The sequence below is a fragment of the Sphingomonas sp. BT-65 genome, assembly GCF_026107375.2.
In the GTDB taxonomy this organism is placed as follows: Bacteria; Pseudomonadota; Alphaproteobacteria; order Sphingomonadales; family Sphingomonadaceae; genus Sphingomonas.
Genome location: NZ_JAPCIA010000001.1, coordinates 2,485,259 through 2,540,568 on the forward strand (window position 1 = coordinate 2,485,259; position 55,310 = coordinate 2,540,568).

Consider the following 55,310-nt stretch of genomic DNA (forward strand, 5'->3'; position numbering starts at 1 on the left):
TGCCCTATGCCAAGCGCGAGACGCCGAGCGGTTACCTTATGGATCACGGTCGCCAGGCTTACCTCATGGGTACCAAGGGCGAGCCGATCGCGTTGCTGCCGCAGGACCAGAACCCGCAGGCGATCGTGGCGGAGATCGAGCGCTGGATCGGGTGAAGCCCTTCTGGGAGCAGCCGCTCTCGAGCCTTGACCGCGCGCAATGGGAGGCATTGTGCGACGGCTGTGGCAAATGCTGTCTGCACAAGATCGAGGACGAGGATACCGGCGAGCTCTACGCCACCAACGTCGCGTGCCGGCTGCTCGACCGGCATGCGGGCAGGTGCAGCGACTATAAGCACCGCCACGCCTATGTCGCCGAGTGCGTTCGCCTCAACGCGAATAATGTCGACGACATCGCCTGGCTGCCACAGACCTGCGCCTATCGCTTGCGCGCGGCAGGCGAGAAATTGCCTGACTGGCACTATCTGGTGAGCGGCGACCGCGAGAGCGTGCACAAAGCGGGTGAATCGGTGCGCGGCTGGACGATCTCCGAGGATGTCGCCGGCGATCTCGAGCACCACATGGTCGACAAGGCGCTGTGACCCGGGGGATCGAGGTCGTCCGGCATCCGCGCGCGCGGCGGATGAAGCTCTCGGTCGACAATGCCACCGGGCAGGTCCGGCTCACCCTGCCGCCGCGCGCGCCGGTCGGCCCGGCGCTGCGCTGGGCCGAGCAGCAGCAGGAATGGATCGCGCGGGCGCTCGAACGCCGCATCGCGCCCGTGCCGTTCGTGCCGGGGGCGGCGATCCTGTATCTTGGGGAAGAGGTCGGCCTTGGCTGGGACAGCGGCTTTCCCCGCACGCCGGTGCTCGATGACGGACAGCTGATCGCCGGAGGCCCGCGCGAGGGCTATGAACGCCGGATCGAACGCTGGCTGCGCAAGACCGCGCTCGACAGGCTGAGCGCGGAGACTGGCGAATATGCCGCGAAAGCCGGGGTGACCGTCAGCCGCGTTGCGATCGGCGATCCCAAGGGACGCTGGGGAAGCTGCGCGTCATCGGGCGTGATCCGCTACAGCTGGCGGCTGATCCTCGCCCCGCCCGCGGTGCGCCGCGCGACCGTGGCGCATGAGGTGGCGCATCGGGTGCATATGAACCACAGCTCGGCTTTCCATGCCGTGGTGCGCGAGCTCTACGGCAAGGATCCGGTTCGCGAGCGCGCCTGGCTGCGCGCCAACGCGATGCGGCTTCACTCGTTCGGGCGCGAATCCTGAGGCTGACGAGGCGCGTCACGCGGCGGATCGCGCGGGGGTAGCCGATCGTCGGGTTCGCGCGCGGGCGGCGGATTGCGCTGGCCGCGGCCGGTCATCCGGTCGAGCCAGTCCTGGTCGATCGTGCCGTCTTCCCCGCCCTCGATTCCCGGGTCCGCCTCGGGCCCTTGCAGCGCGCCGGGATTGACCTCGTCGCGCGGGACCGGGTTGCCGTCCTCGTCGACGAACAGGCCGTTGTCGGGCTCGCCATAGACTTCCTGGTCGGGTTCGATCTGCCATTCGGGCAGCGTCACCTCGGTCTCGAACTCCTCGACCGGGCGTCCCGCCACGGCCGGCCGCATGAAGGCGGCGAAGGCGCGCGCCGGCGCGGTGCCGCCCTGCAGCCCGCCGACTGCCCTGGCATCGTCGCGGCCCATCCACACGCCGGTGGTGAGGCCCGAGGAGAAGCCGAGGAACCAGCCATCCTTGTTCGAGCTGGTCGTGCCGGTCTTGCCCGCCACCGGCCGCCCGATCTGCGCCGCGCGGCCGGTGCCGGTGGCGACCGCGGTCTGCAGCAGGTCGGTCATCTGCGCGGCGACATAGGGCGCAACCAGCACGCGCGAGGTATCCACCTCGTGCTGGTAGATCACCGCGCCGTTCGCGGTGACGCGGGTGATCGCATAGGGGGTGACCGCGACGCCCTTCTGCCCGACCGAGGCGAAGGCGCGGGTCATGTCGATGAGGCGGACGTTGCTGGTGCCGAGCACCATCGCCGGCTGGGTGTTGATCGGCGTGGTGATGCCGAAGCGGCGCGCCATGTCGGCGACCGTGCCGAAGCCGACCTCCTGGCCGAGCTTGGCGGCGATCGTGTTGATAGAATAGGCGAAGGCCGAGCGCAGCGTCATCTCGCCCGAGAAGCGGCCCGAGCTGTTGCGCGGGCTCCAGCCGTTGATCGTCACCGCCTCGTCGACCAGCCGGTCCTCGACCTTGTGCCCCGCCTCGAGCGCGGCGAGATAGACGAACAGCTTGAACGCCGAACCCGGCTGGCGCGTCGCCTGGGTCGCGCGGTTGTAGATCGAGGAGACATAGTCGCGCCCGCCGACCATCGCGCGCACCGCACCGTCGCGGTCGAGGCTGACCAGCGCGCCCTGCGCCCCTGCCGGTGTGTTGGCCTGGATCGCCTGGGTCGCGGCGTTCTGCATGCGCAGGTCGATCGTGGTCCACACGTCGAGCGGGGCGACAGTCTCGTCGATCAGCACCTCGAGCTGGGGCAGCGCCCAGTCGGTGAAGTAGCGCACGCTGTTCTGCTTGGGCGGCGCGGCGAGCTTGACCTCGGCCGGCCGCGCGGCGTCGGCCTGGGCGCGGGTGAGCGTACCGGTCTCGACCATCACGTTGAGCACCACGCTGGCGCGGCCGATCGCGGCTTCGGCGTCGGCGGTGGGCGAATAGCGCGACGGCGCCTTGACCAGCCCCGCGATCACCGCGGCTTCGGACAAAGTGAGGTTAGTCGCGGGATGACCGAAAAAGGTGCGCGAGGCGGCGTCGATGCCATAGGCGCCGCCGCCGAAATAGACCTTGTTGAGGTAGAGTTCGAGGATCTGGTCCTTGGTGAATTTGCGCTCGAGCGCCAGCGCCAGGATCATCTCGCGCGCCTTGCGGCCGAAATCGTACTTGTTCGACAGGAATACGGTGCGCGCGACCTGCTGGGTGATGGTCGATCCGCCCTGCAGCCGGCGGTCGGTGCCGCGATTGTCCACCGCGAACTTGGCGATGCGCGCCAGCGCCACCGGATCGACGCCCCAGTGCGAGCGGAAGCGCCGGTCCTCGATCGCGACCATCGCGTCGCGCATCGGTGCGGGGATCTGGCTATAGGGGATCCATTCGCCATAGCTCGGGCCGAGCGAGACGATCACCGTCCCGTCCGCGGCATGGACGCGGATCATCTGGCCGTTGGGCGAGGATTTGAGCTCGTCGAAGCTCGGCAGCGAGGCGCGCGCGGTATAGACCGCGATGGCGAGGGCAATGAAGCCGGCGAGCGCGAGTGTCACGCCACCGATCAACACCCATTTCAGGATGCGGCGAACTTTCGACGGGCGTGCGGGGGATTTTCTGGGCATCTGAGCTGGCGCGAACCTACCGGCGAACCGCTCGGCTCACAAGCTGGTCGATCATTTGGATATGCGGCGCCGGCCGGCGCCGCGAAATGCGCTTCGCGCATTTCCAAACAGCGCTCAGGCCTCGCCGTTTTCGCTGCGCGGGCGAAACTCGAGCGCGACCGAATTGATGCAGTAGCGCAGCCCGGTCGGTGGCGGACCGTCGGGGAAGACATGCCCCTGGTGCCCGTCGCAGCGCGCGCAGCGCACCTCGGTGCGCACCATGCCATGGCTCGAATCGCCATGCTCGGTCACATGGTCCGCGGCGACGGGCCGCGTGAAGCTCGGCCAGCCCGATCCCGAATCATATTTGTCGTCGCTGTCGAACAGCTCGAGCTGGCAGCCCGCGCAGCGATAGATGCCGTCGGCCTTGGTGTCGGTATAGCGGCCGGCGAAAGCGCGTTCAGTGCCGGCCTCGCGGAGCACGTGATATTGCTCGGGGGTGAGCCGCTGGCGCCACTCCGATTCGGACAGGTTGAGCTGATCCATGCGCCCGATGTGAGGTGCCAGACGCCCGCCGTCAATCGGCAGGCTCGTCCTTCCACGCCCACCAGAGTTGTGCAGGCGGCACGTTCCACCATTCCATCTCGTGATCGATGCGCGCGAAGTGCGGCGTCAGGAAATTGCGGACGTTGGGATTGAACTGATAGACGAGGAACGCCCCACCCGGGCGCAGCACGCGCTGCGTGGCTTGCGCGATCACGTCGCCCACACCCGGCGGCAGGGTGGAGAAGGGCAGGCCGGACAGCACGTAATCGGCCTGTTCCGCGCCATGATCGGCGACGATCGCGCTCACATCCGCGGCCGAACCGTGGATCGCCGAGAAGCGCGGATCGACGATGCTCTGGCGCAGATAGGCGACGAAATCGGGGTTGGTGTCGATCGCGATATATTTCGCGTCCGGGCCCAACCGGTCGAGTACCGCGCGGCAGAAGGTGCCGACGCCGGGGCCGTACTCGACGAACACCTTGGTGTCCTCCCACTCCACGCGCGACAGCATCTTGCGAATGAGCTTGTTCGACGACGGGATGATCGATCCGACCATCACCGGATGCTTGAAGAAACCCTGGAGAAACAGCGCTTGCGGCGAGAGAGGACGCGCGGCCTTGCGCTTGCGCCGCGCGATCGTAGTGGAACCGGTCATCAACTTCCCTCTGTCGGTGTCACGTTCCTGTAGGACAGTTGCCATGGCTCTGTCATCTAGAGTCCGTTGAAAATGCGTCGAGGCGCATTTTGCGGCTGACACCACGCGTTCGTACAGACTCCATCTTAACGTTCTTCGTATCCTGGCGGTTGCGCTGTCCGCCGAAACCTTTCATCGCGAAACCCATGAGCTACCCGCGCCAAGGCCAGGTTGCCGTGATCTTCCTCTCGCAACGCACGCGGGAGGACGCCGAGGGCTATGCCGCGGCAGCCGAGGCAATGGCCACGCTCGCCGCCACGCAGCCAGGCTATGCCGGGATCGAGAGCGTGCGCGACGAAACCGGGCTCGGCGTCACGATCAGCTATTGGGCCGATGATGCGAGCGCGGCGGCGTGGCGTGACAATCCCGAGCATGCGCGGATCCGCGACCTGGGCCGCGCGCGCTGGTACGACTGGTATGTGCTGGAGGTGACGCGCGTCGAGCGCGGCTATCGCTGGGCGCGGCGCTAGACCTTGGCGCGCGACCGCACTTTCGCGATCCTGTTCCTGGTGATGTTCACCATCGCCGCCGGCAACACCGCCTTGCAATCGGTGCTCCCCGCGCTCGGCCGTTCGCTCGGCGTGCCCGACAGTGCGGTGGCGGCCGCCTTCTCGGTCTCGGCATTGCTGTGGACGCTGGCCGCGCCCTTCTGGGCCAACCGCTCGGACCGGCACGGCCGCCGTCAGATGGTGCTGCTCGGGCAGGCCGGCCTCACCGCCTCGCTGTTCTTCTGCGGGCTGTTCCTCGCTGCCGGGATCAACGGGTGGATCGCGCCTGCCACGGCGTTCGCCTTCTTCGTCGGCGCGCGCATGCTCTATGGCGGGTTCGGCTCGGCCGCACCGCCCGCAGTGCAGGCGATCGTCGCCGCGCGCACCAGCCGCGCGGAGCGCACCAAGGCGCTCACCCTGCTTGGTTCGGCCTTCGGGCTCGGTACCATTCTCGGCCCGGCGATCGCGCCCTATCTCGTGCTCGGCGATCTGTGGCGTGGTGGGCCGGCTATCGGGCTGGCGGGACCTGCGCTGATCTTCAGCATTGCGGCGTTGGCCATGATGCTGACGGTCGCGCGCTTCCTGCCGCGCGATGTCGACGCACCGGTGAGCCACGGCGCCGCGGCGAGCTATCCCTCGATCGGCGGGCAGGCGAGCGGGGCGAGCGTCACCGCGGCGACCGCCGCCAAGATCGAGCCGATCGGCTATCTCGACCCGCGCGTGCGCGCCTGGATGGTCTGCGGCCTGATCCTCGGCCACGCCCAGGCGATGGCAGGGCAGGTGATCGGCTTCCTGATCATCGACCGGCTGGGCGTGCCGCCGATCGAGGCGATCGAGGCGACCGGCCTGGTGCTGATGATGGGCGCGGGCTCAGCGCTGCTCGCGCAATGGGGGATCATCCCGCTGCTCAACCTCAAGCCGCGCCAGCTCATGCTGATCGGGCTGTCCTTGAGCGCGGTCGGCTGTTTCGCGACTGGCAGCGCGACCTCGCTCTACGGAATCGCCACCGCCTATGCGCTGGCGACGCTCGGCTTCGGCTTCTCGCGCCCGGGCTTCACCGCGGGCTCCTCGCTCGCGGTGGGGCAGGCGGCGCAGGGATCGGTGGCGGGCAAGGTCACCTCGATCAACGGCGCGGCGTTCATCCTTGGCCCGTCGATCGGCGTCGCCTTCTATGGCGTGTGGCGGCCGCTCCCCTATCTGGTCGCGGCCGCGGCGCTCGCGTTGCTTGCCCTCTACGGCTGGTTCACCCTTCGCGTTTCGGCCCCCGGCCCTGAAGCATCCCCGGAGCAATGAACCCGATCGGGTTCAGCGCCACCGCGTCCTGCTTCATCCGCGCGACGAGCTGGGCATATTCCGCTTCCATCTCCGGCGTGACGGTCGCGCGCGAGTCGGCCAGCGCCGCCTCGAAATGCGCCATGGTCACCTTGGCGTTGTCGCGCGACTCGCGCAGCGCGACCAGGCCGGCGCGGCGAACCACGTCCTCGAGGTCGGCGCCGGTGAAGCGCTCGGTGCGCGCGGCGATCGAGGCGAGGTCGACATCGTCGGCGAGCGGCATCTTCGCCGTCTGGATCTTGAGGATGCGCTCGCGTCCTGCCGCGTCGGGCACGCCGACATAGATCAGCTCGTCGAGCCGGCCCGGACGCATCAGCGCGGGGTCGATCAGGTTGGGCCGGTTGGTCGCGCCGATCACCACCACCGACTGCAGCTCCTCGAGCCCGTCCATCTCGGCGAGGATCGTGTTGACCACGCGCTCGGTGACCTGCGGCTCGCCCATCCCGCTACCGCGCGCGGGGACGAGGCTGTCGAGCTCGTCGATGAAGATCACGCACGGCGCCACCTGGCGCGCGCGGGCGAACAGACGGGCGATCTGCTGCTCGCTCTCGCCATACCATTTGGAGAGGAGGTCGCTCGACTTGGTGGCGATGAAGTTTGCCTCCGCCTCGCGCGCCACCGCCTTGGCGAGCAACGTCTTGCCGGTGCCGGGCGGGCCATAGAGCAGGAAGCCCTTGGCTGGACGGATGCCGAGGCGCCGGAACGCGTCGGGATCCTTCATCGGCAGCTCGACGCCTTCCTTGAGGCGCATCTGCGCGTCGTCGAGCCCACCGACATCCTCCCAATGGACGTTGGGCTTCTGCACCATCACTTCGCGCATCGCGGAAGGCTGGACGCGCTTCAGCGCCTCGACGAAATCCTCGCGCGTGACGGCCAGCGTCTCGAGCACTTCGGCGGGGATCGTCTTCTCCTCGAGGTTGAGCTTGGGCATGATCCGCCGCACCGCCTCGATCGCTGCCTCGCGCGCGAGCGCCGCGATATCGGCGCCGACAAAGCCGAAGGTGGTGCGCGCCAGCTCCGCCAGGTCGACGCCCTCGCCCAGCGGCATGCCGCGGGTATGGATACCGAGGATCTCGCGCCGTCCGCGCTCGTCCGGCACGCCGATCACGATCTCGCGGTCGAACCGGCCGGGCCGGCGCAGCGCTTCGTCGACCGCTTCGGGGCGGTTGGTGGCGGCGATGATCACGACATTGGCGCGCGCCTCGAGCCCGTCCATCAGCGTGAGCAGCTGCGCGACGAGACGCTTCTCCGCCTCGCCCGTCACTTGGCCGCGCTTGGGCGCGATCGAATCGATCTCGTCGATGAACACGATCGACGGGGCGTTCTCGTTCGCCTCCTCGAACACCTCGCGCAGGCGCTTCTCCGACTCGCCATAGGCCGAGCCCATGATCTCGGGCCCGTTGATCAGGAAGAATTGCGCGTCGGATTCGTTGGCGACCGCGCGGGCGAGCCGCGTCTTGCCGGTGCCGGGCGGGCCATGGAGCAGCACGCCCTTGGGCGGATCGACGCCCAGGCGCTGGAACAGCTCGGGATAGCGCAGCGGCAGCTCGACCATCTCGCGCAGCTGGTCGATCGTCGCGGCCATGCCGCCGATATCGTCATAGGTGACGTCGGCGCGGCGGAATTCCTTGGCTTCCTCGTAATCGGCGCGCAGCTCGATCTCGGTGCTCTCGTCGATATGGACGATGCCGCGCGGCGCCGCCGAGACCACGGTCAGGCGGATCTCCTGCAATGCATAGGCGGGCGCGCGCAGGTGCTGGAGCACGTTGGGCGGCATGTCCGACACGCGCTGCTGGCCGACGGTCGAGACGGTGTCGCCCTGGCACAGCGGGCGGCCGATGAAGGTGCGCTTCAGCGCATTGGCCGAGCCTTCGAGGCGCAGGTCCTTGCGCGCCGGGGCGAACACGACGCGCGTCGCGGGGCGCGATTCGGCGCGGCGGATCTCGACATAATCGCCCGATCCGACCCCGGCATTGGCGCGCTGGAGCCCGTCGATGCGCAGCAGCTCGAGCCCCTCGTCCTCGGGATAGGGGAAGACCGCGCGCGCGGGCGTGGTGCGCTTGCCGACGATCTCGATCACGTCGCCTTGCTGCAGGCCGAGCTCGGTCATCAGCGTGCGCGGAAGATGCGCGAGGCCGCGGCCGCTGTCCTCGGGGCGCGAATTGGCGACCTGGACCTTGCGTGTCGGGGTTTCGATATCGGCCATGGCTCTCCTTCCCTGCGGACCTTTGCGAGGGTGAGCGCGCCAGATAGGCACGCGGTTCCCCATGGGCTAGGGAGCTAACCGTTTCGGCGGCGATTCGGGCAAAAAAAAGGGCCGGTCCGTGGACCAGCCCATGAAAGGTTTAGGAGAGGATGCCTGAAAGGCCTGCTCTATGTGCAGTGCGGCGTATTTTTGTGCAAGTGCGAAAAGATAATATGATGATTGCAGTTTCTGCAATCTGTAACAATCGCGGTTTAGTGCCAATGTAACCGTTGTCAGGCCGCTTACCGTGATAACTGGTTGCAAACGGAAACGCTGCACCACACAAAACGCATATGCGAAGGTTGCCGCCCCTCACCGCCATCGAGGCGTTCGTCCAGGTTGCGCGGCTCGGCTCGGTCAAGGCCGCCGCCGAAGAGCTCGCGCTGTCCTCGCCCGCGCTCAGCCGCCGCGTCCAGGCGCTGGAGCGTTTCATCGGCAAGCAGCTGTTCGAACGGCGCCACCAGTCGATGAAGCTCAACCCCGACGGCGAGCGGCTGCTCGGCCTGATCGCGCCCGCGCTCGATTCGATGAGCGACGCGATCGAGGGGATGACCAGCGGGGTCGAGCTGCTGCGCCTGCGCCTCGGCACCCCGGCCCTGTTCGCGACGCAACGGCTGCTCCCGCATCTGGGCGCATTGCGCGCGATGCATCCGCAGCTCCATCTCGACATCGATACCGGCGGGCACGGCATGTCGCGGCTCGGCGACGGGCTCGACGCGGCGATCGTGCTCGCGCGCGACATCGATACCCTGCTCTATGGCCGCCGCCTCGATCGCAACCGCATCCGCCTGGTCGCGGCGCGGCATCTGGTCGAGGGACCGAACGCGATTCAACGGCCTGAGCAGCTCGACGGCATGACCGTGATGGTCCATCGCGACATGGCCGACAGCTTCGAGATCTGGCGCGACGCGCTGGGGCTGCCGCAGATCGAGCCGGTGGCGGTCGACCTGTTCGATTCGGGCTCGCTGCTGCTCGAGGCGGCGGCGCAGGGCGTCGGCATCGCCTTCATGCTCGATTCGCACGTGATCCGGACGGACGACCCGCGCATCGCGACCCTGTTCGAGCCGGTGGTGAAGAGCCCCTATTCCTACTGGTTCGTGTGCCGCCCGCGCGCGCTCGAGCAGCGCCCGGTCAAGTTGTTCCACGACTGGATGATCGGCACGATCGAAATGGACGCCTGAGCGCCCGGCGCTTCGATCCGTCGCGGCGTCATGCTATGATGCGCGGGCAAGATCGGGGGCATCGGCATGGCACGTTTCTTGTCTTCGCAATTCGAGCATGGTGGCCGTCTGTACCATCTCGAGCTGACCATCGACCGCATCGCGGCGCTGCGCGACGAGCTGTCGATCAACATCGTCGCGCGAAGCTATTCGGAGCGCAGAGACGGCGCGGCGGAGATCGAGGCGGCCCTGACGCTCGATCTCGAACGGAACGAGATCATCGTCGCGATCGAGGGCGAGGAGATCGGACGGATCCCGCTCGACGCGACGGAGGTCGCGGAAGCCGATGAGGCGGACGTCGGCGCGGAAGGCGCCGCGCATGGCGCATGGGAGCCGCTGGTGAGACATCTCGTCGATCGCAATGGCAATCCCCTTGCGGAGACGGTCGAAGCGATCATCGAGGCGATTCCGACGGGCGATCCGTTGCTGGGCTGCCTGCTCAAGGGTGCGATCAGCGCCGGCGTCGGTCAGATCATCCGTTGCCACGGGAAACTCCAGCCCCAGGATGAGACGGTCGGGGAGAAACTGCGCGCGATCGCGCGATGCCTCGGGAGGAGCGTGTGGGGCATGCTCGGACGCGCGACCGTGCGATCGCTGCGCTGCATGGCGAGGGGCGGTATCTGAGCGCCGTCAGAGCGGCCGGCCGTCCTGATCCATCAGCACTTCGCGCCGCCCGACATGGTCGGGGCGCGAGACCAGGCCGTCCTTCTCCATCCGCTCGATGAGGCGCGCCGCCGAGTTGTAGCCGACGCGCAATTGCCGCTGAAGCCACGAGGTCGAGGCCTTCTGGCTCTCGGCGACGAGCTGCACCGCGCGGCGATAGAGCTGCTCCTCGGGCGAATCGTCGCCGGTCGGTGCGCCGTCGAGCGCGAACTCTTCGCCCTCCGGCTCCTCGGTGACGGCTGAGATATAGTCGGGCGCGCCTTGCGCGCGCCAGTGATCGGCGACCGCCATCACTTCCTCGTCGCTGACGAATGGCCCGTGGACGCGCGCGATCTGCTTGCCGCCTGGCATGTAGAGCATGTCGCCCTTGCCCAGCAGCTGCTCGGCACCCTGCTCGCCCAGGATGGTGCGCGAATCGATCTTGCTGGTGACGTGGAAGGAAATGCGCGTCGGCAGGTTCGCCTTGATCACGCCCGTGATGACGTCGACCGAGGGGCGCTGAGTCGCCATGATCAGATGGATACCCGCCGCGCGCGCCTTCTGCGCCAGGCGCTGGATCAGGAACTCGACTTCCTTGCCCGCGGTCATCATCAGGTCGGCGAGCTCGTCGACCACGATCACGATCTGCGGCAGCGGGTTGAGGTCGAGCGTCTCCTCCTCGTAGAGCGGCTGGCGCGTCTCGGGGTCATAGCCGACCTGTACCTTGCGCCCCAGCTTCTGCCCCTTGGCGAGCGCCTGGCGCACCTTGTCGTTGAAGCTGCCGAGGCTGCGGACGTTGACCGAGGCCATCATCCGGTAGCGCTCCTCCATCTGCTCGACCGCCCATTTGAGCGCGCGCACCGCCTTGGGCGGGTCGGTCACGACATCGGCGAGCAGGTGGGGGATGTCCTTGTACATGCTGAGTTCCAGCATCTTCGGATCGATCATGATCAGCCGGCACTGGTCCGGGGTCAGCCGGTAAAGCAGCGACAGGATCATGCAGTTGAGGCCGACCGACTTGCCCGAACCGGTGGTGCCGGCAACCAGCAGATGCGGCATCGGCGCGAGGTCCGCGATCACCGGATCGCCGGCGATGTTCTTGCCGAGCACGATCGGGAGCTGCGCGCCCATATCCTCGAAGCTGTCGCTGCCGACCAGTTCGTGCAGGCTCACCATCTCGCGCTTGGCGTTGGGCAGCTCGATGCCGATCACGCTCCGCCCGGGGATGGTCGCGACGCGCGCCGAGACCGCGGACATGTTGCGCGCGATATCGTCGGCGAGCTGGACCACGCGGCTTGCCTTGATCCCGCTCGCGGGTTCGAGCTCGTACATCGTCACGACCGGGCCCGGCCGCACCTCGACGATCTGGCCCTTCACGTGGAAATCGTCGAGCACGCTCTCGAGCAGCCGTGCGTTGCGCTCGAGCGCGGCCTTGTCGACCGCCGCGCTGCCGCTCTTGGGTGCGGCCTTGAGCAGGTCGAGCGGGGGGAGCTTGTAGCTGCCCTTGAAATCGAGGCTGGTCTGCACCGGCTTGGCCTTGGGCGGCGACGGCGGCGGGGCGGGATCGGCGATCACCGGCCCCGGGCGCGTGTCGGGCAGCGCCATCTTACGCGGCTTGGGCGTCGCGGCGGGGGCGAACAGGTCGGCGGCATCGTCGAAGTCCCCGCCCGCATCGTCCGCTCCGGTCCGCTCGCGCCGCGGCAGGCGCAGCTGCTGCACGTCGAACTGTACGCTCCGCGCCCAGATTACCACGCCCGCAATCCCCGCGATCACACCGAGCGCGCGCCCGCCCCACAGGGTGATCGCGGGATCGCCGGCAAGGCCGAGTGCCCAGCGGAACAGGTTGGCGATTGACAGCCCGACGACGCCGCCCCAGCTGCCGGGGAGCTCGATCTCGAGCGCCGCGCGGCTGGAGACGAACGCCAGCGCCGTGCCCATCAGCGCGACGCCCGTCGCGGCGCCCGCCAGCATGCGCCCCCAGGCGCCGACCGGATTGCCCTTCCACAGCCGCGTCGCGACGATCAGCCCGACCGGGGCGAGCAGCACGACGGGAGGGCCGCCGATCGCGAGCAGCAAGTCGGCCAGCCACGCGCCCGGCGTGCCGAGCAGGTTCTGCGCAGGCCCGCCCGACGCGGTGTTGAGCGAGGGATCGCCGCCGGTATAGGTCCCGAGCGCGAGCACCGCGGCGAGCGTCGCGGCGAACAGCGCGATCGCGCCGATCAGCGCGCCGCTGCGTCTCGCTCCCGCCTTCATCGTGTCACGCCACAGCATCGGCTGCACCCGGCTCGCCATGATTGCCTCTGAATGTCTCGAAACTTCCCGCTCAGGTGGAATCATCCACCCTGCGGACTCTGGCGTCAAGGCAGCGGCTCGGCTACTCGCCGCATATGACCCAGGCGGACGTTCTCATCCTCGGCGGCGGACTGGTTGGGAGTGCGCTCGCCGTCGCGCTCCACCGGCACGGCATTTCCAGCATCGTGATTGATCCCGCGGACCCGCAGCTGATCCTCGCCGCGGCGCATGACGGCCGCGCCTCGGCGATCGCCGCTGCGCCGATGCGGATGCTGAAGACGATCGGCGTGACGGATCGCCTGGCCGGCAAGGGCTGCCCGATCGAGAGCATCCGGGTGAGCGACGGGCTCGAACCGGGCAAGCTCGACTTCGATCCGCAGGGCGGCGAAGGTGCGCTCGGCACGATGTTTGAGAACCGCCATCTGCGTGCCGCGCTGATGGCGGCGGCGAGCGAGGCGCCCCTCGCCGATGTCCGCATGCAGACCCGCGCGCTTGCCGTCGAGCGAGGCGCGCACGGCGTCTCAGCGACGCTCAGCACCGGCGAGACGGTGACGGCGCGTCTCCTGATCGGCGCGGAGGGGCGGAACTCGCCGACGCGCGACTCCGCGCACCTCAATGTCGCGCGCTGGACCTATGATCATTCGGCGATCGTCACCTCGCTCCATCACGAGCACAGCCACGAGAATACGGCGTTCGAGATCTTCTATCCGCAGGGCCCGTTCGCGATCCTGCCGCTGGTCGACGACGAACGCGGCCACCGCTCGGCGATCGTGTGGTCCGTCAAACGGCACGAGGAAGCGGGGATGATGAAGCTCTCCGAACGCGGCTTCCTCGCCGAGGCGGAGCGGAAGATGGGCGGGTTCCTCGGTAAGCTCGGCCCGCTTGGTCCGCGCTTCAGCCATCCGCTCGGCTTCCACCATGCCGCGAAGATCACCGCTGAGCGGCTCGCGCTGGTCGGCGACGCCGCGCACGGCATCCATCCGATCGCGGGCCAGGGCGTCAATGTCGGCTTCCGCGATGTCGCCGCGCTGGTCGAGGTGCTGGTCGAGGGCAAGCGCCTCGGGCTCGACCTTGGCGACCCGCAGCTGCTCGCGCGCTACGAGCGCTGGCGCAGCCTCGACACCTTCATGGTCAGCGTCGCCACCGATGCGCTGACGCATCTGTTCGGCATTCCAGGCAAGACCGCCCATGCCGCGCGCCGCTTCGGCCTCTCGGCGGTCGACAAGCTGCCCGCGCTCAAGAACTGGTTCATGGCCGAAGCGCGCGGCGAATCGGGCGCGACGCCGCGGTTGCTGCACGGGGAAATGGCCTGACGCAAAGGGGGCGCCGTGGCGGAGGACTGGAACTTCTATCTGTGCCGCGTCGACGACAAGCCGGCGTCGATCTTCCTCGATCTCGCGCTGCATGATCAGGCGCCGGTCCCGGCGTTCAGGCAGCTCGGCTATGCCCATGTCTTCATGCGGCAGCCGCGCCCGGACGGTCTGTCGAGCAGCGAGGAGTTCGAGACGCTTTCGCAGATCGACGAAGCGCTGGACCAGGCGGTGGCAACGCTTGCCGGCCGCTATGTCGGCCGGCTGACCACGGATGGGACACGGACTTATTATTTCTACGGCGCGAATGCCGCGTCGTTCGAAGCGGCGTTTTCCGCGGCGATGCGCGGATTCGCCGGATATGAGTTCGAAACCGGGCAGCGCGACGATCCGGGCTGGTCGATCTATCGCGACTTCCTCTACCCTGGTCCGGCGGATCGCCAGCGGATCGCGAACCAGAAAGTCGTGAACGCCCTGCTCGATCGCGGCGACAAACCACAGCTGCCGCGGCCGATTGAGCACTGGGCCTATTTCCCGGATGCGACACGCGCCTCGGCATTTATTGCGTGGCTGCAAGCGCGCGATTTCAGGATCCTGCGCTCCGACCCGGTCGAGCAAGGCAGCCATCTGGTGCTGTTCATGCGCGTCGATCAGCCCTCTGCCATCGATGAGGTCGTGCTGCCCCTCCACGCCCATGCCGAGGAGCTCGGCGGCGAATATGACGGCTGGGAATGCCAGGCGATCGCACCCGGCGAGGATTGACCTTTACTGCAGCGTCCCCTCGTCGCTGTCGTGGCGGCCGAAGAACTGCATCAGCTGCACCGTGAGCTCGGCGCGCTCGCGCAGCGTGTCCGCTTCGAGCAAGGCCTGCTTGGCCGCCGAATCGAACGGCGCGATCTGGGCGATGCCGTTGACCAAAGCCTCGTCGTCGAGCCGCGAGACCGCGTTCCAGTCCACCGCATAGCCTTGCGCGTCGGCGAAACGCCGCGATTCGAGCTCGAGCGCCGCGCGCTCGCCCAGCGCCAGCACCTCGTCCTGCGGATCGGCGATCAGCTCGGCCTCGACCTGGCGGAACAGGGTCGCCACTTCGAGTTCGCGCAGGATGCGGAAGCGCGCCAGCCCCTCCAGCACGATGTCGAACCGCCCGTCGTCGAGCGCCTCGACCTCGGCGATCCGGCCGACGCAGCCGATCTCGAACAAGGGCACCGGCTCGCCCGGCTCCTCGCGGAAGCCGGGGCGCGGCTGGATCATCCCGATCCGCCGGTCGCGGGCGAGGGCATCGGTGACCATCGCGCGATAACGCGGCTCGAAGATGTGCAGCGGCAGCTGCATCCGCGGGAACAGTAGCGCTCCCGCCAGTGGAAAGATCGAGAGGCGCCCAATCTTCCCCAACTCGGTCATCCGAACAGGATGGCGGAGAGCTTGCGGCGCTGCGCCGAGACCCACGGGTCCTCGAGGCCGACCGCCTCGAACAGCTTGAGCAGGCGTGCGCGGGCGGCGCCGTCATTCCATTCCTTGTCCTCCGCGATCATCGCCAGCAACGTCCCGGCCGCGCCCTCGCGGTCGTTCGCCGCCATCTGCGCGCCGGCCAGCTCGTAGCGCGCGTCCATGTCGTGCGGATTGGCCGCGGCGCGTTCGCGAATCGCGGCGAGCTCGTCGTCGGCTGGGGCTTCCTTGGCCAGCGCCAGCGCGGCGCGGGCGCGCTCGACCTCGGGCGCCTTGGCGGCTTCGTCGGGCAGCACGTCCAGCGCTGCCCCCGCCTCGTCGAGCCGGCCGAGCGCGGTCAGCGCACGGGCGCGGCCCGCCGCGACCAGCGGGTGCTCGGGCGCTATCTCGCCGATCTGGTCGTAGACGATCAGCGCACGCTCATGCTCGCCGCCCGCCAGCACCTCCTCGGCCATGGCCAGCAGCGGCTCGAGCTCGGCCTCCTGCGCCGCCGCGTCGCTGTCGACCGGGATCTGGCGCAATATCTGGTCGAGATTGGCGCGCAGCTGGGTCTCGGTGCGGGCATTGGTGAGGTCGGCGACCAGCTGGCCCTGGAACATCGCATAGACGGTCGGGATCGAGCGCACCTGGAACTGCGCCGCAATGAACTGGTTGGCGTCGACGTCGATCTTGGCGAGCATCACGCCCTTGTCGGCATAGTCGGCCGCGACCTTCTCCAGCACGGGGGCGAGCGCCTTGCACGGGCCGCACCACTCGGCCCAGAAGTCGAGGATGACGAGCTTGGTCATCGATGGCTCGACGATGTCCCGGCGGAACGCCTCGACGGCGTCCTTCTCGGCGGCGGAAAGTCCCAGCGTGGCCACAGCGAATCCCTTGTACGAAAAACCGGCGCCCTATGTGGGCGCTGGCGCCGCGTGGGCCAAGTGGTTTTGGCTGCGCGGAAGCGGCATCGGCCCGCTCTTCACCCGGCCACCCAACGCCAGTGTACTCTGTGGGTGGCCGGGTGGGGGAGCGGGCCGGTGCGGTACATCTTCAGTCGTGATTCGGGGCTTGCGGACCCCGGAACCCGCTGCTAGAGGCCGCCACCTTGCCCCGCCCCCTCCACCGCGAGAGGGCACATCGGCGCCAGAGAGCGGGCGTAGCTCAGGGGTAGAGCACAACCTTGCCAAGGTTGGGGTCGAGGGTTCGAATCCCTTCGCCCGCTCCAGGCCGCTGCATTGCGGCCGCCAAAAATCCAGACATCCCGGGGCGGCTGAACGTCCGCTGCCCCATTTCTGAACCCTCCGTTTCGAAAATTGCCCCCTTCCGGCCCTTTTCGTGCCCGAACGTCTCCCTATCTGCCCAGCAATAGGGACATGCCGGTCGCGTATCGACCGGTTTGCCGGGCTGTCCGGCGAATCGAAACGGAAGGGAAAGAGTTCAACCATGCAGAGCAAGGCACAGGTGCGGCGCACTTCGCGCCCGCTAAGCTGGATGATCGCACTGTTCGGCGCGGCGATGATCGCCGCCCAGGCCGGGGCGGGTAGTGGCGGCGGCGAGCTGCCGGTCGCGAGCGAGTGGCGCAACCCCAGGAACACGGTGCGCATCCGCCTCACCCCGTGCGGGCAGGACCGGATGTGCGGCATCGTCACCTGGGCGAGCGACAAGGCCAAGGCCGATGCGCGCCGCGGCGGCACCGAGAACCTGGTCGGCGCCAACCTGTTTCGCGATTTCCGCCGCGTTTCCCCCGGCCATTACAAGGGCCGCGTGTTCGTGCCTGATCTCAACCGCACCTTTTCCGGGCAGATGCAGATCCAGGGCGATTCGATGATCGGCAAGGGCTGCGTGCTCGCCGGCCTGATCTGCAAGCAGCAGGTTTGGACGCGCGTTTCATGATGTGACTCTGGTTGCGCGGCACCAGCCCGCTCCCCCACCCGGCCACCCATCAAGATACACTGGCGTGGGTGGCCGGGAGGGGGAGCGGGCTGGCACCGCTGTTTCGGTGCCTGGCCGAAACCGCTAAAGCCACCGCATGGCACATGCACCCATTCGAATCGGCATCGGCGGCTGGACCTTCGAGCCGTGGCGCGGGACCTTCTATCCCGAGGGGCTCAGCCAGAAGAAGGAGCTGGAATATGCCAGCCGCCAGCTGACCGCCATCGAGATCAACGGCACCTATTATTCGGGGTTCAAACCCGCGACCTTCGCCGGCTGGGCCGCGACCGTGCCCGACGGCTTCGTCTTCACGGTCAAGGCGTCGCGCTTCTGCACCAATCGCAAGGTGCTGGCCGAGGCCGGCGAATCGGTGGGCAAGTTCGTAGGCCAGGGGATCGTCGAACTCGGCGACAAGCTCGGCCCGATCCTGTGGCAGTTCATGGCGACCAAGAAGTTCGACGCGGACGATTTCGGCGCCTTCCTCAAGCTGCTCCCGGATGCCCATGAAGGCGTGAAGCTGCGCCACGCGATCCAGGTGCGGCACGACAGCTTCCATGTGCCCGAGTTCGTCGCGATGTGCCGCGATGCCGGCGCGGCGATCGTGTTCGCCGATTCGCCCGAATATCCGGCAATCGCCGACGTGACCGGCGACTTTGTCTATGCCCGGCTCGAACGCGGCGAGGACGACAACCCGCTCTGCTATCCCGAAGCCGAGATCGACCGCTGGGCCGATGCCGCTAAGCTATGGGCGTCGGGCGGAGCGCCCGAGGGCCTGCCCTATGTCGAGGACAAGGCACCGCCCAAGGCGCCGCGCGAAACCTTCATCTTCTTCATCCATGGCGGCAAGGTCCGCGCGCCGGCCGCGGCGCAGGCGCTGATCGAGCGCACGGCTTGAAATGTTGGATTCGGGCGTGCAGCCTCAAGCCCGCTCTTTGAAACCGTATTTCCGCACGGCCTCGCGCACGCGTGGTAGTGTGACTTTTGGGACCTTTGACGCCGTTAGGGCCGCGCCGGACTGGGAAGGTCCGAGATCATGCGCTCGCCGTCGATCACGATCGGGCTGGCGACCCCCGGAAGTCCGCCCGCGGCAATCCGCATGCCTCGGGCAACCACCTGCGGATCGGCGAACACTTCGCCGACATCGTTGATCGGCCCGGCGGGGACGCCTTCGGCTTCGAGCGCGTCGGACAATGCCTGCTTGGTCCAGCCCGCCACCGCCGTCTGGATCGGCGCGATCAGCCGCGCGCGGTTGCGCACTCGCGCCGGGTTGGTGGCGAAGTCCGGATCGGCGGCGAGATCGAGGCCGAGCACCTGGCACAGCTTGGCAAACTGGCCATCATTGCCCACCGCGATGATCAGGTCGCCGTCGCTCGCCGTGAACGCCTGATAGGGCGCGAGATTGGCGTGGCCGTTGCCCATGCGGTGCGGCACCGTGCCCGACGCCATCCAGTTGAGCGCCTGGTTGGCGAGCACCGCGACCTGGGTGTCGAGCAGCGCCATGTCGATCTGCGCACCTACTCCGATTTCATCCCGCCGCCGCAACGCCGCCAGGATCGCCACCGCCGAATAGACGCCGGTGAAGATGTCGGCATAGGCGATCCCCGCCTTTTGCGGCGCGCCGTCGGGCTCGCCGGTCAGCGACATGATCCCGCCCATCCCCTGGATGATGAAGTCGTAGCCGGCGCGATGGGCATAGGGCCCGGTCTGCCCGAAGCCGGTGATCGAGCAGGTGATCAGGCGCGGATTCACCGCCAGCAGGCTCGCATGATCGAGGCCGTACTTCACCAACCCGCCGACCTTGTAGTTTTCGATCACGACATCGGCATCGGCGACCAGCGCGCGGACCTCGGCCTGGCCATCGGGCGTCGCGATGTCGATGAAGCGCGCGGTCTTGCCCCGGTTGGCGGCGTGGTAATAGGCCGCGTCGCGGTCCTTGCCCTCGGCGTCGTGCAGGAACGGCGGTCCCCAGTGGCGCGTGTCGTCCCCCGCGCCCGGCCGCTCGACCTTGACCACCTCAGCGCCAAGATCGGCGAGCAGCTGCCCGCACCACGGTCCCGCGAGGATGCGGGCGAGCTCGACGACCTTGATCCCGGCCAGCGGCTTCACAGTCTGCGGATCGCGTACACGACGTGGTCGGCAAAGACGGTGCCGTCGCCGCGATGGCGCCGCCCCTCGATCAGCTTGCCGCCGATCTTCTCCATCGCCCCGCGCGAGCGCAGATTGTCCTGCCCGACGATGAACACCACCGTGCCGACGAAGCGGTGGATATGGTCGAGCATCAGCCGCTTGATCTCACGATTATACGTTCCGCCCCAATAGGCGCGGGCGATAAAGGTCCAGCCGATCTCGATCTCGTCCTCGGCAGGCACATGGATGTCGTAGCGGCTCGATCCGATGACCGTCCCGGTCGCCTTGTCGAGGATCGCCAGCCCGCCGCCGCAAGCGATCGCATGGTCGAAGAATTTGCGGAACACCGGTTCCTGCCAGCGGTCGCGCGCCGGATGCAGCTCCCAGATCAGCGGATCTGAGGCGACCGCGAACAGCGCCTCCCAATCGTCCGGCTGCAGAGGGCGGATCGTGACCAGCTCCCCCTCCAGCGTCGGCTGACGGTCCGGCTCCATCAGAACGCCGCGATCCCGGTGATCGCCCGGCCGAGGATCAGCCCGTGCACGTCGTGCGTGCCTTCATAGGTGTTGACCGTCTCGAGGTTGATCGCGTGGCGCATCACATGGAATTCCGCCGAGATGCCGTTGCCGCCATGCATGTCGCGGGCGACGCGGGCGATGTCGAGCGCCTTGCCGCAATTGTTGCGCTTGATGATGCTGATCGTCTCGGGTGCGAGAAGCCCATCGTCGAACATCCGCCCCGCGCGCAGCGCCGCCTGCAGCCCGAGCGCGATCTCGGTCTCCATATTGGCGAGCTTCAATTGCACGAGTTGGGTCGCCGCAAGCGGCCGGCCGAACTGCGCGCGATCGAGAGTATATTGGCGGGCGGCATGGAAGCACGCTTCGGCCGCTCCCATTGAGCCCCAGGCGATGCCGTAACGCGCGCGATTGAGGCAGCCGAACGGACCCTTGAGGCCCTGCACCTCGGGCAGCAGCGCATCCTCGCCCACCTCGACGCCGTCCATCACGATCTCGCCGGTAATCGAGGCGCGCAAGCTGAGCTTGCCTTCGATCTTGGGCGCCGAAAGGCCCTTCATGCCCTTTTCGAGGACAAACCCCTTGATCCCGCCGCCATGCGCCTCGCTCTTCGCCCACACGACGAAGACGTCGGCGATCGGCGAATTGGTGATCCACATCTTCGAGCCGGTCAGGCGATAGCCGCCATCGATCTTCGCGGCGCGCGTGCGCATCGAGCCGGGGTCGGAGCCGGCATCGGGCTCGGTCAGCCCGAAGCAGCCGACCCACTCGCCGGTCGCCAGCTTGGGGAGGTACTTCCGCCGCTGCGCCTCGGTGCCATAGGCGTGGATCGGGTGCATCACGAGGCTGCTCTGCACGCTCATCGCCGAGCGATAGCCCGAGTCCACCGCCTCGACCTCGCGCGCGACCAGGCCATAGGCGACATAGCCGAGGCCCGCGCCCCCATATGTCTCGGGGATGGTCGGGCCGAGCAGGCCGAGCTGGCCCATCTCCGACATGATCTCGCGGTCGAAATTCTCGTCGAGGAACGCCCTGGTCACACGCGGCAGCAGCCGTTCCTGCGCATAGGCGCGTGCGGCGTCGCGCACCATCCGCTCCTCGTCGGTCAGTTGCGCGTCGAGCGCGAACGGGTCCTGCCAGTCGAATCGGCCCATTGCGGCCATCTTTTCCTCTCCCAGAATCGATTATTGCGGCGCAGCGGCAGCTGCCGGCGCGGGGGCCGGCTGCGCCTGCCCCTGCATCGCCGCGGCTTCGAGCACCCCCAGCGCGCGGCGCGCCTCGATATAGCGCCCCGCCGCCGCCATCCAGCTTTCGGCGCCCTGCGCGCCGGGCAGCCGCGCGACCTCGGCGAGCGCGGCCTCGACATGCCCTTGTCCCAGCATGCGCTTGGCGCGGGTCAGCCGCTCGCGGGGATGCGGGCTCGGCGCATTGTCCTTGCGGATGATCACCAGCGTCGAGAATTCGCGCTGCAGCCGCTCCCACCAGCCGTCGCCCGGCGCGGTGGAGGACAGGCGCGGGGCGATCTGGTCGAGCGCGGAGCGCAGATCCTCGAGCGTCACCGGCTCGCTCGCGGCGCGGACCACGGTCGCCACCGCCTGCGGGTCGCTGGCGCTGAAGCGGCGGCGCAACTCGCCGTCGATATAGCCGAGCGGCTGGCCGCGATCGAGCGCACGCCGCGCCGAAAGGACCAGCATCAGCGCCTCGGCCTTGCCGGCCTTGCCGGCCGCGTTGCGCGCATCGGCGTCGCTCGCCCGCAGCCGCGCGTCGAGCGCGTCGAGCCGCGCGGCAAGCGCCTGCTCGCGCGCGGCGAGCGTCGCGACATCGGTGCCGGGACGCGGGGCGGGCGCAACCGCGGCGGGGGGCTGGAACGCGGCCGGCAACGGGTCGCCGCTCCACCATCCGCCGAAGCGGAACACCGCCGCCATCACCGCGAGCCCGGCAAGGAAGGCGATCAGTCCGGCGGTCAGCGCCACGGTCAGCGTGTTGCCGCGGGGCGGACCGGGGGTCGGCATCTCGGTCTGCGTTTCGGAGGTCATGGCGTTCGCTTATTCTCCCGAAGCGGTCAGGGGTCAATCGCGAGCCGACGCGCCGCGGCGATCAGCGCATCGTCGTCGGGTGTGGCCGCGACCGCCACGGCGTCCCAGCCCGATCCTGCCGCCTCCGCCGCCCTGGCGCTGATCGCGGCGACCCGCAGCTCGGCGGGTGCGATGCCGTGCCGGGCGAGCTCGCGAGCGAGCTGGCCCCCGGCACGCGCCGAGTGGATCAGCGCCACGCTGCCCCGCAACGCTGCCGCATCGGCTGGGGCGAGCGGAAGCGGGTCGCTGGCATAGACCGCGAGGGTTGCGGCCAAGGCGGGGTGATCGATCGCGGTGCGGTCCCGCCCGGCGAGCCATAGGATGTGCCGGAACCCGGCAGCGTCGGCCAGCAAATCCGTCAGATCGTTCGTTCCGATCCGTACGACGTCGAATCCCGCCTGGCGCGCAATGTCGGCAGTAGCGGAACCGACCGCGAGCACCGGCAGCCCGAGCAGGTCGCGCAGACCAGCCCCGCCATGGCGGACCGCATTGGCGCTCGTGAGAAGAAGTCCGTCGAACCGCGCGGGATCGGGCGGCGTCCAGTCGAGCGGCGTGACCTCGAACAACGGGATGGTCAGCAGTACCAGACCGGCGCCACGCACCCGCGCGGCTGTCGCGGCATTGCCCGGCGCGGGGCGGAGGATCGCGAGCGGGCGGCTCAATGGCCAAACAGGGCCCGAAGTGATGGCGGAGCGGCGGCGAGCAGCTCGCCAGCGAGCGCCGCCGCTTCCTGTGCCGTTCCGGCTAGCCTGTGCCGGTCGATGCGAATATGCTCGGCGCCGTCCTCGGACAAGATCTCGGCCCGCAGCCGCAATCGCTCGCCGTCCAGCGTTGCCAGCGCGGCTACAGGCGAGTGGCAATCGGCTCCCAGCGCGGCAAGAAACGCGCGCTCGGCCAGCACGCACCGCTCGGTCGCCCGATCGCCGATGGCGGCGATCTGGCTCACGATCGCCACATTGTCCGTGCGAACCTCGATCCCGACCGCGCCCTGCGAGGGTGCAGGTAGGAGCTGGTCGAGTGCGATCGGCGTCCCGATTTCGGGCCGGCCCAGCCGCTCCAGACCGGCAGCGGCGAGCAGGGTGGCATCGGCCTCGCCCGCGCGGACCTTTGCGAGCCGTGTGTCGACATTGCCGCGAAGCGGGACGATGACGAGATCAGGCCGGATACGGCGCATCTGCGCGGCGCGCCGCGGCGAGCTGGTGCCGATGCGCGCGCCACGGGGCAGCGCCTCGATCGAGTCCGCGCCGATCAGCCGGTCGCGCACGTCCTCGCGCGGCAGCATCGCGGCGATCGCGATGCTCTCGGGCCGGATCGTCTCGACATCCTTCATCGAATGGACCGCGAAGTCGATCTCCCCGGCGAGCAGCGCGCGGTCGAGCTCCTTGGTCCACAGCGCCTTGCCGCCGATCTCCGCGAGCGGGCGGTCCTGCACCTTGTCGCCGGTGGTGCGGATCGGCACGATCTCGATTGCACCGGGCGCCCAGCCATGCGCGGCGAGCAGGGCGTCGCGGACGAGATTGGCCTGGACGAGCGCAAGCGGCGAACCGCGGGTGCCGAGACGAAGCATGCGCGGCCTCTAGCGCTCCGGAACGTAGCTGTCGAACGTCTCAGGGAATCTCGAACAGCCCGGCCGCGCCCATGCCGCCCGCGGTGCACATCGAGACGACCACCCAGCGCACGCCACGCTTGCGCCCCTCGATCAGCGCATGGCCGGCCAGCCGCGCTCCGGTCATCCCAAACGGATGGCCAATGGCGATCGCGCCGCCGTTCACATTGTATCGCTCCGGATCGATGCCCAGCGTGTCGCGGCAATAGAGGCACTGGCTGGCAAAGGCCTCGTTCAACTCCCACAGGCCGATGTCCTCGATCCGGAGACCCGCCCGCGCGAGCAGCTTGGGAATCGCGAATACCGGGCCGATGCCCATCTCGTCCGGGCCGCAGCCCGCCGCCTGGAAGCCGCGATAGATGCCGAGGATGTCTTTGCCCTCGGCTTCGGCGGTCGCGCGGTCCATCACGATCTGCGCCGCGGCGCCATCGGAAAGCTGACTCGCATTGCCTGCGGTGACGTGGCGGCCTTGCTTGACGACCTGTCCGTCCTTCCACACGGTCTTGAGGCCGGCGAGCGCTTCGACGGTGGTGCCGGGACGGATGCCCTCGTCCTGCGTCACCGTCACCGTCTCGCTGCCGGTGCGATTGCCGTCCTTGTCGAACACCGCCTTGTCGACCGTGATCGGCGCGATCTCCTCTGCAAAAGCGCCGTTTGCGAGCCCAGCCTCGGCGCGCTGCTGGCTCATCGCGCCATATTCGTCCTGGCGCGCGCGCCTGATGCCATAGCGCTCGGCGACGATCTCGGCGGTCTCGATCATCGGCATATAGGCGTGCGGCTCGTTCGCCAGCACCGACTGGTTGGCGAAGCGCGGCGCATCTTTGGTCACTGTGAAGCTGATCGATTCCATGCCGCCCGCGAGCGCGACGTCGATGTCCCCCGCGATGATCGAGCGTGCGGCCAGCGCCAGCGCGGTGAGTCCGGACCCGCATTTGCGGTCGAGCGTGAAGGCGGGAACGCTCTTTGGCAGCCCGGCAGCGAACACCGCCATGCGCCCGGCATTGCCGCCCTGCGTCCCCCATTGATTGCCCACGCCCCAGAAGATGTCGTCGATCCGCGCGGGATCGATGGCCGCGCGCTCGACGGCCGCATTCATCACATGGGCCGCGAGCACCGGCGCCTCGGTGGCGTTGAAATAGCCGCGATATGCCTTGCCGATGCCGGTTCGGGCAGTGGAAACGATCGCGGCCTCGCGCATGGCAACCTCTATTTCGTGTTTCGGGTATGCAACTCCCTTAATAAAGATACCGCGATATTGGAAGATTCAGTCGGTGTAGATCGGCGGTCGCTTCTGGATATTCGCCATGACGGCTTCAACCTGGTTTGGCGAGCGGAGCAGCTTCGCCTGCTCCGCACTTTCAGCGGCGAGAATCCCGGCCGCCCCGCTCTCCGCCGCCAAATTGGCCAGCCGCTTGGCCGCGCGGATCGCGTCGGGGCTGCGCCCGGCGATCTCCCGCGCGAGCGCGAGCGCTTCGCCGAGGGGGTCCTGCGACAGGCGCGACACGAAGCCCAGCGCAAGGGCTTCCTCGCCGGAAAATTCGCGCGCTGTGTAGGTGAGCTCGCGCAGTACGTCGTCGCGCACCAGCGTCCGCCACAGCGCGAAGCCGGCCATGTCGGGAACGATCCCCCATTTCATCTCCATGATCGAGAGGCGCGTGGCAGGACCGGCGATGCGGATGTCGGCGCCCGACAGGATCTGCAGCCCGCCGCCGAACGCCACGCCGTGCACTGCCGCGATCACCGGAACCGGCAGCGTGCGCCAGCCCCATGCCACCTGCTGGAACAGATTGGCGTCGCCAAAGCTCCTGACGTGGAGGTCGAGGCCCGACCCGCCGCCGGCCATGCTCGCCATGTCGAGCCCCGCACAGAAAGCGCGTCCCTCGCCCGACAGCACCACCGCGCGCAGCCCCACGAGACCGTTCAGGCGATCGATTGCATTGGCCAGGGCGGCGAACATCGCCGGGTCGAGCGCGTTCATCTTGTCGGGGCGGGTCAGGCGCACATCGGCGACCCCGTCGGTGACCTCGATCGAAACGCGTTGCTCGGTCATGGCAATCCTCTCTCACTGGTCAGCGCAAGCTAGACCGCGTCGAGGCGATAGCCGAGTCCCTTGGTGCTGCGGATCATGGGACTCGCGAAATCGCGGTCGATCTTGGCGCGCAGCTTGGAGACGTGGACCGCCACGACATTGGTTCCGGGATCGAAGCGCAAGCCCCAGACCTGCTCAAGCAATTCGCTGCGCGAGACGAATTCGCCGCGACGCTCGGCGAGGTAGAGCAACAACGCGAATTCGCGCGCGACGAGCGGGATGTGGCGCCCGGCGCGCGCGACGTCGCGGCGGATGCGGTTGATGGTCAGCTCACCGATCCGCGTCTCGCCAGGCATGTGGCTACGGACCCGCACGTCGACGCGCGCGGCCAGCTCGAATGGATCGACCGGGTGCGAGACCGCGTCCGCCGCGCCCGCGTCCAGCGCAGCGGCGAGCCAGGCGGCGCAGCCGGCCACCGCGATCTCGGGCACGCGCGTGCTGCGGATCCGGATGCCCGGCCCCCAGGCACGCAGCACTGCCGCGACATCGCGGCCCGGAGCGGCGGTCGGCTTCCCCAGCACAAGCGCATAGCCGCGCTGCGCGATCGCGTGGTCCAGCAGCGGTATGTCGATTTCGGAGAGAATCTTTTGCTCCACGTTCGAGATATCTAGGCGGCGTGGGTCATGAGTCTGCCGGAGAATGATCCAGTTCGGATGGGCCCGCGCACCGCACGAGCTCGCGTCGCGCAGGAATGCGTATCGATTCCGCATCGTCGTCCGCCGCAACTTCCAGCAGGCGAAGCATAGCACCCTCGTTGCCGCGGGCGGAGGTCATCGCCCGCATCGCGGTCCCGCGCATGCGCGGGTGCGGATGATGGCGCACCAGATGCTCCACCAGCTCCAGCCCGTTGCCGCCGCCGAGATGCGCCGCGAGCGTGACGAGCGCTTCGGCGGGTGCCGTGGTCAGCCCCTCGGCGATCGTGCCGCGCGCGATGTCGAAGCGATATTGGTCGATCCACGGGTGGCTGGGGTGCTGGCCGAGAATGTTGAGCGAGACCGAGAAGCTGTCGGGCGGCTGCTGGACATGCACGTCGCGCCGCATGCGATAGAGCATCAGCTTGCCGGGATCGAGCCGCGACGTTTCGATGAAGCGAAGGTCCGCATCTGATCCGGGCGACCCCTCGGCCGCCCAGCCATCATATTCGTAATAGTCGCTCCAATAGCCGGGTCCGAGATAGCCATAGGTCAGGAACGGGAAATTATGGTCGTGGGGCAGCCCATAGAAGAAAGGCCCGGTGCCGCTCGCCTGGACCACCGGATCCTGCGCCGCGGGCCAGAAATTGGCACGGATGACATAGCGGCCATTGGGCGGGCGAAGCAGAAAGACCTGCGGACCATAGCCATTGGCGGCGCTCTGGCGGGAGCAGCGCAGCTTCAGTTCGTCGATCGCCAGATCGGCGAGAAAGTGCCGGTTGCGGCCGAGCCGGGCGAGCAACGGCCCGAGCGCGGCGAAGCTGTCCTCGTCATGCGGGTCGAACGGTATCGAATCGAGCGCGTCGGCGAGGTCGTCGAGCGCGATCGGATCGCCCCCTCCCGGTTCGATCACGCGTGGCATGACTTGGCCAGCCGCCGGTCCAGCGCAGGCAGCGTCGCGCGTGCGACGGCGCGAATCTCGGCGTTGGGATCGCCGGCTCCCATCTCCACCAGCCGGCTTCGCGCCGCGCTCGCGTCGAGCATCAGCCATTCGCGCATCGCCGCCCAGCGCAGGTGAAACGCGGGGTGGCGCGATGCGCTTTCGAACGCCTCGGCGGCGTCCGCGCGCCCGCTCGCGCGTAAAAAGGCCAGCAGCATCTCGATCCGCGATGCGGCGTCGTCCGCGCTCGCCGCCCGCACGAAGCGCCCATCGGCCACGGCATATTCACGCATCAGTGGCGAGGCGCCGGGCTTGATCGTCGCGGTGAGCGCGACGACGTCGCTATCGGCGTCGACGATCAGGTGCCCGCAGCGCCGCCCGTCCTGGCGGACCACATCGCCATCGTCGAGGATGAGCGTTTCGATTTCGGCCGCGGACGGCTCCGTCAGGGCGCTGAGGTCCGGACCGGCCGCCCCGGCCCGCCACCGCCGCATTCGGGCATTTCCGCCACGGACATAGCGCGTCAGGGTGACACGCCCTGGAATGACCAATGTTGCTGGCGCGGGAAGTTTCCCGAGAGCGTCGGCGGACGTGATCGTCGCGGCGATGGTGAGGGCGGGGGAATCGACCAACACGATTCCCGTTCGAAGCGCGTCGCGACTGGTCTTGAATGGCGGTTCGAACCAGGGGTCGGCCCGTAGCGCGTCAAGGAGCGGCGCCAGCAGCCATTCGGCCCAGTCCGCGTCCTGGAGCAGCGCTAGCGCCTGCGCCTCGACCTGCGTCGCGTCGGCATCGCGTGTGAATCGGGCGGCGATGCTTTGCAGCGGCCCCGCGAGCCAGGCCGCGTTGACCGGAGCGGAACGCGTTCGCGCACCGGCAAGGGCCTTCTCCGCCGCAATGCCGACATGATCGCGCATCAGGAGGTTGGGCTGGGATAGGTCTCGTAGACGAGGATCGCGATCGCGATCATCATCTCGAAAATGTCATCGCCTGCAATTTCAAGGGCACGGATCGCGCCATGGGTGGCGATCTGCGTGCCGAGCGAGGCGATCTCCGTGATGGGCAAGGTGATCATCGGCGTTCTCCATGCTGGATGACGTCTCAATGCTAGGCCGGTGCGGGGGCGGGGCAGAGTTAAATCGAGTTTAGGATGGGGCAACGCCGCGGCCATTGCCGCGCGTAGCGGCGATCGCTAGGCGGGCGCGATGGCGATTGCTCCGCTTCCCTTCGATCCAGCCACCTTTTTCGACGCGAGGCCGGCGGGGCATGGCCGCGCGCTGGGCATTCGCTACGCGGCGCATGGCGACGACTGGTGCGAGCTCACCCTCCCCTATGCCGAAGCGCTGATCGGCGATCCGGCGCGGGGTGTGATCGCCTCTGGCCCGATCGTCGCGCTGCTCGACATGGCGACGAGCGTCGCGGTGTGGATGAAGCGGGGCGGGTTCCTGCCGCATGCCACGCTCGACCTGCGCGTCGACTATCTGCGGCCGGCCGGGCCAGGCCGCGCTGTGACGGGCCGCGGCGAATGCTATCGCGTCACCCGGTCGATCGCTTTCGTCCGCGGCATCGCGCATGACGGCGACGCGGCAGACCCGGTTGCGCATGTCGCCGGCACCTTCATGTTCACGGACGCGCCGGCATGAGCCTCCCGCCCTATGCCGAGCTGTTGGGCATCACCGCCGAGGCCGTCGATGGCGCGCCGGTGCTGGCGATGCCGTTCGGGCCCGACGTCGTGGGACGGCCGAGCTTCGTCCATGGCGGTGCGCTGGCCGGCCTGCTCGAAATGGCGGCGATCGTCGCGCTCAAACATGCGCTGGAGGCCGAGGATCGTGCCGCGACACGAATCAAGCCGGTCAACGTCACCGTCGACTTCATGCGCGGTGGTCGCGAGAAGGTGACGCGCGCGCAGGGCAAGGTCACGCGGCTCGGCACCCGCATCGCCAATGTCGAGGCGACGGCGTGGCAGGACGACCGCGAGCGCCCGGTCGCAGCGGCGCGGATGAATTTCCTGCTGTCCGCGGCCGGTTAGCTTCTTGGCGTCAATTTGAGCAGGCGGCCCTGCGAACCGCCGCCGTCCTCGAGCACCCAGATCGCGCCGTCAGGACCTTCCTCCACCTCGCGGATGCGCGCGCCCATCGGCCATTGATCGCCCTTGCTGGCACTGGTCCCGTTCACGTCAACGCGCACCAGCGCCTCGCTCGAAAGCCCGCCGATGAACAGGTCCCCCGCCCATTGCGGGAAGAGCTTGCCCGAATAGACGATCAGCCCGCCCGGCGAGATCGAGGGGTTCCACGAGACCTTGGGCGCCTCGAATTCAGGGCGGGTCTTGTGATCGGGGATGTCGCGTCCGTCATAATGATCGCCGTCCGAGACGATCGGATAGCCGTAATTCCTGCCCGGCAGGACGAGGTTGACCTCGTCACCGCCCTGCGGCCCCATCTCCTGCTCCCACAAGTTGCCGGCCTTGTCGAAGGCGATGCCGAGCAGGTTGCGGTGGCCATAGGACCAGATCGCGGGGTGGAAGCCCTTGGCGGTGAGGCCGGGATCGCCCGCGGGCTTGCCGTCGAGCGTCAGGCGCAGGACCTTGCCCAAGGTCGACTTGGGATCCTGCGCCGGATCGAACTTCTGGCGCTCGCCATTGGTGAAGAACAAATGCTGCCCGTCGGGCGCAAAGGCGATGCGGCCCGAATAATGGCCGTTGCCGCTGACATAGGGGGTGGCCTGGAACAGCCGCTCGACGCCCGCGAGAACGGACCTGCCCGCGCGGTCAGAGGTCAGCTGCCCGCGCGCGAGCACCACGCCCTTGCCCCCCGTGCCCGCCTCGGAGAAGCTGAAATAGACGAGGTTGTTGCGCGCGAAATCCGGGTGCAGCACCACGTCCTTGAGTGCGCCCTGGCCGGCGCTGTCGACCGGCGGGATACCGTGGACCGGCGTTTTGATCTTGCCATCGGCGCCCAGCAGGATGAGCTGGCCCGTCTTCTCGGTCACCAGCATCCGGCCGTCGGGCAGGAAGGTCATCGCCCAGGGCGCGTCGAAATCGGCGACTTCCGTGACGATGAACGGCAGGCCGGCGCTCGCGCCGTCCTGTGCCGGCGACTGGCCGTTGCCAGGCTCCGCGCTGGTGCAGGCGATGAGCGTGAGCGAGACGGCGGCGAGCGGCAACAGACGCATCCATGTCCTCCAAGGCTGGCAGGGCCCGCAACGCGCGGGAGAGCATGATGTTGCATGCCGCATGCTGCGGGCAAAGCCCAATTCTGCGCCCAGTTCCGCGCGGGGCGAATCCGTCTGGCGGCACGCTGACTCGAGTATCTTGCCGTCGCCGCGCCAAGCGCCTATAGAAGCGCTGTTCTCGACATTGGAAACCTTGCCGAGGCCGGCCCCACGGGGTTCGGCGGCGACGAGGCATATCCGGTGTCTATTGGAGTTTTTGCGTGGCGGATATCGCTGCCCTCACTGATCTGATCGAGCCCGAAGCGCGTGCGTTGGGCTTCGATCTGGTGCGTGTGAAGATGTTCGGCGGCACCAGCGACGCGACGCTGCAGGTGATGGCCGAGCGCCCCGATACGCGCCAGCTGACGATCGACGATTGCGCCGATCTGTCGCGCCGCATCTCCGAGCGGCTCGACGAACTGGAGGCCGCGGGCCGCGATCCGATCGACCATGCCTACCGGCTCGAGGTGAGCTCGCCCGGGATCGACCGGCCGCTGACCCGGCTCCAGGATTTCGAGGACTGGAAGGGGCATGAGGCCCGCATCACGCTCGCCGAGAAGATCGACGGGCGCAAGCAGTTCAAGGGCGACCTGGCGGGTATCGCCGACGGCAAGGTCGCGATCACCGACACGACCGGGGCGGTCCACGCAATCGCGTTCGACGCGATCGAGGACGCGAAGCTCCTGATCACCAACCGGCTTATCGCCGCAACCCGGCCGCTTTCCACGGAAGGCGCCGACGAATTCGAAGCAGAGGAACAGGACTGATGGCCACCGCCATTTCCGCCAACAAGGCCGAGCTGATCGCGATCGCGAACTCGGTGGCATCCGAGAAGATGATCGACAAGGCCATCGTCATCGAGGCGATGGAGGACGCGATCGAGCGCGCCGCCAAGAACCGCTATGGCGTCGAGAACGACATCCGCGCCAAGCTCGATCCCTTGACTGGCGACCTGCGCCTGTGGCGCGTGGTCGAGGTGGTCGAGGCGGTTGATGACTATTTCAAGCAGGTCTCGGTCAAGGACGCGCAGAAGCTCCAGAAGGGCGCGGTCGTCGGTGACTATATCGTCGATCCGCTGCCCCCGATCGAATTCGGCCGCATCCAGGCGCAGGCGTCGAAGCAGATCATCTTTCAGAAGGTCCGCGATGCCGAGCGCGAGCGCCAGTATGAGGAGTTCAAGGACCGCCAGGGCGAGATCATCACCGGCGTCGTCAAGCGTGTCGAGTTCGGCCATGTTGTCGTTGACCTGGGCCGCGCCGAGGGCGTGATCCGCCGCGATGCGCAGATCCCGCGTGAGGTGGTGCGCGTCGGCGACCGCGTGCGCAGCCTGATCCTCAAGGTGGTGCGCGAGACCCGCGGGCCGCAGATTTTCCTCAGCCGCGCGCATCCCGACTTCATGAAGAAGCTGTTCGCGCAGGAAGTCCCCGAAATCTACGACGGCATCATCGAGATCAAGGCGGCAGCCCGCGACCCGGGCTCGCGCGCCAAGATCGGCGTGATCAGCCACGACAGCTCGATCGATCCGGTCGGCGCCTGCGTCGGCATGAAGGGTTCGCGTGTTCAGGCCGTCGTGCAGGAGATGCAGGGCGAGAAGATCGACATCATCCCCTGGTCGCCGGATACCGCGACCTTCGTCGTCAACGCGCTGCAGCCGGCGAACGTCGCGCGCGTCGTCATCGACGAGGAGGATGATCGCATCGAGGTGGTGGTCCCCGACGACCAGCTCAGCCTTGCGATCGGCCGCCGCGGCCAGAATGTCCGCCTCGCCAGCCAGCTCACCGGCAAGGCGATCGACATTCTGACCGAGACCGATTCGAGCGAGAAGCGCCAGGCCGAGTTCGTCGCCAACAGCGAGCTGTTCCAGAACGAGCTCGACGTCGACGAGACGCTCGCGCAGCTGCTGGTCGCCGAAGGCTTCAGCACCCTCGAGGAGGTCGCCTATGTCGAGCTCGACGAGATTGCGGGCATCGAGGGCTTCGACGAGGAGCTAGGCCAGGAGCTGCAGAGCCGCGCGACCGAGGCGCTCGAGCGCCGCGAGGAAGCCAATCGCGAAGCACGCCGCGCGCTCGGCGTCGAGGATGCGCTGGCCGATATCCCGTACCTCACTGAGGCGATGCTGGTCACGCTCGGCAAGGCCGGGATCAAGACGCTCGACGACCTTGCCGATCTCGCCACCGACGAGCTGATCGCCAAGAAGCGCCCCGAGCCGCGCCGCCGCGGCGATGGCCCGGCCGCGCCGGTGCGCGAAGCCGACAAGGGCGGCGTGCTCGGCGAGTACGGCCTTAGCGAAGAGCAGGGCAACGAGATCATCATGGCCGCCCGCGCGCATTGGTTCGAGGACGAGCCGGCTGCCGCCGGCTCTGAGGGGTCTGCGGACGAAGAGCCTGCCCAGGCAGGCGCCGACGAAGCCGGCTCCGCCGGCGGGGAGGACGCTGTTGCGGACTCCGAGCAATGAGACCCGGCCTGAACTGACGGACGGCGCGGCTGCGGATGGGGCTCCTATCCGCACCTGCATCCTCTCGCGCGCGGAGTCCCCTCGCGACGGGCTGATCCGGCTCGCGCTATCGCCCGACGGCGAGGTGCTGCCCGACATCCGCGCCAAGGCGCCGGGCCGCGGCGCCTGGATCGGCGTCGGCCGCGCCGAGCTGGACGCCTCGGCCAAGAAGCTGCGCGGCGCGCTGTCGCGCGCGTTCAAGACCAACGACCTGCGTATTCCCGACGATCTCGGCGCGCGCATCGCGGCGCAGCTCGAGCGCGCCTTTCTCGACCGGCTCGGGCTGGAGGCCAAGGCCGGGACGATCGTGATCGGCGGCGAGCGCATCGAGACCGCCGGGCGCAGCGGCAAGCTGCATCTGTTGCTGCACGCGAGCGATGCAGGTGCGGACGGCTCGCGCAAGCTCGACCAGGCATGGCGGGTCGGATCGGACCGCGAGGGTTCGGGCGCGACGGGGTTCACATTGCCCCTCCCCCGCACCATATTGTCCTTGGCCCTTGGCCGCGAAAATGTGGTACATGTTGGTCTGACCGACGCCAGAGCGGCCGCACGGGTGAGCGAAGCGCTGACCCGCTGGCTGCAATTTATCGGACCCGATTCAGCTCCCAAGCCTTGCGAAACAGGCTCGCAAGGCGCATCGGGCGCTTCCGGCGGCCAGACGAAGAACGACGAACGAGCAGGATAGAGATTTGAGCGATACCGAAAACGACAAGCCGAAACTGGGCATGCGCCAGCCACTGGGGCTGAAGCGCACGGTCGAGACCGGCAAGGTGAAGCAGAGCTTCAGCCACGGACGCTCGAACACCGTCGTGGTCGAAGTGAAGCGCCGCCGTGTGCTCGGCCCGCAGACTGGCGCGCCGCAGGAAGAAACGGCGACGCCCGAACCCGTCGCCGCGCCGCCCTCGCCGCCGGCTCCCGCACCGCGTCCGTCCGCGCCTGCGGGCGAGACCGCGCAGGAGCGCCAGACCCGCATGCTGCGCGAGGCCGAAGGGCAGCGCATGCAGGCAAATGAAGAGGCGCGCCGCCGCGAGGAGCGCGAGCGCGCCGAAGCCGCCGAGGCCGAGCAGCGCCGGGCCGAAGAGCGCGCGCGCGCCGAAGCCGAAGCCGCCAAGGCGCCCCCCGCCAAAGCCCCCGAGCCCAAGGCCGAGCCGGTTCCCGCACCCGCGGTCGAAGCTGTGCCGGCTCCCGCACCGGCTGCGCCCGCGCGAAAGGAGCCGGTGGCGGTTCAGCTCGATCCCGGTCGGCCCGCCCCGCGCCAGTTCACCCCGGTGCAGCGCCCCGAGATTCCGCGCCCCACCGCGCCGCGTCCCGAGCCCAACCTCGCCGGCGGCCCTGCGCCGCGACCGGCGGGCGGTGGGGCAGGCCCCGGCCGCGCCCCGGCGCGTCCTGAACCCCAGAAGCCGCAGCGCGACCGCAAGGGTGACGAGCGCCGCGGCGGCAAGCTGACGGTCAACCGCGCGCTCGGCGGCGACGATGGCGCGCGTGCGCGCAGCCTCGCCGCGCTCAAGCGTGCGCGTGAGAAGGAGCGCCGCCACTCCGGCCCGCGCGAGCCGCAGGCCAAGCAGGTCCGCGACGTGCAGGTGCCCGAAGCGATCACCGTTTCCGATCTCGCCATCCGCATGGCCGAGAAGGGCGCCGACCTTGTGAAAGCGCTGTTCAAGATGGGCATGCCCGTCACGCTGACCCAGACGATCGACCAGGACACCGCCGAGCTGCTCGTGACCGAGTTCGGCCACAACATCGTGCGCGTGTCGGATTCGGACATCGATCTCGCCGTCGACACGGTCGAGGACTCGGCCGAGGTGCTCCAGCCGCGCCCGCCGGTGGTCACGATCATGGGCCATGTCGATCACGGTAAGACGTCGCTGCTCGACGCGCTGCGCGGCACCGACGTGGTGCGCGGCGAGGCCGGCGGCATCACCCAGCACATCGGCGCCTATCAGGTGACGCTCAAGGACAAGTCGAAGATCACCTTCCTCGACACGCCGGGCCACGAGGCGTTCTCGGAGATGCGCGCGCGGGGCGCGAACGTCACCGACATCGTCGTGCTGGTGGTCGCCGCGGACGACGGGCTGATGCCGCAGACGATCGAGGCGATCAACCATACCAAGGCGGCCGGCGTGCCGATGATCGTCGCGATCAACAAGGTCGACAAGCCCGAGGCCAACGCCCAGCGCGTGCGCGAGCGGCTGCTCGAGCATGACGTGCAGGTCGAGGAGATGGGCGGCGAGACCCAGGACGTCGAAGTCTCCGCGCTCAAGAAGACCGGCCTCGACGATCTGATCGAGAAGATTCAGCTTCAGGCCGAATTGCTCGAGCTCCAGGCCAATCCGGATCGTTCGGCCGAGGGCAATGTGGTCGAGGCCAAGCTCGACAAGGGCCGCGGTCCCGTCGCCACTGTGCTGGTCACGCGCGGCACGCTCAGGGTCGGCGACGTGTTCGTCGTCGGCGCCGAAAGCGGCAAGGTGCGCGCGCTGGTCGACGACAAGGGCCGCCAGCTCAAGGAAGCCGGCCCGTCGATGCCGGTCGAGGTGCTCGGCCTGTCGGGCGTGCCGATGGCGGGCGACCTGCTCCAGGTGGTGGAGAACGAGGCGCGCGCGCGCGAGGTCGCGGCCTATCGCGCCGGCGTGATCCAGAACAAGCGCACGACCAACACCCCGGCGAGCCTTGAGAGCATGTTCTCCGCGCTCAAGGAAAAGCAGGCGATGGAGTATCCGCTCGTCGTCAAGGCGGACACCCAGGGCACGGTCGAAGCGATCATCGGCTCGCTCAACAAGATCTCGACCGACGACATCAAGGTGCGCATCCTGCACTCGGGCGTGGGCGGCATCACCGAGAGCGACGTCAATGTGGCTGCGGCCTCGGGCGCGCCGATCATCGGCTTCAACGTCCGGCCCAACGCCAAGGCGCGCGAGATCGCCGAGCGCAACAAGGTCGCGCTCAAATATTATGACGTGATCTACGACCTGACCGACGAGATCCGCGCCGGCATGGCCGGCCAGCTCGGCCCCGAGGCGTTCGAGACTGTGGTTGGCCGCGCCGAGATCCGCGAAGTCTTCTCGGCGGGCAAGCACGGCAAGGCGGCGGGTCTGCTCGTCACCGACGGCGTCATCCGCAAGGCGCTCAAGGCGCGCATCACGCGCGACGACGTCATCATCTATACCGGCGAGATCGCCTCGCTGCGCCGCTTCAAGGACGATGTGGCGGAGGTTCGCGCCGGGCTCGAATGCGGTGTGACGTTCAGCCAGAACTTCACCGACATCAAGCCAGGCGACTATCTCGAAACCTTCGAAGTCGAACTGCGCGAGCGGACGCTGTAAGCCGCCGCGGAGGAAGGTGCATTGGGAACGCCGTCGATCTTCGATGATTTCCCAATGCCGTCCTCTGGACGGCTGTTGGGCTGGGAAGTGCGGAAGGTGGACGTCGTCGCCCGGACAATCGAGATCGGCTTTCGGGCCGATGATCGTTTCCTGAACCCTGCGGGGACGGTGCAAGGAGGCTTTCTCGCCGCTATGCTCGACGACACGCAGGGGCCGGCGCTGTATGCGGCTACCGAGGGCGCGGTCTATGCACCGACGATCGACTTCCATATCGTTTGCTTGAAGCCGGCTCGTCCCGGCCGCTTCCTGGGCAAGGGACGCGTGGTGAGCCTCGGCAAGACGATCGCGGTGACCGAAGCGGAATTATTCGATGAAGGTGGCGCATTGGTCGCTCGCGGCACGTTCACGGGCCGTGTCATGGAAGGCGCGATGGCGCGCCGGGACTGAAGATGAGACAAAATGAAACTCCCGAGACTCGCTCCGTCCGCCTGCTGCGCGTGGGCGAGCAGGTGCGCCATGTGCTGTCCGACATTCTCGCGCGGGGCGAGGTGCATGACGAGGTGCTCGCCAGCCATATGGTGAGCGTGACCGAAGTACGCATGTCGCCCGACCTGCGCCATGCCACGGTGTTCGTGAAGCCGCTGCTCGGCAAGGACGAGGAGGCGGTGCTCAAGGCGCTGCGTACCAACACCGCCTATCTCCAGCGCGAGGTCGCCGCGCGCGTGAAGATGAAATACGCAGCGCGGCTCAAGTTCCTGGCGGACGAGAGCTTCGACGAGGGCAGCCATATCGACCAGCTCCTGCGCGATCCCAAGGTGGCGCGCGACCTCGAAGCGTCCGAGGACTGATCCCCGGACTTGTCCACAGGCTTGTCCACGGCTTTGCGGTCATGGCGGGTGAAACAGGCGGGATCATCAGCCAAGGTCGCCGCCAATGGCCAAGCTCTATTTCTACTATGCCAGCATGAATGCCGGCAAATCGACCACCTTGCTCCAGGCCGATTTCAACTATCGCGAGCGCGGCATGCGCACGATCCTGTTCACCGCGGCGATCGACGAGCGGGCGGGGGCGGGCCGCATCGCCTCGCGCATAGGGCTCGCGGCCGAGGCGGTCGCCTTCGACGCCGAGATGGACCTAAGGCTACGCGTCGAGCGTGAGGCCGATGCGGGACCCGTGCATTGCGTACTGGTCGACGAGGCGCAGTTCCTGACCGCCGCGCAGGTCGATCAGCTTGCGGCGGTCGCCGATGTGCTCGGCATTCCGGTGCTCGCCTATGGCCTGCGCACGGATTTCACCGGCGCGCTGTTCGAAGGCTCGGCGCGGCTGCTCGCGCTCGCCGACGCGCTGGTCGAGATCAAGTCGGTGTGCCGCTGCGGGCGCAAGGCGACGATGAACTTGCGGGTCGATGCCGAAGGCCGCGCGGTGGCGCAGGGCGCGCAAACCGAGATCGGCGGGAACGATCGCTATGTGGCGCTGTGTCGCCGCCATTTCGTCGAGGCGATCGCGGCCGCCGACTGAGCGGTGCGCTGGTGAAACGCTGCCGACCCACCTAGATCACGGACATGAACCCTAATTCCTTCGTCTACGACATCGCCGTCTGGCTGATCCCGCTGGTGATCGCGATCGTGTTCCACGAGGTCGCGCACGGCCTAGTCGCGCGGGCGCTGGGGGATCCGACGGCCGCGGAGCGCAAGCGCCTGTCGCTCAATCCGCTTCGCCACGTCGACCCGATCGGCACGGTCGCATTGCCGCTGATCCTCGCGCTCGCCAAAGCGCCCGTGTTCGGCTGGGCGAAGCCGGTCCTGGTCAACTATGCGCGGCTGCGCTCGCCCCGGCGCGACATGATGCTGGTCGCGCTGGCCGGCCCGGGCATGAACTTCGCGCTCGCGCTGGTCGGCGCGGTGCTGCTGGGTGTCCTTCTAGCCGTGGCGGATGGTGCCCAGCCGGGCAGCCTCACGGCGTTTGCCGGCGAGAATCTGCTCAACTTCGTTGCCGTGAACATCTTCCTGGCGTTGTTCAATCTGTTGCCGATCCCGCCCTTCGACGGCGGGCATGTTGTGCAGGGCCTGCTGCCGCCGCCGCTTGCGAAGCGCTGGGCGTCGTTCGGGCGGTTCGGATTTCCGCTGCTGTTCATCCTGCTGCTCGTGGTTCCCGCGATCTGGCCGAACGCCAACATCGTCGCGCGACTGATTGTTCCCCCGGCGCAGGCAGTGACCGGGTGGTATCTGTCGATCGCCGCGGCGATAGCCGGCTGATGCATGGCTGGATCGTCCTCGACAAGCCGCTGGGACTCGGCTCGACCCAGGGGGTGAGCGCGGTCAAGCGCGCGCTGCGCGAGGGTGGCTACGGCAAGTGGAAGGTCGGCCATGGCGGCACACTCGATCCGCTGGCGACCGGGGTGCTGCCGATCGCGGTGGGCGAAGCCACCAAGCTCGCGGGCCGCATGCTCGACAGCGACAAACTCTATGATTTCACCATCCGCTTCGGCGTGGAGACCGACACGCTCGATCTGGAGGGCGGCGAGGTCGCGGTGTCCGAGGTTCGGCCGTCGCGCAACGAGGTGGCAGCGATCCTGCCGCGCTTCACCGGTCCGATCGAGCAGATCCCGCCCGTCTTTTCCGCGCTCAAGGTCGATGGCGAGCGCGCCTATGATCTGGCGCGCAAGGGCGAGACGGTTGCACTCGCGAGCCGCGCGGTGACGATTCATGCGCTGGAGATTCGGGATATCGGCGAGGACAGCGCCACGCTCACTGCCCATGTATCCAAAGGCACCTATATCCGTTCCCTCGCGCGCGACATCGCGCACGCGCTCGGCACGGTCGGCCATGTGACGATGCTCCGCCGCATCAAGGCGGGACCGTTCACCCTCGATTCCGCGATTTCGCTGGACAAACTGGCCGATGCCGCTAAGGGCCAGCGGCTTGAAGATTGCCTCCTGCCGTTGAGGGCGGGGCTGGACGACATCCCGGCTCTATCCCTCACCCCCGATCAGGCAGGGCTGCTCCGTCAGGGGCAAAAGCTGGTCGGGATCGCCGCTGATGATGGCCAACACTTTGCGCTGAACGGCGACACGCCGGTCGCGCTGGTCGAGGTTTCGGACGGAGACGTCCGGGTCGTCCGCGGCTTCAACCTGTAAGCCATGATGTCGAAGGAAAGCACATGTCGATCACGACCGAGCGCAAGGAAGCGCTCATCAAGGAACATGGCCGCGCCGAAGGCGATACCGGCAGCCCCGAAGTCCAGGTGGCGATCCTCACCGAGCGGATCCAGAACCTGACCGGTCACTTCAAGGGCCACGCCAAGGACAATCACTCGCGCCGCGGCCTGCTGATGCTGGTCAACAAGCGCCGCAGCCTCCTCGACTACCTCCGCAAGAAGGACGGGGACCGCTACACCGCACTCATCGCGAAGCTCGGCCTTCGCAAGTAACCGGAAAGGCGGCCTTCGGGTCGCCTTTTTGCAATGCCGGCCCCGGACCCGATCCGGGGCGGGACCCATGGGGCCGAGGCAATCCGGCCGGAGCCCTGAAAAGGGGTGCAATCACCCCGCACCGCGCAAGCCGGACAGCTTGCACACAGGCCCCGGGCGCATAGGGCGTCCGGTCCAAAGGAAATCAGATGTTCGACAAGAAAACCGTATCGATCGAGTGGGGCGGACAAACCCTGACACTCGAAACGGGCAAGGTTGCCCGCCAGGCCGACGGCGCCATCATGGCGACGCTCGGCGAAACCGTGGTGCTGTGCGCCGTCACCGCCGCGAAGACCGTGAAGGAAGGGCAGGATTTCTTCCCGCTCACCGTCCACTATCAGGAGAAGTATTCGGCCGCGGGACGCATCCCGGGCGGCTTCTTCAAGCGCGAGCGCGGCGCGACCGAGAAGGAGACCCTGGTCTCCCGCCTGATCGACCGCCCCATCCGCCCGCTGTTCCCCGAGGGGTTCTACAACGAGATCAACGCCATCGCTCAGGTGCTGAGCTATGACGGCGAGAACGAGCCCGATATCCTCGCGATGGTCGCGGCCTCGGCCGCCCTCACCATCTCGGGCGTGCCGTTCATGGGCCCGATCGGCGCCGCGCGCGTCGGCTATGTCGATGGCGAATATATCCTCAACCCGACCGACGAGCAGGTTGCCGAGGGCGATCTCGATCTCGTCGTCGCCGCCACCTACGACGCGGTGATGATGGTCGAATCCGAAGCCAATGAGCTGTCGGAAGAGATCATGCTCGGCGCCGTGCTGTTCGCGCACGACGCGTGCCGCGAGGTGATCAAGGCGATCGTCAAGCTCGCCGAGCAGGCCGCCAAGGAGCCGTGGGAGCTCGACCTGGTCGACGACAAGTCGGCGACGCTCGCCAAGCTCAACGAAGTCATCGGCGCCGACATCGCCGCCGCCTACAAGCTGACCGACAAGCAGCAGCGCCAGAACGCGCTCAACGCCGCGCGCACCAAGGCACGCGACGCCTTCGCCGATCTCAAGGAAAGCGATCCGGCGCAGTATCTCGGTACGCTCAAGCTGGTGAAGAAGCTCGAGGCGAACATCGTCCGCGGCGCGATCCTCAAGGACGGCATCCGCATCGACGGCCGCTCGACCACGCAGATCCGCCCGATCGTGGCGGAGACGCACTTCCTGCCGCGCGCGCACGGCTCGGCGCTGTTCACCCGCGGCGAGACGCAGACCATCGCCACCTGTACGCTCGGCACCAAGGACGCCGAGCAGATGATCGATGGCCTGAACGGCCTCAGCTACCAGCACTTCATGCTGCACTATAACTTCCCGCCCTATTCGGTCGGCGAAGTCGGCCGCTTCGGCGCGCCGGGCCGCCGCGAAGTCGGCCATGGCAAGCTGGCGTGGCGCGCGCTGCACCCGGTGCTGCCGACCAAGGACGAGTTCCCCTACACCGTGCGCCTGACCAGCGACATCACCGAGTCCAATGGCTCGTCGTCGATGGCGTCGGTGTGCGGCGGGTCGCTCGCGATGATGGACGCCGGCGTGCCGATCAAGCGTCCGGTCAGCGGCATCGCGATGGGCCTGATCCTCGAGGGCAAGGATTTCGCGATCCTCAGCGACATCCTCGGCGACGAGGATCACCTCGGCGACATGGACTTCAAGGTGGCGGGCACGTCCGAAGGCATCACCACGATGCAGATGGACATCAAGATCGCCGGCATCACCAAGGAGATCTTCGAGGCAGCGCTGAAGCAGGCCAAGGACGGCCGCGCGCACATCCTGGGCGAGATGAACAAGGCGCTGGGCGAGGCTCGCTCGGAGCTGTCGGCGCATGCGCCGCGCATCGAGACGATGCAGATCGACAAGTCGAAGATCCGCGACGTGATCGGCACTGGAGGCAAGGTGATCCGCGAGATCGTCGCCACCACCGGCGCCAAGGTCGATATCGATGACGAGGGCGTGATCAAGATCAGCTCGTCCGACGTGTCGCAGATCGAAGCCGCAATGAACTGGATCAAGGGCATCGTCGAAGAGGCCGAGGTCGGCAAGATCTACAACGGCAAGGTCGTCAACTTGGTCGATTTCGGCGCGTTCGTGAACTTCATGGGCGGCAAGGACGGCCTCGTCCACGTCTCGGAGATCAAGAACGAGCGCGTCGAGAAGGTCTCGGATGTCCTGAGCGAAGGCCAGGAGGTCAAGGTCAAGGTGCTCGAGATCGATCAGCGCGGCAAGGTCCGCCTGTCGATGCGCGTTGTCGACCAGGAGACCGGCGAGGAGCTCGAGGACACGCGTCCGGCCCGTGAGCCGCGTGAGCGTGGCGAGCGTGGTGACCGGGGCGAAGGCCGAGGTGACCGTCGTCGCGACGGCGGGCGCGGTGGCGATCGGGGCGACCGTGGTCCCCGTCGCGAGGGCGGCGATCGCGATCGCGGCCCGCGCGGTGATCGTGGTCCCCGTAGCGAGCGCTCCGAAAGCAAGGACGAAGGCGGCGAGGACATCGGCCTGCCGGCGTTCCTGACCGGCGGAGACGACTGAGCGTTTCAAACTCAGGTTGAAATGAAGAGGGCTCCGGGGAAACCGGGGCCCTTTTTTGTCCATACTGGTCGTCACAAGTGACTGATTTCACACAGCTGATGGTCCAAACGGGCGGCACGGCGAGTCGCTCGCATGTCCCTTTGGCCAACTAGTGGCGCCTATCGGGGACGACTAAAGCGACGTTGATCTAGACACCGGGGAATTGTGAGTAATGGCGCGATCCGATCTGCAACGGGATCGGCCCGCTGGGTTGCAAGCGGCATTGGCACTGGTCCTGCTCCTGGCCGGCTGCAGCGGTGGCGGGGGCAGTGACAGCAGCTCCGGCGGAGTCGTGACGCCGGTGCCGACCCCTACGCCGTCAGCCTCCCCGGCGCCGACCGTCACGCTGACCGCCTCGCCCGCCACGGTCGCGCCCGGCGCGTCGACGACGCTCAGCTGGACCAGCTCCGCCGGCGCGACTGGCTGCACCGCCAGCGGCGGCGCGCCGTTCAGCGGCGCCCAGCCGGCGAGCGGGAGCGTCACGGTCAATCCGGGTGCGACCACCAACTATGTGCTCAACTGCACCTTCGGCTCGGGCGCGGTTACGGGATCGGCCACCGTGACGGTGCAGGGACCGCCGCCGGCTGCCGGTGCTGCTGCCGCCTTCGCCAATCCCGACAATGGCGGTATTCCGGACCGCAGCCTGCACCCGCTCGCCTTCCCCACCGCGATCGGCTTCGGCCGCAGCACCAGCGTCCGCGCGGCCAACGCCGTGGTGTACAAGATCGACACGCTCGACGACGTCGCCAATCCGAACGACGGCAAGATCAGCTATCGCGAATGCGCGCTCGCGCTCGCCGTCACCACGCCCTATGCGATTCCCGCCGGGCGCCCCCGCTATTGCGTGTTCGACGTGGCGGGCGCGATCATCCTGCAATCGCCCGCACAGATCACCACGCCGAAAATCTATATCGCCGGCCAGACCTCGCCCGGCGGGATCGAGTTCCGCCTCGGCGCCAACTACAACCCAGTCGATTCGCTGATCGACACGCGGCGTGGCGGCGATCACATGATCCTGCGCCATGTCCGCACGCGGCTCGGCGAGCATCCCGGTCGCTCCTCGGACAATGGCGATCCGATCCGGCTGCAGGGCACCAGCTTCCAGATCATCGACCATGTCTCGACCATGTTCGGCACCGACGAGAGCCTCGACACGGCCTGCGCGAACTGCACGATTCAATGGTCGATCATCGGCCCCAACATCTGTCTCAACGCAGGGCACAGCTCGTCGCTGCACTGCAAGACCTTCTTCTTGAAGCCCGCCAACAACGTCACCATCGCGCACAATCTGACGCAGCATGGCGACCAGCGCGGGATCAACATCGCGGTGGGCATCAACCCGCCGGCCGCGGGCAACACCGGCCAGACCGACATCTTCAACAACGTGGTCTATGACTTCATCTCGGAGAGCGGGCTGATCTCCAACCAGTTCGGCAGCGTGTATGCCAACTATATCGGCAACGTGAACCTGCGCGGTCCGCGCTACAATGCCAGCGACGGCAACTATTTGATGGCCCTCTACACGCCCGGCGGCGCGTCGAGCTTCGGTTTCGACATCTACGCCCGCGACAATGTGACCCCGCGCACCCGCATTTCCGGCCAGTTCGGATCGACCGTCACCGATCCCTTCGTCAACGCCGCGGGCTTCATCGCGCATGTCGTGCCCTCGACGATCTGCGGTGTGACCCCCGCCGGCGTCGCGGACTGCACGCGCAACGGGCTCGGCGTGGTGCAGAACAGCACCTATGCGATCGCGCCGGGCCGCTCGCTGATGTTCGATCCCGCCAAGATCACCTCGCCCGAGCAGGCGCTGCGCGACGTGATGGCCTATGCCGGCGCCGACCGCTGCCGCGACGGCGCGTGTCGCGACAATGTCGATGCGCTCTATATCGACGACCTGCGCACCTGCGACTCCTCGCCTTGGCTGTTCGCATCGGACTGGGCCTCGTCGGTCGCGCAGGCCGGCGGCTGGGCGAACCTCACGCAGGGCGCCGCCCGGGCCGACGCCGACAATGACGGCATGCCCGATGATTGGGAGCGCCGCTTCACCAACACCAACCCCAATGTCTGGGACGCCAATGCCGATGCCGATGGCGACGGCTATCCCAATATCGAGGAATATCTGAACGCGCTGGCGCAGGACGATGTGCGCTATTCGGGCTTCGTCGGCTCGGGCACGGGCCGCGTCCCGGCCTATAATTGCGGACGGCCGATGTACTGAGGGGAGGGGCGCGGTCTGCGATTGATTTTCTGCATCCGGGCGCCCGGCTCTGGCGTGGTGACAGGGGCGTACCGATATCCGCCGCCGCCCCATTCCTCCGACAAAAAAGGGATCTTCCCATGCCCAGCCAAGTCCTGGCCTATGCCGCGCAATCGGCGACCACCCCGCTTGCCCCGTTCAGCTTCGACCGGCGCGACGTCCAGCCCGACGACGTCGCGATCGAGATCCTGTTCTGCGGCGTGTGCCATTCGGACCTCCACACCGCGCGCAGCGAGTGGGACGGCACGATCTTTCCCTGCGTCCCCGGCCACGAGATCGTCGGGCGGGCGAGTGCGGTGGGCAGCGAGGTGACAAAGTTCGCGGCCGGCGACCTGGTCGGCGTCGGCTGCATGGTCGACAGCTGCGGCACCTGCCCCTCATGCCATGACGGCGACGAGCAATATTGCGAGGGGACTGGCTTCGTCGGCACCTATAACGGGCCGGACAAGCATCTCGGCGGCCACACCTTTGGCGGCTATTCGGACAGGATCGTGGTCAAAGAGAGCTTCGTGTTGCGCATCGGCCAAGACGAGGCCGATCTCGCCGCGGTCGCGCCGTTGTTGTGCGCGGGCATCACCACCTATTCGCCGCTCAAGCATTGGGGCGCCGGGCCGGGCAAGAAGGTCGGCGTGGTCGGCATTGGCGGTCTCGGCCATATGGGCGTCAAGATCGACGCGGCGATGGGCGCGCATGTCGTCGCCTTCACAACTTCGGAGAGCAAGCGTGGCGACGCGCTTGCGCTGGGCGCACATGAGGTCGTGGTCTCGCGCAACGCGGAGGAAATGGCGGCGCACGCCAACAGCTTCGACTTCATCCTCAACACGGTGGCGGCGAGCCACGATCTCGACGCGTTCACCGCGCTGTTGAAGCGCGACGGCACGCTGACTTTGGTCGGCGTGCCCGAGCATGCGCACCCCTCGCCCTCGGTGATGAACCTGGTCTTCCGCCGCCGCGCGATCGCCGGATCGCTGATCGGCGGGATCGCCGAGACGCAGGAGATGCTCGATTTCTGCCAGGCCCACGGCCTTGTCGCGGACATCGAGATGATCGCGATGCAGGACATCGACGCCGCTTATGACCGGATGGTCAAGGGCGATGTCAAATACCGCTTCGTGATCGACATGGCCTCGCTCGAGGGTGCGGTCGCCTGACCCGGCGCAGGGGCTGGCGAGGCGCGCCAGCCCCTGCCATCATCGCGCGATGCGCCATCTGTTCCTGCTGCTCGCGCTGGCGAGCGTCGCGGTCTGTCCGCCAGCGGCGGCCCAAGCGGAGGTACGCGTCGCCTTCGACCTGCGCGGCGAGACCGGGATGCGTGCCGCAGGCGTCGCCGATCGCGCGACCGGCCGCCCCGTCACCGCCGACGATCCGGTGCGGATCGCGAGCATCTCCAAGCTGGTGGTCGCGCTGGGCGTGATGCGGATGGTCGAAGCGGAGCAGCTCGACCTCGACCGTGATGTGAGCGAGGTGCTCGGCTGGCAGGTGCGCAACCCGGCCTTTCCCGATGTGCCGGTGACACTGCGGCAGCTCCTCTCGCACCGTTCGGGACTGATCGACCCCGAGGAATATCGCGTGCCGCTGGGCGACCGGCTGGCCGACATGGTGGCGCGGTCGCAGCTCTGGGACGCCGGGCACCGGCCGGGCGCGTACTTCCGCTACGCAAATATTGGCTTTCCGGTGATCGCGAGCGTGATGGAGAAGGCCAGCGGCGAGCGCTTTGATCGTCTCATGCAGCGGCTGGTGCTGGCACCGCTCAAGCTCGACGCCTGCTTCAACTGGTCGACGTGCAGCGATGCGAAGATCGCGCGCCACGTGGTGCTGTATCGCGCGACTGGTGAGGTGGCGCTGGACGATCTGCGCGGCAAGCGGCCGGACTGCCCGGCGATCGTCAAGGCGGGGTGCGATCTCGCCGGATATCGGCTGGGGGAGAATGGCGCGCTGTTCTCGCCGCAGGGCGGGTTGCGCGCATCGATGCGCGATCTCGCGGTGATCGGGCGGATGCTGCTGCAGGGCGGCGGGAGCTTCCTCAGCCGCAAGTCGATCGCCGAGCTGGAGCGCGTGGCGTGGCGGTTCGACGGGACGAACGGGGATACGTCGAACGGTTTCTATTGCCGGTACGGGCTCGCGGTGACGACGCTGCCGACGGCGCGGGACGGGTGTTCCGACGATCTGTTCGGGGACAGGCGCACGCGTGTGGGGCATGCCGGTGAGGCCTATGGGCTGCGTTCGGGGTTGTGGATCGATCGCGCGAAGGAAACGGGCGTGGCGTTCTTCGCGACGGCGACGCCGGGCGACAGCAAAGGCGTCACGGCGTTCAGCCGGGAAGAGGAACGGCTCGCGCGGGAGAAGTGAAGTGGGGAGCTTCTGTTGCCCGGTGCTCCCCGTACCGCTGGAATCCGCTTCTGTTGCCCGGTGCGGTCCAACCGCGCATTTTAGAGTAATCTTAGGCCGTTAAGCCGTGGGATTACGCCGCAATAGCGAGTGCTTCGTTATCGTTGGCACTTGTGTGTATGGGCCGTCGCGGTGGTCCCATTCCGAACGAAAACAGCGCTTTTCAACACACGTCGATCCTGGTTCGGCCCCGTCAGAAACGGTGTCCAGTACACCACCGATTATGGTGGAGCCGCCGGGTACTGCCCCCGGGTCCGCTGCGTCTATTGCACGCCGCACTTTATCGTCATAGCCGGGCGAACCCGGCACCTCCCAATATAGGAAGCGCAAATCCGATTGAAAAGAGCGGGATTTGGCGTCGTTTGCGTACCAAAAAACAAATCAAGGCCTTGTGAAGGCCATAAAGGGGGAGCAAATAACATGCCATGCTTACCCAGCGTTCCCGTTATGCCCTGCGCGCCATGCTGTTCCTGGCGAAGCAGCCGCGGGACGGCGCGCCGACGCCGATGACCCGCATCGCCGCCGAGGCGAACGTGCCGCGCAAGTTCCTCGAGCTGATCCTCGCCGACCTGCGTGAGGCAGGATTCCTCGATTCGACGCGCGGCAAAATGGGCGGCTATCGCCTCGCGCGGCCCAACCACCTCATCTCATTGGGCGAGATCATCCGCGTCATTGAGGGGCCACTGGCGCTGGTGCCGTGCGTCAGCCGCACCGCCTATCGCCCGTGCCTCGACTGCAAGGACGAAGCCGCCTGCGCGATCCGCCACGCGATGGCGCGCGTGCGCGACGAGACCGCGCGGATCCTCGACGGCACCAGCCTTGCGGACGCCACCGCCGAGGAGCTGGCGGCGGCCTAGGCCGCGGCGTTGCGCTTCTTCAGCTCGTCGCGAATCTCGCGGAGCAGCACGACATCGGCTGGATCCTCGGCCGCCGCGGCCTGCGTCGCCGGGACGATACGGTTCACCGCGCGGATCAGCAGGAAGATGATGAAGGCGATGATCAGGAAGTTCACCGACTGGGTGATGAACTCGCCATAGCCGAACAGCGGCACGCCGGCCTTTTTGAGCGCGGCATAGTCGGTCGAGCCCTGAAGGTTCGCCGGCACCTCGCCCAGCACCAGGAAATAGCTCGAGAAATCGAGCCCGCCGAAGATCTTGCCGATCACCGGCATGATGATGTCCTCGGTCAGCGAGGTCACGATCTTGCCGAATGCCGCGCCGATGATGACCGCGACGGCGAGGTCGAGCACATTGCCGCGCGCGATGAAGGCCTTGAATTCGTTGATCATGGACGCACCCCTGTACTGTCTGTGCGGAGCGAGGGTAACCGTGCGATTCCGGGGCGGCAACCCGGCTTTCCATTGCGAAGCGGCGCGGCGTCCCCTACCTTCGCAGGTGTCGTATCGATGCGACACACTTGGAGGGATGTTTCGACATGAAGCTTCGTCTCGTTGCTGCGCTGGTTTCCGCCGCCCTGCTGTCGGCCTGCGGGCTCAACAGCGTGCCCACTGCCGAGGAAGCGGCGAAGGCGAAATGGGCCGAGGTGCAGAACCAGTATCAGCGCCGCGCCGACCTGATCCCCAACCTCGTCTCGACCGTCCGTGCCGCCGGCGCGCAGGAGAAGTCGATCCTGGTCGAGGTGACCCAGGCGCGCGCCGCCGCCACTCAGGTGCGCGTCAGCGACGCCGATCTGACCGACCCGGCCAAGGTCCAGGCGTTCGACCGCGCGCAGAATGCGGTCACGCTGTCGCTGCAGCGGCTGCAGGAAGCCTATCCCGAGCTCAAGAGCCAGGCCAATTATGCGACGCTGATGACTCAGCTCGAGGGCACCGAGAACCGCATCGGCATCTCGCGCCGCGACTATAACGAGGCGGTGCAGAGCTATAACACCACCATCCGTACCTTCCCCGACGCGATCGGCGCCAAGATTTTCTACGGCGCCAAGCCGATGACCCCGTTCCAGGCGACCACGCCGGGGGCGGAGACGGCACCGAGCGTGAATTTCGGAAACGAGAGCTGAGCCGCCGCTGACGGAGCGGAGGCGATGATGCATCGCGCTGTCCTGCTGGCCGCCATCGTCCTGATCGGTTGCGGGAGTAAATCGGAAGGGAGCGCGCCGCGCGACCTGCCCGCGCTGACTGGGCGCGTGGTCGACAAGGCCGATTTGCTGCCGCCCGACAAGGAAGGACTGCTGACTCGTGAATTGGCGGCGGCGGAAAAGAAGACGCGTGCGCAGTTCGTTGTGGTCACTCTGCCGAGCCTCGGTGGCCGGCGCATCGAGGACGTCGGTGTCGAATTGGGGCGTGCATGGGGAGTCGGGCGCTACGATATCGACGATGGCGTGATGCTGATCGTCGCGCCGACCGAACGCAGGGTGCGGATCGAGGTCGGCTACGGCCTGGAGGGTGTACTGCGCGACGAAGAAGCGATGGCGATCATCACCGACCGCATTATGCCGCGATTCAGGCAAGGTGACATGGCCGCCGGGATTATGGATGGAAGCGCCGCGATCATTCGAGAAATCGACGTGCCGGGAGCAACCCCATGAGGCCGCTGTATCTGTTCCTCGCCCTCATGCTCGCGGTGCTGGCCGGCACCGCGGCGCAGGCGCAGACCTTCCCCAAGCTGACTGGCCGGGTGGTCGATGCCGCCAATCTGCTCAGCCCCGAGCAGGAAGCGCAGCTGACCGCGATGTCGGACGCGACCGAGAAGGCCACGGGGCGGCAGCTGGTCGTCGCCACCGTGCCCGACCTGCAGGACTATCCGATCGAGGATTTCGGCTACAAGCTCGGCCGCGCGTGGAAGATCGGCCAGTCGGAGGCCGACAACGGCATCATCCTGCTGGTCGCACCCACCGAGCGCAAGGTGCGGATCGAGGTCGGCTATGGCCTCGAGCCGATCATGACCGACGCGCTCTCCGGCATGATCATCCGCGACACGATCCTGCCGGCCTTTCGCAGCGGCGACATGGGCGGCGGTATCGTCGCGGGCGCGAACGCGATCAACGAGCAGCTCAAATTGCCGCTCGAAGCCGCCGAGGTGCGCGCCAAGCAGCTCGTCGACGCGGGCAGCCGTCAGCGATCGCGCGGCGGTGGCGCGAACTGGTTCGTGATCGCCTTCTGGATCTTCGTCGTCCTGACGGTGGTGCTGCCGATCGTGATCGGCGCGGCGCGTGGCAAGAAATACCGGGGTGGCCATGCCCCGGTGGTGATCTGGGGCCCGGGCTGGGGCGATGGCGGTTCCTCCTGGGGCGGGTCGTCTTGGGGAGATGGCGGCGGATCGTCCTGGGGCGGTGGAGGCGGTGGCTTCTCGGGCGGCGGCGGGTCGTTCGGCGGCGGCGGCGCATCGGGGGGCTGGTGATGACACGGCGGTTCACGAGTGATGAGCATGGCCAGGTGACCGCCGCGGTCGCCGGGGCTGAACGCGGCACCGACAGCGAGATCGTGACGATCGTCACCGACTGGTCGGACCATTATCACGACGTCTCGCTCTATTATGCGGCGGCGGCGATGCTCGCGGCGCTGGGGCTGTTCGCGGCCTTTCCGGGGTTGCTCGATGCCAAGCTGGCGTTTTTCACTGGCGGGTGGGGAGAGGCCGATCGGCACATCCAGCTCGCGCTGCTGGTGGTGGTGCAGGCCGTGCTGTTTCTTGTCGTGCGCTTCGGGTTCGAGGCGCTGCCGTTCCGCGGGCTGCTGATCCCGTCGGCGGTGCGCGGGCGGCGGGTGCGGCGGCGCGCGGTGCAATTCTTCAAGGCGAGCGCGGAGAAGCGCACCGCCGCGCGCGTCGGCGTGCTGCTCTATCTGAGCCTCGCCGAGCACCGCGCCGAGATCGTCGCCGACGAGGCGATCGTCGCCAAGGTCGACGATGCGGTGTGGGGCGAGGCGATGGTGGCGCTGATCGACCGCATCCGTGCGGGCGATCCGGCGGGCGGGATGGCGGCGGCGGTGGCGCAAATTGGCACGGTGCTGGCGCAGTACTTCCCCAAGACCGAGGCCGACGCCAACGAGCTGCCCGACCGGCTGATCGAGCTGTGAGCCTCCCCGATGCCGACGCCCCGGTCGAGACCGTCTGGCAGGGCAAGTTCATCACCGCGAAGAAGCAGGGCCGCTGGGAATATGTTGCACGCGCCCGCGGTATCCGCGCCGCGGTGATCGTGGCGATCGACGCGGCGGGGCAACTGATCCTGGTCGAGCAATATCGCGTTCCGCTCGGCCGCGCCTGCCTCGAACTTCCGGCAGGGCTGGTCGGCGACGAGACCGATGACGAACCCGTGGAGATCGCGGCGGCACGCGAGCTGGAGGAGGAGACCGGCTATCGCCCGGGGCGGGTCGAATCGCTCGGCGAATATTTCTCCTCGCCCGGCATGGTCAGCGAGAGCTTCACGCTGGTGCGGGCGCATGACCTGGTCCGCACCGGCGAGGGCGGCGGGGTGGAGGGCGAGGGCATCACCGTGCATCGCGTGAAGCTCGCGCAAGTGCCCGATTTCGTCGCGGATTGCCGGGCGCGCGGGATGGCGATCGACGTCAAGCTGCTGCTGGTGCTGGGTCAGTCGTTGCTGGCGTAGAGCCGCTCGAAGCTCAGGCGATCCCAATAGCCGCGCTGCATTCGGATGAGACCGTCGACCACGTGGAAGAAGCCGCAACCGCGGAACCCCTTGGGGTCCTGCCACTCCATCGCTGCCCACTCACCGTCGGCCATGCGGTTGACCGGGATGCAGACCATCTGCGCCGCCGCGAATTCGGCCGCGAACATCGCGCGGATCGCATCGCGGCCGGCGACCGGCGCATTGGCGACCTGATGATTGACCGCATCGTCATGGTAGAGCGCGGCGAGCGCATCGGCGTCGGCCGCGTTGAATGCTGCGATCCAGCGGTCGAGCAGCTCGGCCGGGGTCACCGGAAATTGTCGGCGTAGGCCTGGAGCTTGAGCTTGCGCTGCGGCGCGGGGACGACGTGGAAGGCGATCCCCTCCCGCGTCGCATAGTCCTGCGCGGCCTCGAGCGTCGGGAAATTGAGGCGCAGCTGATTGCGCGTGTCGCCCGAGCCGGCCCAGCCGGTCAGTGGGTCGGGGCGCTGCTGTTCGCCAGGATTATATTCGAGCACCCAGCGATCGGTGCGGAAACGGCCCGACTGCATGGCGTTCTTCGGGCGCTGATAGATGCGTGCGGTGGACATGGATTGGCCCTTTATCGCGATCCGGCGCGCCGCGCATCCGCATTTTTGGTGCGCAGCGTAGCGCTGGCGGCGGCGGGGTCGTCGGGCCAGGGGTGGCGGGGATAGCGGCCCCGCATCTCCTTGGCGACATCGGCCCAGCTGCCCTTCCAGAAACCGGGCAGGTCGCGCGTCGTCTGGATCGGACGGCCGGCGGGTGAGGTGAGCGAAAGCACGAGCGGGGTGCCGTTGCCCAGAGCAGGGTGCGTCGCCAGACCAAACAGCGCCTGCACGCGCAGCTCGACGGTGGGGCCACCTTCAGCGGCATAGTCGATCTCGTGAGTCGAGCCCGCCGGGGTCTCGAAGCGGGCGGGGGCGAGCCGGTCGAGCTGCCTCTGCCCGTCCCAGCCGAGACGATTCTGCAGCGCCTGGGTCAGTGCTTCGGCTGGAATGGCGTCAAGGCGGCGCTTGCCGGCGAGCAGTGGCGGCAACCAGTCGTCGAGCTCGGCCAGCAGTGCTGTATCGGATAGCGCGTCGAGCCCGGCATAAGCGGCGCGGGTGCGCAGCGCGCACGCGGTCGCGGACCAGGGCAGCAAGTCGAGGCCGTGTGTGCGTACGCCTTCGAGCAGCGCGGCGGCGATCTCGCCCGGATCGGCGGCGGTGTCGGGGCCCGAGGAGAGACGGATCGCCCCGAGACGGCGTTCGCGCGCCGCTTCGACGCGGCCGGTGGCGGGATCGAAGCGGACAGTGCGGCGTGTTTCGATGCGGTGGCCGAACAGCGTTTCGATGCTGGCCGCGTCGATCGGTGCGGCGGCGAGGATGCGCGCGCCCGCGGCCATGCCCTGCGTTTCGGCCACCGCCAGCCACTCGTGGCGGGCGAGCGTAGAGGTGGGATCGAGCCGGAAGCCGCGGCCACCGGCCGAGGCCCAGGTCTCCCCCGAGGCGTCGCGGCGGCGGGCGATGCGGTCGGGAAAGGCGAGCGCGACGCACGCGGCAACCGCTTCTGACGAGCCCGGGTCGAAGGCGGGCGCCGGGGCGTCGGAGACGAACTTCGCCCAGCGCTCTGCGAGGCGGCGCGCATTATCGGCGCGCTGGCCGTGCTCAGTGCGCCAGCGGCGCAGGCGGTGCTCGAGATCGGCGTCGGGGCCGCCCAGGCCGCGCTCGCCGAGCAGCACCGCGACTTGCGCGGCGGTCGTCCCGAGGCCGATTTCGCCTGCCCGCGCCAACATGTGGCCGAGGCGCGGCGGGAGGGGCAGGCGCGCGATCGCCTTGCCGTGCGCGGTGGGGCGGCCGTCGGGGTCGAGCGCTTCGAGCGCGGCGAGGCGGGCACGCGCCTCTTGCACCGCGGCTTCGGGCGGCGGGTCGAGCCATTGCAGCTCCCGCGGGTCGGCGACGCCCCACAGTGCGCAATCGAGGGTCAGCGCGGAGAGGTCGGCTTCGAGGATCTCGGGCGGATCGAAGCGCGGCAGGCCGGCGGTGGCGGCGGCTTCCCACAGGCGATAGGCGATGCCTGGCCCCTGGCGCGCGGCGCGGCCGGCGCGCTGGGTCACCGCGGCCTGGCTCGCGCGCTCGGTGACGAGGCAGGTCATGCCCGCGGCGCGATCGTAGCGCGGGCGGCGGGCGAGGCCCGAGTCGACGACGATGCGGATGCCGTCGAGGGTGAGCGAGGTCTCGGCGATCGACGTCGCGAGCACGATCTTGCGCCTGCCCTGCGGATCGGGGGCGATCGCGGCGCGCTGCGCGGCCGGGTCGAGGCTGCCGTGGAGCTTGTGGAGGACGGTGCCGGGCGGCGGGTCGAGACGTTCTGCGGTGCGCTCGATCTCGGCGACGCCGGGGAGGAATGCGAGGATGCCGCCATCGCGTTCCCGCAGTGCCTGCCGGATCGCGGCGGCGACCGAATCCTCGATCCGCGCTTCCGCGGCGCGGCCGAGATGGCGCAGCTCGAGCGGATGGCTACGTCCCTGACTCTCGATCACCGGCGCGTCCCCCATCAGGGTGGAGAAGCGCGCGCCGTCGAGCGTGGCCGACATCGCCACCAATCGCAGATCAGGCCTCAGCGCGGCCTGGGCGTCGAGCGCAAGGGCAAGGCCGAAATCGCTATCGAGGCTGCGCTCGTGCACCTCGTCGAACAGCACAGCGGAGACGCCGGCCAGATCGGGATCGGCCTGGATGCGGTTGACGAAAATCCCCTCGGTGACGACGGTTACGCGAGTCTCGCCCGAGCGGCGCGTGTCCATCCGGGTGGCGTAGCCAAAGGTCTTGCCGACAGGCTGGCCGGTAAGCGACGCCATCCGCTCGGCCGCGGCACGTGCGGCCAGCCGGCGCGGGGAGAGCAGCAGGATCTCGCCGGTGCACCATGGCTCTGACAGCAGCGCCGGGGCGACCGCGGTGGTCTTGCCCGCGCCCGGTGGCGCGACCAGCACGGCATTGCTCCGCGCACGGAGCGCGGCGAGCAGATCGGGCAGCACGGCATGGATCGGGAGGTCGGTCACGAGCCGGCTCTACGCGGTTCACCGCAATGCTTGAAGCCTCATGGCACCCAATCGCGTCACGCGCGTTGCGGGGTTCGAAGGAGACATCGCATGGCAAAAGGACTTTCCACGTTCAGCGTCACCGCCGACGGCAAGGGCGACTATCTGATCAGCATCGAGGACGAGGACGGCGAGACCACCGAGTTCACCGCGAGCTATGAGCAGCTCGACCTGATCAGCGAGTCGATCGACGATGCGCTGGACGATGACGAGGAAGATGCGCTCGGCGTCGATGAGGAAGCGGACGAGGAAAGCGAGGCCTGAGGGTCAGTACGCGCGGGCGACCGCGAACTCGACCGCTTCGATCATCGCGTCCTTGGCGGCGCTGGCCGGGAAGATGCCGAGCGCGTCGATCGCGCGCTGGCCGTAGTGGCGCGCGCGCGCGAGCGTATCGTCGACGGCGCGGCTCGAGCGGACGAGGGTGACCGCGTGCGCGAAATCCGCGTCGTCGGTGCGGCGGCCGAGCACGGCTTCCTTCCAGAAGGCGCGGTCGGCCTCGCTGCCGCGG

At 68.0% G+C, this 55,310-nt stretch carries 59 protein-coding genes, 1 tRNA gene and 1 other RNA gene (2 of these 61 running past the window's edge); 35 read left to right on the forward strand and 26 right to left on the reverse strand.

Features of this window, described 5'->3' with window-relative positions:
• The 3 genes in view from OK349_RS11900 to OK349_RS11910 are tightly spaced (each overlapping or abutting the next) and all read left to right on the forward strand, a layout consistent with a single transcriptional unit that may run on beyond the window.
• A protein-coding gene (locus OK349_RS11900) for an SCO family protein (RefSeq protein WP_265118016.1) crosses the window boundary here: on the forward strand, positions 1-155 show its end. The gene continues 439 nt to the left of window position 1, outside the view; the window shows 155 of its 594 coding nt (coding positions 440-594); its start codon lies beyond the left edge, outside the window; the stop codon is at positions 153-155.
• Positions 152-580 carry a YcgN family cysteine cluster protein gene (locus tag OK349_RS11905; RefSeq protein ID WP_265118017.1) on the forward strand — a complete coding sequence of 143 codons (429 nt, stop codon included), beginning with the start codon at positions 152-154 and terminating at the stop codon, positions 578-580. Before OK349_RS11900 ends, OK349_RS11905 begins: the two co-directional genes overlap by 4 nt.
• Entirely contained in the window at positions 577-1,251 is a 675-nt protein-coding gene (locus OK349_RS11910) for a M48 family metallopeptidase (RefSeq protein ID WP_265118018.1), read from the forward strand. Before OK349_RS11905 ends, OK349_RS11910 begins: the two co-directional genes overlap by 4 nt.
• Here the strand turns inward: OK349_RS11910 and OK349_RS11915 are convergent.
• The 3 genes from OK349_RS11915 to OK349_RS11925 all read right to left on the reverse strand — a co-directional run bounded on the left by OK349_RS11915 (position 1,227) and on the right by OK349_RS11925 (position 4,524).
• On the reverse strand, positions 1,227-3,344 hold the full coding sequence (locus OK349_RS11915) for a transglycosylase domain-containing protein (protein ID WP_265118019.1): 2,118 nt from the start codon (positions 3,342-3,344) through the stop codon (positions 1,227-1,229). The genes OK349_RS11910 and OK349_RS11915 overlap by 25 nt on opposite strands.
• A gap of 114 nt (positions 3,345-3,458) precedes the next feature.
• Positions 3,459-3,869 (reverse strand): peptide-methionine (R)-S-oxide reductase MsrB, encoded by a 411-nt coding sequence (gene msrB, locus OK349_RS11920; protein ID WP_265118020.1) that lies wholly within the window; start codon positions 3,867-3,869, stop codon positions 3,459-3,461.
• A 31-nt stretch (positions 3,870-3,900) separates the two neighbouring features.
• On the reverse strand, positions 3,901-4,524 hold the full coding sequence (locus tag OK349_RS11925; RefSeq protein WP_265118021.1) for a class I SAM-dependent methyltransferase: 624 nt from the start codon (positions 4,522-4,524) through the stop codon (positions 3,901-3,903).
• A 185-nt stretch (positions 4,525-4,709) separates the two neighbouring features.
• On the opposite strand from OK349_RS11925, the gene OK349_RS11930 reads away from it, so the two are divergent.
• Entirely contained in the window at positions 4,710-5,033 is a 324-nt protein-coding gene (locus tag OK349_RS11930; protein WP_265118022.1) for an antibiotic biosynthesis monooxygenase, read from the forward strand.
• A 42-nt stretch (positions 5,034-5,075) separates the two neighbouring features.
• The gene (locus tag OK349_RS11935; protein ID WP_265118598.1) at positions 5,076-6,344 is read left to right on the forward strand and encodes an MFS transporter; all 1,269 of its coding nucleotides are present in this window, start codon (positions 5,076-5,078) and stop codon (positions 6,342-6,344) included.
• On the opposite strand, the gene OK349_RS11940 is transcribed toward OK349_RS11935, so the two are convergent.
• On the reverse strand, positions 6,295-8,589 hold the full coding sequence (locus OK349_RS11940; protein ID WP_265118023.1) for a CDC48 family AAA ATPase: 2,295 nt from the start codon (positions 8,587-8,589) through the stop codon (positions 6,295-6,297). The two genes, OK349_RS11935 and OK349_RS11940, sit on opposite strands and share 50 nt — an antisense overlap.
• A 332-nt stretch (positions 8,590-8,921) precedes the next feature.
• On the opposite strand from OK349_RS11940, the gene OK349_RS11945 reads away from it, so the two are divergent.
• Positions 8,922-9,809 carry a LysR substrate-binding domain-containing protein gene (locus tag OK349_RS11945; protein WP_265118024.1) on the forward strand — a complete coding sequence of 296 codons (888 nt, stop codon included), beginning with the start codon at positions 8,922-8,924 and terminating at the stop codon, positions 9,807-9,809.
• Between the two features lie 66 nt (positions 9,810-9,875).
• On the forward strand, positions 9,876-10,472 hold the full coding sequence (locus OK349_RS11950) for a hypothetical protein (protein ID WP_265118025.1): 597 nt from the start codon (positions 9,876-9,878) through the stop codon (positions 10,470-10,472).
• Between the two features lie 6 nt (positions 10,473-10,478).
• On the opposite strand, the gene OK349_RS11955 is transcribed toward OK349_RS11950, so the two are convergent.
• Positions 10,479-12,782 (reverse strand): FtsK/SpoIIIE family DNA translocase, encoded by a 2,304-nt coding sequence (locus OK349_RS11955; protein WP_265118026.1) that lies wholly within the window; start codon positions 12,780-12,782, stop codon positions 10,479-10,481.
• 95 nt (positions 12,783-12,877) lie between these two features.
• Here OK349_RS11955 and OK349_RS11960 point away from each other — a divergent pair, with 95 nt between their 5' ends.
• Both OK349_RS11960 and OK349_RS11965 read left to right on the forward strand, forming a co-directional pair.
• Complete coding sequence (locus tag OK349_RS11960; protein WP_265118027.1) at positions 12,878-14,095, forward strand: FAD-dependent monooxygenase; 1,218 nt, start codon at positions 12,878-12,880, stop codon at positions 14,093-14,095.
• A gap of 15 nt (positions 14,096-14,110) precedes the next feature.
• Entirely contained in the window at positions 14,111-14,854 is a 744-nt protein-coding gene (locus OK349_RS11965) for a DUF695 domain-containing protein (RefSeq protein WP_265118028.1), read from the forward strand.
• A gap of 3 nt (positions 14,855-14,857) precedes the next feature.
• On the opposite strand, the gene OK349_RS11970 is transcribed toward OK349_RS11965, so the two are convergent.
• A complete protein-coding gene (locus tag OK349_RS11970) occupies positions 14,858-15,493 on the reverse strand; it encodes an LON peptidase substrate-binding domain-containing protein (protein ID WP_265118029.1) in 636 nt (211 codons plus the stop codon).
• A complete protein-coding gene (locus OK349_RS11975; RefSeq protein ID WP_265118030.1) occupies positions 15,490-16,401 on the reverse strand; it encodes a tetratricopeptide repeat protein in 912 nt (303 codons plus the stop codon). The genes OK349_RS11970 and OK349_RS11975 overlap by 4 nt, the downstream gene beginning before the upstream one ends.
• 269 nt (positions 16,402-16,670) lie before the next feature.
• On the opposite strand from OK349_RS11975, the gene OK349_RS11980 reads away from it, so the two are divergent.
• From OK349_RS11980 to OK349_RS11990, 3 genes are all read left to right on the forward strand, one after another.
• A tRNA-Gly gene (locus tag OK349_RS11980) sits at positions 16,671-16,745 on the forward strand.
• A 218-nt stretch (positions 16,746-16,963) separates the two neighbouring features.
• Positions 16,964-17,413, forward strand: coding sequence for a DUF2147 domain-containing protein (locus tag OK349_RS11985; RefSeq protein WP_265118031.1), 450 nt, complete (start codon positions 16,964-16,966; stop codon positions 17,411-17,413).
• Positions 17,414-17,549: 136 nt separating this feature from the next.
• Positions 17,550-18,347 carry a DUF72 domain-containing protein gene (locus OK349_RS11990; RefSeq protein ID WP_265118032.1) on the forward strand — a complete coding sequence of 266 codons (798 nt, stop codon included), beginning with the start codon at positions 17,550-17,552 and terminating at the stop codon, positions 18,345-18,347.
• 104 nt (positions 18,348-18,451) lie between these two features.
• Here OK349_RS11990 and OK349_RS11995 read toward each other — a convergent pair whose 3' ends face one another.
• The 12 genes from OK349_RS11995 to OK349_RS12050 all read right to left on the reverse strand — a co-directional run bounded on the left by OK349_RS11995 (position 18,452) and on the right by OK349_RS12050 (position 28,511).
• Complete coding sequence (locus OK349_RS11995; protein ID WP_265118033.1) at positions 18,452-19,558, reverse strand: CaiB/BaiF CoA transferase family protein; 1,107 nt, start codon at positions 19,556-19,558, stop codon at positions 18,452-18,454.
• The gene (locus tag OK349_RS12000) at positions 19,555-20,073 is read right to left on the reverse strand and encodes a GNAT family N-acetyltransferase (RefSeq protein ID WP_265118034.1); all 519 of its coding nucleotides are present in this window, start codon (positions 20,071-20,073) and stop codon (positions 19,555-19,557) included. Before OK349_RS12000 ends, OK349_RS11995 begins: the two co-directional genes overlap by 4 nt.
• Entirely contained in the window at positions 20,073-21,257 is a 1,185-nt protein-coding gene (locus OK349_RS12005) for an acyl-CoA dehydrogenase (protein WP_265118035.1), read from the reverse strand. The genes OK349_RS12000 and OK349_RS12005 overlap by 1 nt, the downstream gene beginning before the upstream one ends.
• 21 nt (positions 21,258-21,278) lie before the next feature.
• Positions 21,279-22,130 (reverse strand): hypothetical protein, encoded by an 852-nt coding sequence (locus OK349_RS12010; RefSeq protein ID WP_265118036.1) that lies wholly within the window; start codon positions 22,128-22,130, stop codon positions 21,279-21,281.
• 26 nt (positions 22,131-22,156) lie between these two features.
• Positions 22,157-22,831 (reverse strand): uroporphyrinogen-III synthase, encoded by a 675-nt coding sequence (locus OK349_RS12015; protein ID WP_265118037.1) that lies wholly within the window; start codon positions 22,829-22,831, stop codon positions 22,157-22,159.
• Entirely contained in the window at positions 22,828-23,736 is a 909-nt protein-coding gene (gene hemC, locus OK349_RS12020; RefSeq protein WP_265118038.1) for a hydroxymethylbilane synthase, read from the reverse strand. Before hemC ends, OK349_RS12015 begins: the two co-directional genes overlap by 4 nt.
• Positions 23,737-23,776: 40 nt before the next feature.
• Entirely contained in the window at positions 23,777-24,973 is a 1,197-nt protein-coding gene (locus tag OK349_RS12025; protein ID WP_265118039.1) for an acetyl-CoA C-acyltransferase, read from the reverse strand.
• Between the two features lie 66 nt (positions 24,974-25,039).
• On the reverse strand, positions 25,040-25,825 hold the full coding sequence (locus OK349_RS12030) for a crotonase/enoyl-CoA hydratase family protein (protein ID WP_265118040.1): 786 nt from the start codon (positions 25,823-25,825) through the stop codon (positions 25,040-25,042).
• Between the two features lie 29 nt (positions 25,826-25,854).
• Positions 25,855-26,460 carry a winged helix-turn-helix domain-containing protein gene (locus tag OK349_RS12035; RefSeq protein ID WP_265118041.1) on the reverse strand — a complete coding sequence of 202 codons (606 nt, stop codon included), beginning with the start codon at positions 26,458-26,460 and terminating at the stop codon, positions 25,855-25,857.
• Between the two features lie 25 nt (positions 26,461-26,485).
• Positions 26,486-27,418 carry a transposase gene (locus OK349_RS12040; protein WP_372340555.1) on the reverse strand — a complete coding sequence of 311 codons (933 nt, stop codon included), beginning with the start codon at positions 27,416-27,418 and terminating at the stop codon, positions 26,486-26,488.
• Positions 27,406-28,353, reverse strand: coding sequence for a hypothetical protein (locus OK349_RS12045; protein ID WP_265118043.1), 948 nt, complete (start codon positions 28,351-28,353; stop codon positions 27,406-27,408). The genes OK349_RS12040 and OK349_RS12045 overlap by 13 nt, the downstream gene beginning before the upstream one ends.
• On the reverse strand, positions 28,353-28,511 hold the full coding sequence (locus tag OK349_RS12050; protein WP_265118044.1) for a hypothetical protein: 159 nt from the start codon (positions 28,509-28,511) through the stop codon (positions 28,353-28,355). The genes OK349_RS12045 and OK349_RS12050 overlap by 1 nt, the downstream gene beginning before the upstream one ends.
• Before the next feature lie 130 nt (positions 28,512-28,641).
• Here OK349_RS12050 and OK349_RS12055 point away from each other — a divergent pair, with 130 nt between their 5' ends.
• Together OK349_RS12055 and OK349_RS12060 are read left to right on the forward strand one after the other, a co-directional pair.
• Entirely contained in the window at positions 28,642-29,079 is a 438-nt protein-coding gene (locus OK349_RS12055) for a PaaI family thioesterase (RefSeq protein WP_265118045.1), read from the forward strand.
• A complete protein-coding gene (locus OK349_RS12060) occupies positions 29,076-29,465 on the forward strand; it encodes a PaaI family thioesterase (protein ID WP_265118046.1) in 390 nt (129 codons plus the stop codon). Before OK349_RS12055 ends, OK349_RS12060 begins: the two co-directional genes overlap by 4 nt.
• On the opposite strand, the gene OK349_RS12065 is transcribed toward OK349_RS12060, so the two are convergent.
• Positions 29,462-30,607, reverse strand: a complete 1,146-nt coding sequence (locus OK349_RS12065; protein ID WP_265118047.1) for a PQQ-dependent sugar dehydrogenase — start codon at positions 30,605-30,607, stop codon at positions 29,462-29,464. The genes OK349_RS12060 and OK349_RS12065 overlap by 4 nt on opposite strands.
• A 260-nt stretch (positions 30,608-30,867) precedes the next feature.
• On the opposite strand from OK349_RS12065, the gene rimP reads away from it, so the two are divergent.
• The 14 genes from rimP (at position 30,868) to OK349_RS12135 (ending at position 47,083) form a co-directional block, all read left to right on the forward strand.
• Entirely contained in the window at positions 30,868-31,413 is a 546-nt protein-coding gene (gene rimP, locus OK349_RS12070; RefSeq protein ID WP_265118048.1) for a ribosome maturation protein RimP, read from the forward strand.
• Positions 31,413-33,101 carry a transcription termination factor NusA gene (nusA, locus tag OK349_RS12075; protein WP_265118049.1) on the forward strand — a complete coding sequence of 563 codons (1,689 nt, stop codon included), beginning with the start codon at positions 31,413-31,415 and terminating at the stop codon, positions 33,099-33,101. Before rimP ends, nusA begins: the two co-directional genes overlap by 1 nt.
• Positions 33,082-33,825, forward strand: a complete 744-nt coding sequence (locus OK349_RS12080) for a DUF448 domain-containing protein (protein WP_372340556.1) — start codon at positions 33,082-33,084, stop codon at positions 33,823-33,825. Before nusA ends, OK349_RS12080 begins: the two co-directional genes overlap by 20 nt.
• Before the next feature lie 40 nt (positions 33,826-33,865).
• Complete coding sequence (infB, locus tag OK349_RS12085; protein WP_265118600.1) at positions 33,866-36,460, forward strand: translation initiation factor IF-2; 2,595 nt, start codon at positions 33,866-33,868, stop codon at positions 36,458-36,460.
• A gap of 21 nt (positions 36,461-36,481) precedes the next feature.
• Positions 36,482-36,907, forward strand: a complete 426-nt coding sequence (locus tag OK349_RS12090) for a PaaI family thioesterase (protein WP_265118050.1) — start codon at positions 36,482-36,484, stop codon at positions 36,905-36,907.
• Between the two features lie 2 nt (positions 36,908-36,909).
• A complete protein-coding gene (rbfA, locus tag OK349_RS12095) occupies positions 36,910-37,308 on the forward strand; it encodes a 30S ribosome-binding factor RbfA (protein ID WP_265118051.1) in 399 nt (132 codons plus the stop codon).
• 85 nt (positions 37,309-37,393) lie between these two features.
• Positions 37,394-37,978, forward strand: coding sequence for a thymidine kinase (locus tag OK349_RS12100; RefSeq protein WP_265118052.1), 585 nt, complete (start codon positions 37,394-37,396; stop codon positions 37,976-37,978).
• 44 nt (positions 37,979-38,022) lie between these two features.
• Positions 38,023-38,715, forward strand: a complete 693-nt coding sequence (locus OK349_RS12105) for a site-2 protease family protein (protein WP_265118053.1) — start codon at positions 38,023-38,025, stop codon at positions 38,713-38,715.
• Positions 38,715-39,596, forward strand: a complete 882-nt coding sequence (gene truB / locus OK349_RS12110; RefSeq protein WP_265118054.1) for a tRNA pseudouridine(55) synthase TruB — start codon at positions 38,715-38,717, stop codon at positions 39,594-39,596. Before OK349_RS12105 ends, truB begins: the two co-directional genes overlap by 1 nt.
• Before the next feature lie 23 nt (positions 39,597-39,619).
• Positions 39,620-39,889 carry a 30S ribosomal protein S15 gene (gene rpsO / locus OK349_RS12115; RefSeq protein WP_265118055.1) on the forward strand — a complete coding sequence of 90 codons (270 nt, stop codon included), beginning with the start codon at positions 39,620-39,622 and terminating at the stop codon, positions 39,887-39,889.
• A 188-nt stretch (positions 39,890-40,077) separates the two neighbouring features.
• On the forward strand, positions 40,078-42,435 hold the full coding sequence (pnp, locus tag OK349_RS12120; protein ID WP_265118056.1) for a polyribonucleotide nucleotidyltransferase: 2,358 nt from the start codon (positions 40,078-40,080) through the stop codon (positions 42,433-42,435).
• Between the two features lie 340 nt (positions 42,436-42,775).
• Positions 42,776-44,695: a hypothetical protein gene (locus OK349_RS12125; RefSeq protein ID WP_265118057.1), complete on the forward strand. Its 1,920-nt coding sequence runs from the start codon at positions 42,776-42,778 to the stop codon at positions 44,693-44,695.
• Between the two features lie 119 nt (positions 44,696-44,814).
• Positions 44,815-45,885, forward strand: coding sequence for an NAD(P)-dependent alcohol dehydrogenase (locus OK349_RS12130; protein WP_265118058.1), 1,071 nt, complete (start codon positions 44,815-44,817; stop codon positions 45,883-45,885).
• Between the two features lie 49 nt (positions 45,886-45,934).
• On the forward strand, positions 45,935-47,083 hold the full coding sequence (locus tag OK349_RS12135; RefSeq protein ID WP_265118059.1) for a serine hydrolase domain-containing protein: 1,149 nt from the start codon (positions 45,935-45,937) through the stop codon (positions 47,081-47,083).
• On the opposite strand, the gene ssrA is transcribed toward OK349_RS12135, so the two are convergent.
• Positions 47,084-47,469, reverse strand: a transfer-messenger RNA (tmRNA) gene (gene ssrA / locus OK349_RS12140).
• Positions 47,470-47,547: 78 nt separating this feature from the next.
• Here ssrA and OK349_RS12145 point away from each other — a divergent pair.
• Positions 47,548-47,979 carry an RrF2 family transcriptional regulator gene (locus OK349_RS12145; RefSeq protein ID WP_265118060.1) on the forward strand — a complete coding sequence of 144 codons (432 nt, stop codon included), beginning with the start codon at positions 47,548-47,550 and terminating at the stop codon, positions 47,977-47,979.
• On the opposite strand, the gene mscL is transcribed toward OK349_RS12145, so the two are convergent.
• Complete coding sequence (gene mscL / locus OK349_RS12150) at positions 47,976-48,410, reverse strand: large conductance mechanosensitive channel protein MscL (protein WP_265118061.1); 435 nt, start codon at positions 48,408-48,410, stop codon at positions 47,976-47,978. The two genes, OK349_RS12145 and mscL, sit on opposite strands and share 4 nt — an antisense overlap.
• A 146-nt stretch (positions 48,411-48,556) precedes the next feature.
• Here mscL and OK349_RS12155 point away from each other — a divergent pair, with 146 nt between their 5' ends.
• From OK349_RS12155 to OK349_RS12175, 5 genes are read left to right on the forward strand one after another with little or no spacing between them, the layout of a single operon-like run.
• Entirely contained in the window at positions 48,557-49,141 is a 585-nt protein-coding gene (locus tag OK349_RS12155) for a LemA family protein (protein WP_265118062.1), read from the forward strand.
• 24 nt (positions 49,142-49,165) lie between these two features.
• On the forward strand, positions 49,166-49,669 hold the full coding sequence (locus OK349_RS12160) for a TPM domain-containing protein (protein WP_265118063.1): 504 nt from the start codon (positions 49,166-49,168) through the stop codon (positions 49,667-49,669).
• Entirely contained in the window at positions 49,666-50,481 is an 816-nt protein-coding gene (locus OK349_RS12165) for a TPM domain-containing protein (protein ID WP_265118064.1), read from the forward strand. The genes OK349_RS12160 and OK349_RS12165 overlap by 4 nt, the downstream gene beginning before the upstream one ends.
• Positions 50,481-51,155: a TPM domain-containing protein gene (locus tag OK349_RS12170; RefSeq protein ID WP_265118065.1), complete on the forward strand. Its 675-nt coding sequence runs from the start codon at positions 50,481-50,483 to the stop codon at positions 51,153-51,155. The genes OK349_RS12165 and OK349_RS12170 overlap by 1 nt, the downstream gene beginning before the upstream one ends.
• The gene (locus OK349_RS12175; RefSeq protein WP_265118066.1) at positions 51,152-51,685 is read left to right on the forward strand and encodes an NUDIX hydrolase; all 534 of its coding nucleotides are present in this window, start codon (positions 51,152-51,154) and stop codon (positions 51,683-51,685) included. The genes OK349_RS12170 and OK349_RS12175 overlap by 4 nt, the downstream gene beginning before the upstream one ends.
• On the opposite strand, the gene OK349_RS12180 is transcribed toward OK349_RS12175, so the two are convergent.
• Genes OK349_RS12180 through hrpB form a run of 3 tightly spaced genes read right to left on the reverse strand, consistent with a single transcriptional unit; the run spans position 51,667 to position 54,763 of the window.
• A complete protein-coding gene (locus OK349_RS12180; RefSeq protein ID WP_265118067.1) occupies positions 51,667-52,017 on the reverse strand; it encodes a nuclear transport factor 2 family protein in 351 nt (116 codons plus the stop codon). The genes OK349_RS12175 and OK349_RS12180 overlap by 19 nt on opposite strands.
• Entirely contained in the window at positions 52,014-52,295 is a 282-nt protein-coding gene (locus OK349_RS12185) for an ETC complex I subunit (RefSeq protein ID WP_265118068.1), read from the reverse strand. The genes OK349_RS12180 and OK349_RS12185 overlap by 4 nt, the downstream gene beginning before the upstream one ends.
• A gap of 11 nt (positions 52,296-52,306) precedes the next feature.
• The gene (gene hrpB / locus OK349_RS12190; protein ID WP_265118069.1) at positions 52,307-54,763 is read right to left on the reverse strand and encodes an ATP-dependent helicase HrpB; all 2,457 of its coding nucleotides are present in this window, start codon (positions 54,761-54,763) and stop codon (positions 52,307-52,309) included.
• A 90-nt stretch (positions 54,764-54,853) separates the two neighbouring features.
• On the opposite strand from hrpB, the gene OK349_RS12195 reads away from it, so the two are divergent.
• A complete protein-coding gene (locus tag OK349_RS12195; RefSeq protein WP_265118070.1) occupies positions 54,854-55,066 on the forward strand; it encodes a hypothetical protein in 213 nt (70 codons plus the stop codon).
• Between the two features lie 3 nt (positions 55,067-55,069).
• On the opposite strand, the gene OK349_RS12200 is transcribed toward OK349_RS12195, so the two are convergent.
• A protein-coding gene (locus OK349_RS12200; RefSeq protein WP_265118071.1) for a polyprenyl synthetase family protein crosses the window boundary here: on the reverse strand, positions 55,070-55,310 show its final stretch. Its footprint extends 785 nt past the window's final position; only the last 241 of its 1,026 coding nucleotides appear in the window; the start codon falls outside the window, past its right edge; its stop codon occupies positions 55,070-55,072.

Coding starts and splice junctions, on each gene's coding strand:
- OK349_RS12165 (WP_265118064.1), top strand. CDS start 49,666: ATGAGGCCGCTGTATCTGTTCCTCGCCCTCATGCTCGCGGTGCTGGCC.
- OK349_RS12145 (WP_265118060.1), top strand. CDS start 47,548: ATGCTTACCCAGCGTTCCCGTTATGCCCTGCGCGCCATGCTGTTCCTG.
- OK349_RS12170 (WP_265118065.1), top strand. CDS start 50,481: ATGACACGGCGGTTCACGAGTGATGAGCATGGCCAGGTGACCGCCGCG.
- OK349_RS12060 (WP_265118046.1), top strand. CDS start 29,076: ATGAGCCTCCCGCCCTATGCCGAGCTGTTGGGCATCACCGCCGAGGCC.
- OK349_RS11985 (WP_265118031.1), top strand. CDS start 16,964: ATGCAGAGCAAGGCACAGGTGCGGCGCACTTCGCGCCCGCTAAGCTGG.
- OK349_RS11930 (WP_265118022.1), top strand. CDS start 4,710: ATGAGCTACCCGCGCCAAGGCCAGGTTGCCGTGATCTTCCTCTCGCAA.
- OK349_RS11925 (WP_265118021.1), bottom strand. CDS start 4,524: ATGACCGGTTCCACTACGATCGCGCGGCGCAAGCGCAAGGCCGCGCGT.
- OK349_RS12040 (WP_372340555.1), bottom strand. CDS start 27,418: ATGCCACGCGTGATCGAACCGGGAGGGGGCGATCCGATCGCGCTCGAC.
- OK349_RS11960 (WP_265118027.1), top strand. CDS start 12,878: ATGACCCAGGCGGACGTTCTCATCCTCGGCGGCGGACTGGTTGGGAGT.
- OK349_RS11935 (WP_265118598.1), top strand. CDS start 5,076: ATGTTCACCATCGCCGCCGGCAACACCGCCTTGCAATCGGTGCTCCCC.
- rpsO (WP_265118055.1), top strand. CDS start 39,620: ATGTCGATCACGACCGAGCGCAAGGAAGCGCTCATCAAGGAACATGGC.
- OK349_RS12065 (WP_265118047.1), bottom strand. CDS start 30,607: ATGCGTCTGTTGCCGCTCGCCGCCGTCTCGCTCACGCTCATCGCCTGC.
- OK349_RS12000 (WP_265118034.1), bottom strand. CDS start 20,073: ATGGAGCCGGACCGTCAGCCGACGCTGGAGGGGGAGCTGGTCACGATC.
- OK349_RS11915 (WP_265118019.1), bottom strand. CDS start 3,344: ATGCCCAGAAAATCCCCCGCACGCCCGTCGAAAGTTCGCCGCATCCTG.
- OK349_RS12050 (WP_265118044.1), bottom strand. CDS start 28,511: ATGATCACCTTGCCCATCACGGAGATCGCCTCGCTCGGCACGCAGATC.
- OK349_RS11990 (WP_265118032.1), top strand. CDS start 17,550: ATGGCACATGCACCCATTCGAATCGGCATCGGCGGCTGGACCTTCGAG.
- hemC (WP_265118038.1), bottom strand. CDS start 23,736: ATGCTTCGTCTCGGCACCCGCGGTTCGCCGCTTGCGCTCGTCCAGGCC.
- OK349_RS12185 (WP_265118068.1), bottom strand. CDS start 52,295: ATGTCCACCGCACGCATCTATCAGCGCCCGAAGAACGCCATGCAGTCG.
- OK349_RS11950 (WP_265118025.1), top strand. CDS start 9,876: ATGGCACGTTTCTTGTCTTCGCAATTCGAGCATGGTGGCCGTCTGTAC.
- OK349_RS12160 (WP_265118063.1), top strand. CDS start 49,166: ATGATGCATCGCGCTGTCCTGCTGGCCGCCATCGTCCTGATCGGTTGC.
- OK349_RS12045 (WP_265118043.1), bottom strand. CDS start 28,353: ATGCGCGATCATGTCGGCATTGCGGCGGAGAAGGCCCTTGCCGGTGCG.
- OK349_RS12155 (WP_265118062.1), top strand. CDS start 48,557: ATGAAGCTTCGTCTCGTTGCTGCGCTGGTTTCCGCCGCCCTGCTGTCG.
- OK349_RS12025 (WP_265118039.1), bottom strand. CDS start 24,973: ATGCGCGAGGCCGCGATCGTTTCCACTGCCCGAACCGGCATCGGCAAG.
- OK349_RS11945 (WP_265118024.1), top strand. CDS start 8,922: ATGCGAAGGTTGCCGCCCCTCACCGCCATCGAGGCGTTCGTCCAGGTT.
- OK349_RS11970 (WP_265118029.1), bottom strand. CDS start 15,493: ATGACCGAGTTGGGGAAGATTGGGCGCCTCTCGATCTTTCCACTGGCG.
- OK349_RS11955 (WP_265118026.1), bottom strand. CDS start 12,782: ATGGCGAGCCGGGTGCAGCCGATGCTGTGGCGTGACACGATGAAGGCG.
- OK349_RS12100 (WP_265118052.1), top strand. CDS start 37,394: ATGGCCAAGCTCTATTTCTACTATGCCAGCATGAATGCCGGCAAATCG.
- OK349_RS12030 (WP_265118040.1), bottom strand. CDS start 25,825: ATGACCGAGCAACGCGTTTCGATCGAGGTCACCGACGGGGTCGCCGAT.
- pnp (WP_265118056.1), top strand. CDS start 40,078: ATGTTCGACAAGAAAACCGTATCGATCGAGTGGGGCGGACAAACCCTG.
- msrB (WP_265118020.1), bottom strand. CDS start 3,869: ATGGATCAGCTCAACCTGTCCGAATCGGAGTGGCGCCAGCGGCTCACC.
- OK349_RS12195 (WP_265118070.1), top strand. CDS start 54,854: ATGGCAAAAGGACTTTCCACGTTCAGCGTCACCGCCGACGGCAAGGGC.
- infB (WP_265118600.1), top strand. CDS start 33,866: ATGCGCCAGCCACTGGGGCTGAAGCGCACGGTCGAGACCGGCAAGGTG.
- OK349_RS11940 (WP_265118023.1), bottom strand. CDS start 8,589: ATGGCCGATATCGAAACCCCGACACGCAAGGTCCAGGTCGCCAATTCG.
- rbfA (WP_265118051.1), top strand. CDS start 36,910: ATGAGACAAAATGAAACTCCCGAGACTCGCTCCGTCCGCCTGCTGCGC.
- OK349_RS12130 (WP_265118058.1), top strand. CDS start 44,815: ATGCCCAGCCAAGTCCTGGCCTATGCCGCGCAATCGGCGACCACCCCG.
- OK349_RS12135 (WP_265118059.1), top strand. CDS start 45,935: ATGCGCCATCTGTTCCTGCTGCTCGCGCTGGCGAGCGTCGCGGTCTGT.
- nusA (WP_265118049.1), top strand. CDS start 31,413: ATGGCCACCGCCATTTCCGCCAACAAGGCCGAGCTGATCGCGATCGCG.
- OK349_RS12005 (WP_265118035.1), bottom strand. CDS start 21,257: ATGGCCGCAATGGGCCGATTCGACTGGCAGGACCCGTTCGCGCTCGAC.
- OK349_RS12055 (WP_265118045.1), top strand. CDS start 28,642: ATGGCGATTGCTCCGCTTCCCTTCGATCCAGCCACCTTTTTCGACGCG.
- mscL (WP_265118061.1), bottom strand. CDS start 48,410: ATGATCAACGAATTCAAGGCCTTCATCGCGCGCGGCAATGTGCTCGAC.
- truB (WP_265118054.1), top strand. CDS start 38,715: ATGCATGGCTGGATCGTCCTCGACAAGCCGCTGGGACTCGGCTCGACC.
- OK349_RS12105 (WP_265118053.1), top strand. CDS start 38,023: ATGAACCCTAATTCCTTCGTCTACGACATCGCCGTCTGGCTGATCCCG.
- OK349_RS12010 (WP_265118036.1), bottom strand. CDS start 22,130: ATGACCTCCGAAACGCAGACCGAGATGCCGACCCCCGGTCCGCCCCGC.